General features: G+C 54.6%; 58 protein-coding genes (1 of these 58 running past the window's edge). 48 read left to right on the top strand and 10 right to left on the bottom strand.

Annotated features, from left to right (window positions below):
* Both ACNKU7_RS10520 and ACNKU7_RS10515 read right to left on the bottom strand, forming a co-directional pair.
* Positions 1-380, bottom strand: the 5' end (the start) of a protein-coding gene (locus ACNKU7_RS10520) for an iron chelate uptake ABC transporter family permease subunit (protein WP_418297102.1). The gene continues 421 nt to the left of window position 1, outside the view; only the first 380 of its 801 coding nucleotides appear in the window; it begins with the start codon at positions 378-380; the stop codon falls past the left edge of the window.
* A 5-nt stretch (positions 381-385) separates the two neighbouring features.
* Positions 386-1174 (bottom strand): ATP-binding cassette domain-containing protein, encoded by a 789-nt coding sequence (locus ACNKU7_RS10515; protein ID WP_418296940.1) that lies wholly within the window; start codon positions 1172-1174, stop codon positions 386-388.
* A gap of 138 nt (positions 1175-1312) precedes the next feature.
* Here ACNKU7_RS10515 and ACNKU7_RS10510 point away from each other — a divergent pair, with 138 nt between their 5' ends.
* Positions 1313-2260, top strand: a complete 948-nt coding sequence (locus ACNKU7_RS10510; RefSeq protein WP_418296939.1) for a metal ABC transporter solute-binding protein, Zn/Mn family — start codon at positions 1313-1315, stop codon at positions 2258-2260.
* Here ACNKU7_RS10510 and ACNKU7_RS10505 read toward each other — a convergent pair.
* Together ACNKU7_RS10505 and ACNKU7_RS10500 are read right to left on the bottom strand one after the other, a co-directional pair.
* Positions 2257-2544 (bottom strand): hypothetical protein, encoded by a 288-nt coding sequence (locus tag ACNKU7_RS10505; RefSeq protein WP_418296938.1) that lies wholly within the window; start codon positions 2542-2544, stop codon positions 2257-2259. The genes ACNKU7_RS10510 and ACNKU7_RS10505 overlap by 4 nt on opposite strands.
* Before the next feature lie 194 nt (positions 2545-2738).
* Positions 2739-3140, bottom strand: a complete 402-nt coding sequence (locus ACNKU7_RS10500; protein ID WP_418296937.1) for a hypothetical protein — start codon at positions 3138-3140, stop codon at positions 2739-2741.
* Positions 3141-3351: 211 nt separating this feature from the next.
* Between ACNKU7_RS10500 and polA the strand changes: the two genes are divergently transcribed.
* From polA to ACNKU7_RS10485, 3 genes are all read left to right on the top strand, one after another.
* Entirely contained in the window at positions 3352-6096 is a 2745-nt protein-coding gene (gene polA, locus ACNKU7_RS10495; RefSeq protein ID WP_418296936.1) for a DNA polymerase I, read from the top strand.
* A gap of 738 nt (positions 6097-6834) precedes the next feature.
* Positions 6835-7290, top strand: a complete 456-nt coding sequence (locus ACNKU7_RS10490; protein ID WP_418296935.1) for a hypothetical protein — start codon at positions 6835-6837, stop codon at positions 7288-7290.
* A 37-nt stretch (positions 7291-7327) separates the two neighbouring features.
* On the top strand, positions 7328-7498 hold the full coding sequence (locus ACNKU7_RS10485) for a hypothetical protein (RefSeq protein WP_418296934.1): 171 nt from the start codon (positions 7328-7330) through the stop codon (positions 7496-7498).
* Positions 7499-7516: 18 nt separating this feature from the next.
* Here the strand turns inward: ACNKU7_RS10485 and yihA are convergent, their stop codons facing one another.
* Entirely contained in the window at positions 7517-8188 is a 672-nt protein-coding gene (gene yihA / locus ACNKU7_RS10480; protein ID WP_418296933.1) for a ribosome biogenesis GTP-binding protein YihA/YsxC, read from the bottom strand.
* 181 nt (positions 8189-8369) lie between these two features.
* Here yihA and ACNKU7_RS10475 point away from each other — a divergent pair, with 181 nt between their 5' ends.
* The 28 genes from ACNKU7_RS10475 to ACNKU7_RS10340 all read left to right on the top strand — a co-directional run bounded on the left by ACNKU7_RS10475 (position 8370) and on the right by ACNKU7_RS10340 (position 33760).
* Positions 8370-9020 carry a c-type cytochrome gene (locus ACNKU7_RS10475; protein WP_418296932.1) on the top strand — a complete coding sequence of 217 codons (651 nt, stop codon included), beginning with the start codon at positions 8370-8372 and terminating at the stop codon, positions 9018-9020.
* A 181-nt stretch (positions 9021-9201) separates the two neighbouring features.
* The gene (locus tag ACNKU7_RS10470; protein WP_418296931.1) at positions 9202-9876 is read left to right on the top strand and encodes a thiol:disulfide interchange protein DsbA/DsbL; all 675 of its coding nucleotides are present in this window, start codon (positions 9202-9204) and stop codon (positions 9874-9876) included.
* Positions 9877-9995: 119 nt separating this feature from the next.
* Positions 9996-11189, top strand: a complete 1194-nt coding sequence (locus ACNKU7_RS10465) for a hypothetical protein (protein WP_418296930.1) — start codon at positions 9996-9998, stop codon at positions 11187-11189.
* Between the two features lie 177 nt (positions 11190-11366).
* A complete protein-coding gene (locus tag ACNKU7_RS10460; RefSeq protein WP_418296929.1) occupies positions 11367-11909 on the top strand; it encodes a hypothetical protein in 543 nt (180 codons plus the stop codon).
* A gap of 114 nt (positions 11910-12023) precedes the next feature.
* Positions 12024-12896, top strand: coding sequence for a hypothetical protein (locus ACNKU7_RS10455; RefSeq protein WP_418296928.1), 873 nt, complete (start codon positions 12024-12026; stop codon positions 12894-12896).
* Positions 12897-12911: 15 nt separating this feature from the next.
* Positions 12912-13322 carry an ACT domain-containing protein gene (locus ACNKU7_RS10450; RefSeq protein ID WP_418296927.1) on the top strand — a complete coding sequence of 137 codons (411 nt, stop codon included), beginning with the start codon at positions 12912-12914 and terminating at the stop codon, positions 13320-13322.
* Positions 13323-13363: 41 nt separating this feature from the next.
* Positions 13364-14218 (top strand): hypothetical protein, encoded by an 855-nt coding sequence (locus tag ACNKU7_RS10445; protein ID WP_418296926.1) that lies wholly within the window; start codon positions 13364-13366, stop codon positions 14216-14218.
* Positions 14219-14317: 99 nt separating this feature from the next.
* Positions 14318-15958 carry a M28 family metallopeptidase gene (locus tag ACNKU7_RS10440; protein ID WP_418296925.1) on the top strand — a complete coding sequence of 547 codons (1641 nt, stop codon included), beginning with the start codon at positions 14318-14320 and terminating at the stop codon, positions 15956-15958.
* A 209-nt stretch (positions 15959-16167) separates the two neighbouring features.
* Positions 16168-16896, top strand: coding sequence for a beta-ketoacyl synthase chain length factor (locus ACNKU7_RS10435; RefSeq protein ID WP_418296924.1), 729 nt, complete (start codon positions 16168-16170; stop codon positions 16894-16896).
* Position 16897: 1 nt separating this feature from the next.
* Positions 16898-17662: a lysophospholipid acyltransferase family protein gene (locus ACNKU7_RS10430; protein WP_418296923.1), complete on the top strand. Its 765-nt coding sequence runs from the start codon at positions 16898-16900 to the stop codon at positions 17660-17662.
* Positions 17659-17919, top strand: coding sequence for a phosphopantetheine-binding protein (locus ACNKU7_RS10425; protein ID WP_418296922.1), 261 nt, complete (start codon positions 17659-17661; stop codon positions 17917-17919). The genes ACNKU7_RS10430 and ACNKU7_RS10425 overlap by 4 nt, the downstream gene beginning before the upstream one ends.
* Positions 17920-17932: 13 nt before the next feature.
* Positions 17933-18187, top strand: a complete 255-nt coding sequence (locus ACNKU7_RS10420) for an acyl carrier protein (RefSeq protein WP_418296921.1) — start codon at positions 17933-17935, stop codon at positions 18185-18187.
* Entirely contained in the window at positions 18184-18768 is a 585-nt protein-coding gene (locus ACNKU7_RS10415) for a COG4648 family protein (RefSeq protein ID WP_418296920.1), read from the top strand. The genes ACNKU7_RS10420 and ACNKU7_RS10415 overlap by 4 nt, the downstream gene beginning before the upstream one ends.
* A 3-nt stretch (positions 18769-18771) precedes the next feature.
* Complete coding sequence (locus tag ACNKU7_RS10410) at positions 18772-20535, top strand: ApeI family dehydratase (protein WP_418296919.1); 1764 nt, start codon at positions 18772-18774, stop codon at positions 20533-20535.
* Complete coding sequence (locus ACNKU7_RS10405; protein ID WP_418296918.1) at positions 20528-21268, top strand: glycosyltransferase family 2 protein; 741 nt, start codon at positions 20528-20530, stop codon at positions 21266-21268. Before ACNKU7_RS10410 ends, ACNKU7_RS10405 begins: the two co-directional genes overlap by 8 nt.
* Entirely contained in the window at positions 21265-22191 is a 927-nt protein-coding gene (locus ACNKU7_RS10400) for an LpxL/LpxP family acyltransferase (protein WP_418296917.1), read from the top strand. Before ACNKU7_RS10405 ends, ACNKU7_RS10400 begins: the two co-directional genes overlap by 4 nt.
* Positions 22188-23750 (top strand): HAL/PAL/TAL family ammonia-lyase, encoded by a 1563-nt coding sequence (locus ACNKU7_RS10395; protein ID WP_418296916.1) that lies wholly within the window; start codon positions 22188-22190, stop codon positions 23748-23750. The genes ACNKU7_RS10400 and ACNKU7_RS10395 overlap by 4 nt, the downstream gene beginning before the upstream one ends.
* Positions 23740-24171, top strand: a complete 432-nt coding sequence (locus tag ACNKU7_RS10390) for an acyl-CoA thioesterase (RefSeq protein ID WP_418296915.1) — start codon at positions 23740-23742, stop codon at positions 24169-24171. The genes ACNKU7_RS10395 and ACNKU7_RS10390 overlap by 11 nt, the downstream gene beginning before the upstream one ends.
* Complete coding sequence (locus ACNKU7_RS10385) at positions 24168-24818, top strand: outer membrane lipoprotein carrier protein LolA (protein WP_418296914.1); 651 nt, start codon at positions 24168-24170, stop codon at positions 24816-24818. Before ACNKU7_RS10390 ends, ACNKU7_RS10385 begins: the two co-directional genes overlap by 4 nt.
* Positions 24819-24826: 8 nt before the next feature.
* On the top strand, positions 24827-27124 hold the full coding sequence (locus ACNKU7_RS10380) for an MMPL family transporter (protein ID WP_418296913.1): 2298 nt from the start codon (positions 24827-24829) through the stop codon (positions 27122-27124).
* On the top strand, positions 27121-28350 hold the full coding sequence (locus ACNKU7_RS10375; RefSeq protein WP_418296912.1) for an NAD(P)/FAD-dependent oxidoreductase: 1230 nt from the start codon (positions 27121-27123) through the stop codon (positions 28348-28350). The genes ACNKU7_RS10380 and ACNKU7_RS10375 overlap by 4 nt, the downstream gene beginning before the upstream one ends.
* A 33-nt stretch (positions 28351-28383) precedes the next feature.
* Positions 28384-29556 carry a beta-ketoacyl-ACP synthase gene (locus ACNKU7_RS10370; RefSeq protein ID WP_418296911.1) on the top strand — a complete coding sequence of 391 codons (1173 nt, stop codon included), beginning with the start codon at positions 28384-28386 and terminating at the stop codon, positions 29554-29556.
* Complete coding sequence (locus ACNKU7_RS10365) at positions 29556-30011, top strand: hotdog family protein (protein WP_418296910.1); 456 nt, start codon at positions 29556-29558, stop codon at positions 30009-30011. Before ACNKU7_RS10370 ends, ACNKU7_RS10365 begins: the two co-directional genes overlap by 1 nt.
* The gene (fabG, locus tag ACNKU7_RS10360; protein WP_418296909.1) at positions 30012-30740 is read left to right on the top strand and encodes a 3-oxoacyl-ACP reductase FabG; all 729 of its coding nucleotides are present in this window, start codon (positions 30012-30014) and stop codon (positions 30738-30740) included.
* Complete coding sequence (locus ACNKU7_RS10355) at positions 30740-31966, top strand: beta-ketoacyl-ACP synthase (RefSeq protein WP_418296908.1); 1227 nt, start codon at positions 30740-30742, stop codon at positions 31964-31966. The genes fabG and ACNKU7_RS10355 overlap by 1 nt, the downstream gene beginning before the upstream one ends.
* Positions 31967-31979: 13 nt before the next feature.
* Positions 31980-32516, top strand: a complete 537-nt coding sequence (locus ACNKU7_RS10350) for an acyloxyacyl hydrolase (RefSeq protein ID WP_418296907.1) — start codon at positions 31980-31982, stop codon at positions 32514-32516.
* A gap of 10 nt (positions 32517-32526) precedes the next feature.
* Entirely contained in the window at positions 32527-33159 is a 633-nt protein-coding gene (locus ACNKU7_RS10345; RefSeq protein WP_418296906.1) for a sulfotransferase family protein, read from the top strand.
* 139 nt (positions 33160-33298) lie between these two features.
* Positions 33299-33760 (top strand): Sbal_3080 family lipoprotein, encoded by a 462-nt coding sequence (locus tag ACNKU7_RS10340; RefSeq protein ID WP_418296905.1) that lies wholly within the window; start codon positions 33299-33301, stop codon positions 33758-33760.
* Between the two features lie 61 nt (positions 33761-33821).
* On the opposite strand, the gene ACNKU7_RS10335 is transcribed toward ACNKU7_RS10340, so the two are convergent.
* The 3 genes from ACNKU7_RS10335 to ACNKU7_RS10325 all read right to left on the bottom strand — a co-directional run bounded on the left by ACNKU7_RS10335 (position 33822) and on the right by ACNKU7_RS10325 (position 36132).
* Positions 33822-34220 carry a hypothetical protein gene (locus ACNKU7_RS10335; RefSeq protein WP_418296904.1) on the bottom strand — a complete coding sequence of 133 codons (399 nt, stop codon included), beginning with the start codon at positions 34218-34220 and terminating at the stop codon, positions 33822-33824.
* Between the two features lie 68 nt (positions 34221-34288).
* On the bottom strand, positions 34289-34939 hold the full coding sequence (locus ACNKU7_RS10330) for a hypothetical protein (RefSeq protein ID WP_418296903.1): 651 nt from the start codon (positions 34937-34939) through the stop codon (positions 34289-34291).
* A gap of 77 nt (positions 34940-35016) precedes the next feature.
* Positions 35017-36132, bottom strand: a complete 1116-nt coding sequence (locus ACNKU7_RS10325) for a peptidase C39 family protein (protein ID WP_418296902.1) — start codon at positions 36130-36132, stop codon at positions 35017-35019.
* A 198-nt stretch (positions 36133-36330) separates the two neighbouring features.
* Between ACNKU7_RS10325 and ACNKU7_RS10320 the strand changes: the two genes are divergently transcribed.
* Positions 36331-37803: a RimK family protein gene (locus tag ACNKU7_RS10320; RefSeq protein ID WP_418296901.1), complete on the top strand. Its 1473-nt coding sequence runs from the start codon at positions 36331-36333 to the stop codon at positions 37801-37803.
* A gap of 7 nt (positions 37804-37810) precedes the next feature.
* Here the strand turns inward: ACNKU7_RS10320 and ACNKU7_RS10315 are convergent, their stop codons facing one another.
* The gene (locus ACNKU7_RS10315; RefSeq protein WP_418296900.1) at positions 37811-38692 is read right to left on the bottom strand and encodes a LysR family transcriptional regulator; all 882 of its coding nucleotides are present in this window, start codon (positions 38690-38692) and stop codon (positions 37811-37813) included.
* Between the two features lie 601 nt (positions 38693-39293).
* Between ACNKU7_RS10315 and ACNKU7_RS10310 the strand changes: the two genes are divergently transcribed.
* From ACNKU7_RS10310 to ACNKU7_RS10270, 9 genes are all read left to right on the top strand, one after another.
* Positions 39294-40271: a sulfotransferase family protein gene (locus tag ACNKU7_RS10310; protein ID WP_418296899.1), complete on the top strand. Its 978-nt coding sequence runs from the start codon at positions 39294-39296 to the stop codon at positions 40269-40271.
* Positions 40272-40285: 14 nt separating this feature from the next.
* Positions 40286-41284 (top strand): glycosyltransferase family 2 protein, encoded by a 999-nt coding sequence (locus tag ACNKU7_RS10305; protein WP_418296898.1) that lies wholly within the window; start codon positions 40286-40288, stop codon positions 41282-41284.
* Positions 41281-42231 (top strand): sulfotransferase domain-containing protein, encoded by a 951-nt coding sequence (locus tag ACNKU7_RS10300; RefSeq protein ID WP_418296897.1) that lies wholly within the window; start codon positions 41281-41283, stop codon positions 42229-42231. The genes ACNKU7_RS10305 and ACNKU7_RS10300 overlap by 4 nt, the downstream gene beginning before the upstream one ends.
* A 70-nt stretch (positions 42232-42301) precedes the next feature.
* Positions 42302-43123, top strand: a complete 822-nt coding sequence (locus ACNKU7_RS10295; RefSeq protein WP_418296896.1) for a 2OG-Fe(II) oxygenase — start codon at positions 42302-42304, stop codon at positions 43121-43123.
* A 52-nt stretch (positions 43124-43175) separates the two neighbouring features.
* Complete coding sequence (locus ACNKU7_RS10290; protein WP_418296895.1) at positions 43176-44174, top strand: glycosyltransferase family 2 protein; 999 nt, start codon at positions 43176-43178, stop codon at positions 44172-44174.
* A 62-nt stretch (positions 44175-44236) separates the two neighbouring features.
* Positions 44237-44947, top strand: coding sequence for a WecB/TagA/CpsF family glycosyltransferase (locus tag ACNKU7_RS10285; protein WP_418296894.1), 711 nt, complete (start codon positions 44237-44239; stop codon positions 44945-44947).
* 4 nt (positions 44948-44951) lie between these two features.
* Positions 44952-45923, top strand: coding sequence for a glycosyltransferase family A protein (locus tag ACNKU7_RS10280; protein ID WP_418296893.1), 972 nt, complete (start codon positions 44952-44954; stop codon positions 45921-45923).
* Positions 45913-47133, top strand: coding sequence for a glycosyltransferase (locus ACNKU7_RS10275; RefSeq protein ID WP_418296892.1), 1221 nt, complete (start codon positions 45913-45915; stop codon positions 47131-47133). Before ACNKU7_RS10280 ends, ACNKU7_RS10275 begins: the two co-directional genes overlap by 11 nt.
* Positions 47134-47139: 6 nt before the next feature.
* Positions 47140-48528 carry a hypothetical protein gene (locus ACNKU7_RS10270; protein WP_418296891.1) on the top strand — a complete coding sequence of 463 codons (1389 nt, stop codon included), beginning with the start codon at positions 47140-47142 and terminating at the stop codon, positions 48526-48528.
* A 173-nt stretch (positions 48529-48701) separates the two neighbouring features.
* Here the strand turns inward: ACNKU7_RS10270 and ACNKU7_RS10265 are convergent, their stop codons facing one another.
* A complete protein-coding gene (locus ACNKU7_RS10265) occupies positions 48702-49598 on the bottom strand; it encodes a sulfotransferase family protein (protein WP_418296890.1) in 897 nt (298 codons plus the stop codon).
* A 1118-nt stretch (positions 49599-50716) separates the two neighbouring features.
* Between ACNKU7_RS10265 and ACNKU7_RS10260 the strand changes: the two genes are divergently transcribed.
* From ACNKU7_RS10260 to ACNKU7_RS10235, 6 genes are all read left to right on the top strand, one after another.
* A complete protein-coding gene (locus ACNKU7_RS10260) occupies positions 50717-52117 on the top strand; it encodes an undecaprenyl-phosphate glucose phosphotransferase (protein ID WP_418296889.1) in 1401 nt (466 codons plus the stop codon).
* Between the two features lie 42 nt (positions 52118-52159).
* The gene (locus ACNKU7_RS10255; protein ID WP_418296888.1) at positions 52160-53350 is read left to right on the top strand and encodes an outer membrane beta-barrel protein; all 1191 of its coding nucleotides are present in this window, start codon (positions 52160-52162) and stop codon (positions 53348-53350) included.
* 25 nt (positions 53351-53375) lie between these two features.
* Positions 53376-53915: a polysaccharide biosynthesis/export family protein gene (locus ACNKU7_RS10250; protein WP_418296887.1), complete on the top strand. Its 540-nt coding sequence runs from the start codon at positions 53376-53378 to the stop codon at positions 53913-53915.
* A 7-nt stretch (positions 53916-53922) separates the two neighbouring features.
* On the top strand, positions 53923-56109 hold the full coding sequence (locus ACNKU7_RS10245; RefSeq protein WP_418296886.1) for a GumC family protein: 2187 nt from the start codon (positions 53923-53925) through the stop codon (positions 56107-56109).
* Between the two features lie 64 nt (positions 56110-56173).
* Positions 56174-56923, top strand: a complete 750-nt coding sequence (locus ACNKU7_RS10240) for a tyrosine-protein phosphatase (protein WP_418296885.1) — start codon at positions 56174-56176, stop codon at positions 56921-56923.
* 322 nt (positions 56924-57245) lie between these two features.
* On the top strand, positions 57246-57395 hold the full coding sequence (locus ACNKU7_RS10235) for a hypothetical protein (RefSeq protein WP_418296884.1): 150 nt from the start codon (positions 57246-57248) through the stop codon (positions 57393-57395).
* Positions 57396-57671 lie beyond the last annotated feature (276 nt).

Genomic DNA, 57671 nt, shown 5'->3' with positions numbered 1-57671 from the left:
GATACCGCCAGCAGGTCTCCCAGCAGCAGCGACAGCAGATCCACATTGATGTCCAGCACGCTTACCGTCACGATGCCGAGCGCGAGCATGGAATGGGACAGGATGCCGAGTAGCGTATCCACTGACAGATGCTGGTGCCGCTGCAGGTAGACGAGCAGCAGCGCGAGCAGGCAGCTGCTGGCGCCCACTGCCAGTGTGGGTTGGATATGCAGGACAAACCCCAGGGTCACACCGAGCAGGGCAGAATGTGCCAGGGTATCGCCGAAATAAGCCATGCGCCGCCACACCGCGAAACAGCCCAACGGGCCACTGACGAGAGCGACCAGCAGGCCGGCGGCCAGGGCGTACCAGAGAAACTGAGAGTGCAGCAGCTGGGTCAAATCATTCACGGGTTGGGCTTGCCCTTTTGCTCGTGGTGGTGACTTTGGTGACAGCAATCGTCGACAACTTCCCCACTCAGATCGTGGTGATGGTTGTGCTGGTGGGTGTACGGGGCCACCTTGTCGCCGAACAACTCCAGATATGCCGGGTCGCGACTGACCTGCTCCGGGTGGCCGAAACAGCAAATGTGCTGGTTGATGCACAAGACGTGATCAGTGGCGGCCATCACTAGGTGCAGGTCGTGGGAAACAAGCAGAACGCCGCAGTGCAGCTCATCGCGCAGTTGGGCGATCAGCTGATAGACCTCACTCTGTCCGCCCACATCGACGCCCTGGGTCGGTTCATCGAGAACCAGCAACTGGGGTTTGCGCGCGGCGGCACGCGCGAGCAGCACGCGCTGCATTTCACCGCCGGAAAGGTCGGCCAGCCGGGCACCCGCCAGTTGCTCAGCACCCACGCGTGCCAGCGCATCCGACACCCTGACACCTTCTATACCCAGCTGCAGAAAGCGATCTACAGTCATCGGCATGGTCGCATCGATCTGCAGGCGTTGTGGCATATACCCCAGACGCAAGCCGCGGCGCCGTTGCACAGAACCGGACGTGGGCCTGGTCAGGCCCAGCAACAGGCGCAGCAGGGTGGTCTTTCCCGCGCCATTAGGCCCGATGATGGTGACAATCTCGGCGGGCTGCAATTCCAGGGTGATGTCACGCAGCAGCTGGCGGCCATCGAGTTCGAGGCCGAGCGCCTGGGCGCGGATGAGAGGCTCTGATGAACTCAGGGAGAACTCCATTTCATCGTATTCTGGGTATGTGAAAGGGCCGCTTTGCTATGTGCCCTGGCGAACGGCTGGCGAGTGTAAGCCGGGTATGATTATATCGCACTTCTTTTTCTGAACAGCGCAGTGGCAATCTCCTAGAATTGGCTGCCTGTGAGATCATTGGTACCCATGTCGATATTTTTCCATCGCCTGCTCAGGCACCCCTTCCTCCTGTACAGCCTCACATTGCTGCTGGTTTCTGGCTGTGATAGCAACAACCAACCAGAGTCAGCACGCAGTCAATCGTCCCCAGTTGTCGTCAGTATCAAACCCATTGCAATGATTGCACGGGAAATCGTCGGTGATGGCACACAAATCGTGCAGCTGGTGGGCAGTGGCGACCCGCACCATTATGCGCCGAAAGTAACGGATCGCGCGGCGATCGAGCACGCGCAAGTGGTAGTGTGGATGGGCCCGGCCATGGAAGCAGTGCTGGCCCGCCAGATGACACAGGTGCCTAAGGACAGGCAGCTCGAGTTACTCTCCGCAGGCGGCTACGAATATGAGGGCGGGGATTCGGCCGATCCGCACCTGTGGTTGCGGCCGCGCAATGCCGCGGTGATGGCGGCGCATATAGCAACCCGGATGGCGGAACTTAACCCCGGACTGGCCGAAAGCTACCGGCAGCGGGCCAGGGATTTCTCCCGCGCCATGGCTAACCTGCAGAAGGTTCAGGATCGCGCACTCTGGGCCTACCGCGATGTCCCCATTGTCACCACTCACCAGGCCTACGGCCACTTTTTCGGCCCCGCCGGGGTTGCCGTGGAAAGCCTTGGCACTGCCGCCAGCCATCAGCATGGTGCGCGTACGATGCTGGAGAAGGGGGCGGCCGTGAACACCGGCGGGGGCGTCCGCGGCTGCCTGTTTGGCGAGGTGCCGGCAAATGCGCGGGATCGCCAGACCGCCGAACACCTGGGGCTGGATTACCAGCCATTGGATCCCCTGGGGATAGATCTGCCGGCGCAATCTACTTATATGCAATTGATGGAAAAGCTGCTGGCTGATGCGCGCCTGTGCCTGTCTCGCGTACCGGACAGTCCCGGATCCCAGAAGGACTAAGACTGGGTTGGAGGCAGGATCTGCAGCTTGCGCAGCTTTGCCTCACGTGCGCGGGCTTTTTGCGCCTGTTTTTGCAGGAGTTCGAGCTGGCGGTGGCGCTTTTCCATAGCGACATCGCTGTCCCCATCGCTGGTCGGGCGCTTGCCGAGCCACGTTGGCGGCACCGTCTCGAGTGTTGGCGGCTGCCACTCGGGAGCCTTGGGTGTCGGTTGGGAGAGCGATGCGGCGCTGACGGGAAGAGCCGCGACGGCACTCAACATGGTAGCGATGAAAATCCTTTTCATTGGCTGATTCCTGAGTTGAAACGGGTCGTTTGCCTGCCACCGGCAGGGCGCCGGAGGCGGGCCGCGTAATTGAAGCGCTGCGGTATTGCCGCGCAGTAACAGTGGCTAGAACCTTTTGTGACCGCCGGTGATTCCGAACCCTTCTCCAGCGTCACCCTGAATGGACGCGCCGCGCTGCCTCCCGGATGCGCAACTCAGGTGGGTTCCTGCGTCTCCTGCTCACTGGCTTTACGCTGTTCTTCCAGCTGGCGCTCCAGTGCCTCAGAGCGCGCTGCTTCCTGTTCGCTTTGCTGGCGCAGCTGCTCAGCGACTGCCGCTTCCCTTTCGGCGCGGAAGCGCTCCATCTCCGCCTGTTGGTGTTCGCGCAGCAAACGTTGTTGCTGGCGCTTTAGCTGTTGGGCCAGCGACGCCTTGTGGCGCTCCTGTGCACTGCCTAAGATCGCGTCATCCAGGGCTTCTCCCCACACCTGCAGATACTCCATTGGGCCCGGTAACTGGGCGGAATCTGCCTCCGCCTGACCCGAAACCTGCCCTATGCCTGGGCCTGCAGCCAATGCTGCAATCAGTGCCAGACCAGCAATCGAACGCGCTTCCATGTCTCGATCCTCACTACCTCTATCCCACTGCCTCTCGCCGTAATCACACGGTGAGCCGGCCTCAGATTGAGCATAGAAGGCCGGACGGTGTGTGGGATGACACTGCGATGACCGCACCTTTCCGGGCGTTCGACCGAGCGCGAACTGGCAATCGCGGTTATCCTGTCGGCCTCTGCAAACGATCAAAGAACCGCAGCCAAATCGGATATTTATGAGTAATAACGCCTCCAGCGCCGCACCACTGATCCTGGTGGACGGCTCTTCCTATCTCTATCGCGCCTTTCACGCCTTGCCGCCCCTGGCGACCAGTACTGGTCAGCCCACGGGAGCAGTGCGCGGCGTCATTTCCATGCTGCGCCGCCATCTCAAGGAGCATCCGGACAGCACCGTGGCTGTTGTTTTCGACGCCAAGGGCAAGACCTTCCGCGATGAACTATTCGCCGAATACAAATCCCATCGCCCGCCGATGCCGGATGACCTGCGCGCCCAGATACAGCCGATTCACGACATCATCGACGCCATGGGGCTGCCGCGCCTGGTGATCGACGGGGTTGAGGCGGACGATGTGATCGGCACCCTTGCGCTGCAGGCCGCCGAACAGGGCATGCAAGTGATCATTTCCACCGGCGACAAGGACATGGCCCAGCTGGTGCGCCCCGGTGTGACACTGGTAAACACCATGTCCAATACCGAACTGGACGTGGCAGGGGTGAAAGAGAAGTTTGGCGTTGGACCGGAACTGATCATCGATTTCCTCGCATTAATGGGGGACAAGGCGGACAACATTCCCGGCGTGCCCGGTGTCGGCGAGAAAACTGCGCTGGCGCTGCTGCAGAATCTCGGCAGCCTGAAAGACATCTATGCCGACCTGGATGCCATTGCGCCTCTCGGATTCCGGGGTTCCAAGACCCTGGCCAAGAAGATGGCCGAGCACAAGGACGCTGCGGATATGTCCTACGTGCTTGCCACCATCAAAACGGATGTGGAAATGGACTGCCACCCGGAGTCGCTGGCCAACGCCGAGCCGGATTTGGACAAACTGCGGCAGCTGTTTGCTGAAATGGAATTTCGCGGCTGGCTTGATGAGCTGGAGAGTGATGGCGATGGAGCATCCGCTGCCGAAGTGGTGGCCGTGGAGCGCAATTATTCGATCATCACGGATGAAAAGCTGTTCGATGAGTGGTTGCAGAAGCTGGAGGCGGCGGAGATTTTCGCATTCGATACAGAAACTACCAGTCTCAATTACATGCAGGCGAAACTGGTCGGGGTGAGCTTCGCGGTGGAACCCGGTGAGGCAGCCTATGTTCCCCTCGCGCACGACTACATGGGTGCACCACCGCAGCTCGACTTTGATGCGGCACTGGCAAAACTGAAACCACTGCTGGAAAGTGAGCAGCACAAGAAAGTCGGCCAGAACCTGAAGTACGACAGCCACATCCTGGCCAATTACGACATCGCCCTGCGGGGTATCCAGCGCGATACCATGCTTGAGTCCTATGTACTCGACAGTACCGGCAGCCGCCACGATATGGACAGTCTGGCACAGAAGTACCTCGGCGAAACCACGATCAAGTTCGAGGATATTGCGGGTAAAGGTGCCAAACAGCTGACATTCAACCAGATTGAACTGGACAAGGCCGGCCCCTATGCGGCCGAGGATGCGGACATCACCCTGCGCCTGCACCGCGAGCTGAGCGGTCGCCTGGGCAAAGAACCGAGCCTGGAAAAGGTGCTCGATGAAATCGAGATGCCCCTGGTGCCGGTGCTGGCCCGGATCGAGCGCAATGGTGCCTACATTGATGCGGCCATGCTGAAGCAGCAAAGCATCGAGCTTGAGCAGAAGATGCGTGAGCTGGAGCAGCAGGCCTACGACGAGGCGGGCGAGGAGTTCAACCTCGGTTCCACCAAGCAGCTGGGCACCATCCTGTTCGAAAAGCTGGACATCCCGGTCATCAAGAAAACCCCCAAGGGCGCGCCGTCCACAGCCGAACCGGTACTGCAGGAGTTGGCGCTGTCACACAAGCTGCCGGCATTGATCATGCAGTACCGGGGCATGGCCAAGTTGAAGAACACCTATACCGACAAGTTGCCGCAGATGATTGATCCCGGCACCGGCCGCGTACATACGTCCTATCACCAGGCGGTTGCCGCAACAGGTCGCCTGTCATCCAGCGATCCCAACCTGCAGAACATCCCGATTCGCACGGAAGAGGGCCGGCGTATCCGCCAGGCATTTGTGGCAGATCCGCGCATCAATGGGGGCAGCGTCATTGTGGCCGCAGACTATTCGCAGATCGAGCTGCGCATCATGGCGCACCTGTCCGGCGATAAAGGCCTTCTCGACGCATTCGCGGAAGGGGCGGATATCCACCGTGCAACGGCAGCGGAAGTCTTCGAGGTGCCGGTAGGTGAAGTGACCGATGAACAGCGCCGCCGGGCGAAGGCGATCAATTTTGGCCTGATCTACGGTATGTCCGCGTTTGGCCTGGCGAAACAGCTCGATATTCCGCGCGCAGATGCGCAGAGTTATATCGACCGCTATTTCGAGCGCTACCCGGGTGTGCTCGCCTATATGGAAAACACCCGCAAGCAGGCCGCGGACAAGGGGTATGTGGAAACCCTGTACGGGCGACGCCTGTACTTGCCGGAAATCAATTCCAGAAATGGCATGCAGCGTCAGGCCGCTGAGCGCACCGCGATCAATGCGCCGATGCAGGGCACCGCCGCGGACATCATTAAGCGCGCAATGGTTGCCGTAGATCGCTGGCTGCTGGAAGAAAAAATGCAAACTCGCCTGATTATGCAGGTGCACGACGAACTGGTGCTAGAGGTACCCGCCAGTGAGCGCGAGCGGGTGGTCAAAGCGATACCGGAGCTCATGCAGGCTGCCGCGAACCTGGATGTACCACTGATCGCGGATCTCGGAGAGGGCAAGAACTGGGACGAAGCCCACTGATACCCGGGGCGGAAAAGGGGCTTGCCGCGGTAGCCGACGGGGGCAGTAACGGGTCGATTTTGGCCCGGCAAATATTTTGAAAAAAATCCGGATGCTGGGGAACCAACGCTGGCGGGGTTCCTCTAACAAACAAGATCGTTGAATTGCAACATCATCCCCAAAGCTTAGTCAGAAGCCCCTCGCCCCGAGCTACCCCAATCGGGGCTTTTTTTTGCCTGTCGGTTTCGTCGATTGCCATCCCCGCGGGGTTGGTGACGGAAATTTTTTGCATGTTTGGCTGAAATTTGTCCGCTGCGGATTTCTGAATCCGTGCGGGCGTCGACTTTTTTACCGCTGTTCGACGACGAAAGTCTCAGAACGAGAATTTTTTGCCCGCAATAAAAGGGTTTGTGGGATAGAGTTGCGGTGTCCGAAATTTGGAAATAAGAGTGGGGAACCTAGACGGTTCATCTTAGTCTTTGTACTGAATGAAGTGCATCGGATGCAGTGGAATTTGGGTGAGAACCCAAAGGCGTGCCCGTCCCCCTGGGCGCGTCTCCCAAGTGCCCATCCCCAAGGGCACTGACCCCTGGCCGGCAGCTGCAATCTGCCGGCTTTTTTTTGCCTGTGCGAAGCTGTTGCCTGCTTCCTATTCAGTCTAGTCCAAAGTTGGCGGGGCAATCAGCCATCGCGCACCGAACCAATTGCAAATGATAATTGATCGCATTAACCTCAATGGAAAGTATTGAGGAGATTGCCGTGAATTTGCGATTTTTGTGTGCCAACCACCGCCAGTGGCTCACCAGCGATTTAAAACGGGCCACCCGGGCGTGGTCGGATTGGGCAGAGCGCGGTGCTGAGCTGTGTGAGCGTGAGGCGTTCGCGGAAGCGGTGCCGTATCTGGGCTGTGCGTTTGAACTGGCCAGCTACCTGCTGGGCGAGCGCGCCCCGGATTATGCGCTGTCCGCGCTGCGTTTTACGGACAGCGCGCGACTGCTGATCGAGGCGTACCGGCGCCGGGGCGAGAGCGGATTGGCCAATTACATTTTGGTTGGCTCCAGTTCCCGCCTCGCAAGCGAACTCTCGGACAAACGGCACTATCAGTTGACCGCAGATTGCCTGCGAACACTGTATACCGCAGAGGGAATGCCGCCGAATGCCCGGATCGCGGCCACTGGGGCACAACACGAAAATCCGGATCGAATTCTGCACTGAAGAACCAGTGGCCAGACGTGGAAGGAGGGAAGCGCCCATGTCGTCTGACGGTTACCTGACAATCCAGATACGCCAGCGGGTTCTCGTCTCGCTGATCGCCCGCCGCCAACTCACCGCCGAGCAGCTGCGGGGGCTCACTCCGGCTGCCCACCGCGCTTTGCGCAGTATCTTGCTGGAAAGCCTCAAAGAAGCCGGGCCAGGCGGCTAGTAGCCGCCTGGATGCCTGTCAGCGGTTGTCGCCGTCTGCCGGCGCTTCCGCAGCCTCTCCCTGATCCGGCGTCAAAGACAGCCACTGGTTCAGCTGTTTTTCGAGTTTGTCGAGCCCCTGCTGCTTGGTGGCAGAGAAGTTCTGTACCGTCACACCGCGGTCGAGCTGCAGCTCCTTGAGGGATTTCTCCACCGCGAAGCGGGCATTGCTGGCCGGTCCATTTTTCAGTTTGTCTGACTTGGTCAGCAGGATATGGGCGGGCAGGCCTGAGCTGACCGCCCAGTTGAGCATCTGCTGGTCGAATTCCTTCAGCGGCTGGCGAATATCCATCAGCAGCACCAGACCTTTCAGGCACTTGCGCTGTTCGAGATAGAATGCGAGGTGCCGCTGCCATTCGTCCTTCATCGAGCGCGCTACCTTGGCGTAGCCGTAGCCCGGAAGGTCTACCAGGCGCTGGTGCTCACCCAGCGAGAAAAAATTGATAAGCTGGGTTCGCCCCGGGGTCTTGGAGGTGCGCGCCAGCTTGTTATTGCCGGTAAGCGCATTGATGGCACTGGACTTGCCGGCGTTAGAGCGCCCGGCAAAGGCCACTTCGGCGCCGAAATCTTCCGGACATTCCGCCAGCGTGGGTGCGCTGGTCAGAAACTCGGCGCGGCGGTAGTTGATTCGTTCTACATTGGATTCAGACATGACCCTTCCCGGTACACTCGAATGGCGCGCAAGTATATAATGCCGCGGTTTTGGGTACCTCTCATTTCACTCCTGACGTCTTGCCGGGGTCGGATTTGAGGATACTTGGCGTCTCCGTTGCTCAATAAGGCATCGGTGACGGGGATCGGATGCAAAATTTCAGCGCGCAACAGGACGACGTATGAACAGCATTATAAAGAAGGCCGCACTGGCTTTGGGGATGGTAGCAATCGCACAGATGGCGCACGCTGCCGGAGATGCCAGCGCGGGTCAGGCCAAGTCTGCCGCTTGTGCGGCCTGTCACGGCGCCGATGGCAACAGCCCGGCACCTGCGTTCCCCAAGATCGCAGGCTTGGGGGAAAAGTACCTGCTCAAGCAGATCCACGACATCAAGAGCGGCGCCCGGGTGGTTCCGCAGATGGTCGGCCAGCTGGATAACATGAGCGATCAGGACATGGCGGATATCGCTGCCTACTTCGCCAGCCAGAATATCCAGCTTTCCGGCTCTGAAGCGTTCTCGGTGATGCTGAATAACGGTGACAACGTTGATGGCCTGGCGCTTGGCCGGGAGATCTTCCGCGCGGGCAACAGCGCTACTGGTGTGCCCGCCTGCATGGGCTGCCACTCTCCGTCGGGCAAGGGTAATGCGCCGGCCGGTTATCCGCGCCTTTCCGGCCAGTATGCCGAATACGTCGAGAAACAGCTGAAAGACTTCCGCGCCGGTACCCGTGCAAACGATGGCGATACCCGCATCATGCGCACTGTGGCCAAGCAGCTGTCTGACGCCGAGATCAAGGCGGTTGCCAATTACGTAGCTGGCCTGACTGACTGATCAGGCGCACGCCAGTGTTGAGGCCGGTCACAGACCGGCCTTTTCATTTTCGGAGCATCACCGACGGGTTGCTTCACTGCAGGGGAACTTCAATAATCCCCGCTGTCTACATTAGACCTGTTAACGCTTTTTGCCCGGCAACCGGTGCCGGATTCAAGAATAAAAGTACGGAGTACACATTATGAGAGCCGTTGTTGCACTCTTGACCATGCTGCTGAGTCTGGCAGCCTGCGCCCAGGATTCAGGTTCCATCTCTGCCGGCCAGCACTATCAGGTGCTGCCGCAGGCGGTTTCCCAGGATGACGACAGCAAGATCGAGGTCACCGAGCTGTTCTGGTACGGCTGCGGACACTGCTATCACTTTGAGCCGGCACTGAAAAAGTGGCAGAAAGATATCCCCGGTGACGTTGCCCTGAAGAAAATCCCGGCGATCTGGCAGCCGGTCATGGAAGTGCACGCCCGCCTGTTCTATGTGGCTGATGCCATGGGTGTGCTGGACAAAGTGCACACGCCGATCTTCAGCTCCATCGCCCAGCAGCGCAAAATGTTTGCCGAGCGCGATGGCCGCGAGTGGAAAGCTGACGATGCCGCGATCGCGGCCCTGTTCAACGAAAACGGTGCTGACGGTGACAAAGCCGTAAAACTGATGAACTCCTTCGCAATCAACAGCAAGGTCAAGCAGGGCATGGCGAAGCAGCGTGCCTATCAGCTGTCCGGCACTCCGGAGATGGTGGTCGCAGGCAAATACCGTGTGAGCACTTCACTGCCGGCATACAAAGGCAAGACCAATGCCCAGGAAATGATGCTGGAAACCGTCAACTTCCTCGTTGCCAAAGAGCGCGCCGAGAAAGGCTGACAGGTTCGTTACTCTGCTTACAAAAACCCCGCTTATGCGGGGTTTTCTGTATCTGAAGGCACGGTTTGCCTGTCTGCTACGCTAAATCAGGAACCGGATAAAAGACCCGCCACAGACCAATGGCCATAAAATTTATCAGTTCGCTGTGCCTCGTGTTGCTCATTCTCTGTAGTGGGGGAGGCTCTGTTTGGGCGCAGGAACAGCCGCAAGCGCTGGCCGAGCGCGCAATTAACCTGCTGTCCTACATCGCGGTGGACTACGCCGACGCAGTGGCGGATGGCGAGGTGCGGGATCCGCGCCTGTACCGCCAGTTGCAACGGCAGGCGCAAACCGCAGCGGCGTTACTGCAACAGTTGCCGGACAGGCCGGGCCGCACCCAGCTTGATGGAGCGCTCAACGAGCTGCAAAAGTCCATCGGCAAGCGGGATAGCCCCGATAGTGTGCGCCGTCGCGCCAATACCGCTGCGGATCGGCTCGCCGCCCTTTACCAGTTGCCGCGCTCGCCCGCAGAAATGTTGCCATCGCCGGCAGAAGTCCAGACGGTGTATGCCGAGCGCTGTGCGCACTGCCATGGCGCGAGCGGGGTACCGGCAGCGGATAGCGGCAGTGATCTGCGCAATCGCGAGCGTATGGCCAGGTTCAGTCTCTACGACCTCTATAACACTCTCGATCCCACCCGCAACGACGCCCACGGCCACGCCATCGACGGCGATCTAAGCAGCCGCCAGCGCTGGGCTTTGGCGGTACTGGTTGCCGGCTTTTCGGCACCGGCGCAAATGCCGGAAGCGGTCTTGGCCGAGCAGTACCCGGCACTTGTGGGGCTGCCGGGCATCGCGGTCACACGCCCTTCGGAGTTGCCGGCGGAGGCGGCGGCCGCGCTGACCTGGTGGCGGGCCAACCCCGAATACACCCGTCGCCTGCAGCATCCGCTGGCCCGTGCTGCAGGCCTGATCCAGCTGGCCCAAACCAGCTACCGCGCTGGCGATGCCGCCGAGTCCTACCACCAGTTGATGCTGGCACTGCGTGAGGGGTTTGCGCCAGCGCGGCTGGAGCTCGAAGAGCGCAACGGTGCATTGACGGCGCGCCTGGATCAGCAGTGGCTCGAGCTGCGGCAGGCGATTCTCGATGAGGCACCGACCAATGAGGTGATCGAGAAGTTCCAGCGCCTGCAGGCTGAGCTACTGAGGGCGAGGGAGGCGCTGCAGCCGGTACCGAAAACGGGGCTCTATGGCTGGGCGGCACTTCTGTTTGCGCTCGCACTGGCAATGGGCGGCCTGTTGTGGCGAGGGCTTCGACGGTGGTCGCGCCGCTGAGTGTATCTGGCGGATAATTTCCGCCATCCGGATTTCACCGGGGGCAGATAGTGTCAGCTGGCGCAGAATCAAAGAAAATTGTCGCATGCGCCGCCACAGTTGAGATTTACGACTAGGCTTTTAATTAGACGGTTCAAATAACCGCCAGTCGTAGAACCCAACATAGAAGAGTGCCGCATGAAGTTTTTGCGTCAGTTGTCCTTCCGCCCCGTCATTCTCTCACTGCTGCACGCCTACATAGTGGTGCTTGCCGTTTTCATGCTCCTGCCCATGCTCGCGTCTGCCCAGGAACAGACCGCCGACCAGGCTGCCGCCACACAATGGGCCGGCAACTGGTTGGTGGTCGGGCAGGGCGACGAGCAGCTGGTGTGGCAGCTGAAGGCCGATGGCAGCGGCTACGCCTACGGCTTCCGCGCCGACGGCCAGCTCAGCCACGGCTTTGCCATATCCTGGCGTATCCAGGGGGATACCGTGCGTATACGCACTGGCGGCACCCTCCACTGCAACAGCGGCATGATTTATGCGCAATTTACCGGCTGGAGCCCGGTGACCCTAGACTTCAACGTGATTGATGGGCGTCACTGGCGCCAGCATAACGGGGGTATTCTCGCATTCCAGCGCCGCCTGTCGGACTGGGAAACCCCCAATCACGGCGCCGAATGTCCCAACCTTTATCAGGATCACAAGGTTCCTGAACATACCGCATCCACCACCAATTGAGATGCCGTGGTGAAGCCTGTGCGCATTGCCGGGCGGCGCGAGGAACGCGCTCCCCGCTGCAATGCCAAGCGCAACCTGATTCATGGAAGAATAAAGCGATACCGGAGTACGGCTGTGATACAGCAGCGCTTTATTCCCTCACTGCTACTGGCGCCCTTGGTTCTTGCCCTGGCCTGTACTGCATTCAACGTCTGGGGTGCGGCTGCCGCGTCAAACCGGGAGAAGCCGCAGCCCCGCAACAGCAGGGCGCAGGCAACCGATACCCACGACGCCGGGCGCCAATCAGAAGCAGACGGTACAGAAGAGTTTCCGGAGTGGGGTGTCGAATCCCGCCTCAAAGCCGATCAGTGGGTGGGCAACTGGCTCATTTCCCGCGACGGCGAGGCCCAGCACGTTTGGAGCCTGAATGCAGATGGTACCGGGCGATCCTATGCCTTCGCGCGCCATGGCGACGACATGCGTTTTGCCTACGGATACGATATCCGCTGGTACTTCGACCCCTTCACGCAAATGGCCAATATCAGAACCGAGCGGCGCATCGTGTGTCGGGGTGGCCGTGTCTATCCCTATTTCCTCACGCTCAAATCCTACGAGAGCGATTATGCGGTCAAGGGCAAATACGCCTGGCAGACGACCTGGACCGAAGCCAGTATCGGCCGCAATTACCTGCATAAATCACTGGTGGTATTTGTCGCCCCGCTGTCGGGCTGGCACAACCCGGAAAAAGATGCGCCTTGCCCGGCATTTCCCCAAATGGCGCTGGAGCGGGATCTGGATACGGCACTGGATACTTGGGAGGCCGAGGCGGTGCGCGATGCCCCGCTGGTCGATACCACACCGGTGGAAGGCGAGCCCGAATTTGACGGCGAGGAGTTCGGGCCTTCCCCCGAACCGAGAGCTACCAAGGCAAAACCCGGCAAAGCTGGCGCTGACAAGGCCAGATCCACAGGAAAATCTCCCAAACAACGCGGCAAGTCCGCACATTGACGGTGGGTTACCTCCATGAACGCACAGGTACAGATTGATCGCCTTCTACAGCGGCTGACGCCCGTCCTGAACCGCGAAGCGCTGGTGTTATGCCAGCTTGATGATGCCAAATTGCGTGAAGTGCTGGATGAATGCCTGTGTGTATTCCGCGAGCGCGAGGGGCTCTGTGCGTTGTTGCCGGCCCGGGTCGCCAGTGAGCTGAATCTCGCAGTTGAGGGCGGCTATCGGCAGATTACCCTGCGCTTTGCCCAGTATCTGCCGGTGCCGGGCCTCGCGGCGGCGGTGGTCAGGGAACTTGCCGACGCCGGCCTGCAGGCACATCTGGTTTCCGCCCACTGTCATGATCACATACTGGTAAGAGAGCATGACGCCGAGCAGGCGATGCAGATCCTCTACGGCATCAGTAACCGCCTCCATTACATTTAAGGCGCCGCGTGCAACAGGGATCGGTCACCTAGCCGCTACTTATGCATATCGCTTACCCGGCGCCACAGCCTCACGGGCCAATCCAGCAGCTTCTGCCGGACTTCTTCATGGTGAAAGGCACCGCTCATCTGGGCCCTGGAATCACGGTGAATCGCAACATGGGCATCGTCCGTTACGGCGATGACCTGCTACTGGTCAATCCGGTTCGCCTGCGCCGCCGGGAGGAAGAGCGCCTGTGTGACCTCGGGCGGGTGCGCCAGGCCGTGCGGCTCGGTTACTACCACGGCTGTGATGACCTCTATTATCGCGATCGCTTTAATGCGTTCTTCTGGCGCCAGGCACACTCCGATCACTACCCATTGCCACCGGCGGATCAGCTGCTGAGCGAGGAGGGGACGAGCCCGATACCGGGGGGACGGGTATTCGAGTTCCGCAACAGCCGCCTGCCGGAAGCGGCCCTGCTGGTTCCCCTGTCGGGCGGGCTGCTTCTGACCTGTGATGCGCTGCAGTACTGGCGTGATTGGGAAAGATGCAGCTGGGTGGGGAAGTGGTTGTTGCGCATTACCGGTGTACACCGTGGCATGCAGGTATCCACTGCCTGGCTTCAGCGCGCGACACCACCGCGGGAAAACAGCCGGCGCTGGCTGGTCGGGGACTTCGAGAGGCTATTGCAATTGCCGTTCCTGCACATGCTCGGCGCGCACGGCGACTTTTGTGCTGACCGTGCACACGAGCTAGTCGAACGAGCGGTAACCAGCACCTTCATCCGCACCATTCAACCGGTTCGGTATCCGCCGGAGGCGCCTGACGCGCCGCGTCCTGTGCCGGATCCACTGATGCCCAAGGCCGCGCGGATACTGCGACGCCCCCGTCCCGGAGAACGGCGCTCACGCTGAACGGGCGCAACGGCGCTTTGTGACCATTTCGTGTCATTGGAACGTGGTAAGCTGCGCTCACATCGCAGATTGACCGCAAGATTGCGTTTCGGGGCCAAGATGAAAATAACCAGCCTTATCGGCGGTGGACTGCTTGCCGCCGCCCTCACCGCCTGCAGTACCACACTGTTTTTCCCGCTGCCCAGTGCAGACAGTGCACATATCCGCACCCATCTGGAATATCTGGCCAGCGACGCTCTCGGTGGTCGCAAAACCGGCAGTGCGGGCTACCGCCAGGCTGCCGACTATGTGGCGGGGCAGTTCGCCGCCCTCGGACTGGAAGCTGCCGGTGGCCCCGACTACCTGCAGCAGGTGACTTTCCGCCGGGCCACCTGGGGCGATCACCCGGCGACTTTTGAGTTGCACGGGCGCGATGGCGATATCACTTTCGAGTTGGGAAAGGATTTCATTGCAGCGCCGCCCACCGTGGCCGAGCAGGTTGCGGCCTCGGCGGGACTGGTGTTCGTTGGCTACGGTATCGAAGCCCCGGATTACCGCCTGGACGACTACGCCGGCCTGGATGTCAAAGACAAGATTGTCGTGGTGCTGGAAGGGCGCCCGGCCCGCCTCCCCAGTGAAGTGGGGGCTCACTACGCTTCTGGCCGCACCAAGCGGAACACGGCGGCCCGTCACGGAGCCATCGGTTTTATCTCCCTGAACACCCCGGAGAGCGAAGCGCGCCGGCCATTTGCGCGCTCCGCGGCACACCTGCAGGATCCCCGCTTTGACTGGCTGCGCGCCGACAACACCCCGGGCAACGCGATTCCAGGGCTGCGCATAAGTGCGGGGCTCGATATGCCGGCCGCCAAGCAGCTGTTTGTCGGTGCCCCCCGCAGTCTCGATACCATCTATCTGGAAATGCGCAACGGGGTGGTTCCCAAGGGCTTCCCGCTGCCATACAGCGCATCGCTCAGCAGCAGCGCCCGTCATGAAACCATCACCAGTCCCAACGTGGTCGGGCTGTTGCCGGGCAGTGACCCGAAACTCAGGGATGAATACGTGGTGTTTTCCGCGCACCTCGATCACATCGGTACGGACGGGGGCAAGGGCGGCGACCGCATCAACAATGGCGCGCAGGACAACGCCGCAGGCATTGCGGTGATGCTGGAAGTGGCGCGACTGTTCAAGGCATCCGGCCAGGCGCCGCGGCGCTCTCTCCTGTTTGTTGCCGTCACCGCGGAAGAAGAAGGGCTGCTGGGATCCGATTACTTTGCCCAGCACCCGCCGGTGCCACCCCAGGCGATGGTGGCGAACATCAACCTGGATATGCCCATGTTGCTGTATCCCTTCCGCGACGTTATTGCCTTTGGTGCCGAGCACTCGAGTCTTGGCAAGACTGCCGCGCACGCCGCCGAGCGCACCGGGCTGAAACTGAGTCCGGATCCCATGCCGGAGCAGGTGATCTTCGTGCGCAGTGATCACTACAGTTTTGTGCGTCAGGGTGTGCCCGCGATCTACCTGATTACCGGTCGCGAGGCTGTGGATAACAAGATCGACGGCACCGGGGCCCAGGTGGCGTTCCTGAAGTCCCGCTATCACCGCCCGGGGGATGAGGCGGATGCGCAGATCAACTACGTGGCCGCACAGCAATTCGCGGAGGTGAACTATGCGATTGCGCGTGAAGTGACCGATGGCGACAAAAAACCGCGCTGGAATCGCGGCGACTTCTTCGGGAACCTCTACAGCAGAAAATCTGACTGACTGGGCAAACAAGAATTGGTTCAAATAACCTTTGTGCGGCTGGTAGATATTGGTCAGTTTGAGTACTATTTCCGGCCGCGCAAGCGGACGCTGTGGCATATGCCGCCATAACAACAAAGCAAAATTTTTTCAGGCATGCGGTGGCCCGGGCTCACATCGACTCGCCTGTTGTTTTTAGAGGGGTGGGGCTCGTCTCCATTTATTAGCTGGTGTCTGAATTTACGATTTCCGCATGGCGCGCCTGGGCGCCAGGCGTCAGCGACGCAACAGATTGGCTGCGCTGGCGTAGAGGCGAGCTGGGTTTCGCCGACCAGGCGATACCTGATGCCAGCTTTCTTCCGGCGATGCAGCGCCGTCGCCTGAGCCCGCTCTCCAAAGCCGCCATGGCAACCGCGTATCCGCTGTTGTCTGGCTGCGATATACCGATACTCTGCTGTTCGGTGCACGGCGAAGCCCAGCGCACCTATGCATTGCTGCAGGATGTGGCCGCCTCGGAACCCTTGTCACCCACTGCCTTCGGCCTCTCGGTGCACAACGCTATCGTCGGCCAGTTATCCATATCCCTCGGTATACGCTCTCCCGCACTGGCGCTGGCCGGTGGAGAGTATCCCCTATTGGGCGGTTTTCTGGAGGCGGCTGCCATGCTCGCCGAGGGTACACCCGAAATGCTGCTGCAGTTCTACGAAGAACCACTCCCGGAGCTGTACCTGCACAACACCGAAAGCCCAAAGCGGATCTGCGCTACAACCTTGCATCTGCGGGGCGCGTATGGGAAAGAGGGTGAATTCTCGGCACGCCTGGTTCACAACCCGCAAGCGACGACGCCGTCGGCCTTCGAACAGCCCGAATACCAATTGCCATTAATAGGAGCTCTCGTTGATGGCGAGGGCGCTTTGTCACTGGGGCAGGGCTGGCAACTGGCCTTGGAGATGCGTTGACATGAAGCGAACCGATCGTTACTGGCTGCGTCTGCTTGCTACCGCCACGGCCTTCAGCCTGTTTGGTTTGGGCGGGCTGGTGCTGCGCTTTGTTCTGTTCCCCCCCTTGCGTCTGATTTACCGTGATCCCGCGGTGCGCCAGCGCAAGGCCCGGGATATCGTGCAGGGCGCGTTCCGCACGTTTATAGGATTTATGCATATCACCGGCATTTATACCTATCGCATCGCGGGCGAGGAGCAGCTGCAGCGGCCGGGACAGCTGGTGCTGGCCAATCACCCATCGCTGATCGACGTGGTATTCCTGATTTCGCGTATTCCCAATGCCAACTGCATCGTCAAGGCAAGCCTGTTCCGCAATCCGTTTATGCGTGGTGCCGTGACCACTGCGGGATATATCCCCAATGACGATCCGGAAAAAATCATTGCTATGGCTGCCGCCTCGCTGGAGCGGGGTGAAAGCGTGGTTCTGTTTCCTGAGGGCACACGCAGCGTGCCGGGCAGAGCGATGCGCCTGCAGCGGGGGGCAGCCTATATGGCCCTGCGATCGAAAGTGGCCCCGACACTGGTCACCATCCGCTGCAATCCACCGATGTTGATGAAGAACGTACCCTGGTACAGCATCCCGGCTTCACGGCCACATTTTGATTTTGTGGTCTCCGCCGGGGAGCAGCTGATCCCGCTCAAGGAATTGCAGGAAACGCCGTTGGCAGCGCGAAAAATTACCAATCAATTAAAGACGTATTTCACTGAGGAGTGTGCGGCGTGAGCAATCTGGTCGAAGAGCTCAAGGTTCTGATTATTGATGTCCTGAACCTGGAAGATATAACCCCGGAAGATATCCAGGCGGATGAAGCCCTGTTCGGCGATGGTCTGGGACTGGATTCCATCGATGCACTGGAGCTGGGTCTGGCACTGCAGAAAACCTACAACATCAGTATCGATGCCGAAAACGAAAACACCAAAACACATTTTGCCAGTGTGAATAACCTGGCCAAGTTTGTTGCCGACAGCCAGGCTGCGTAAGAGAAGAAACACGATGTTTGAAAACAGAGAAGCGATTTTTTCCAAGCTGAAAGAAATTCTGGTCGAGATGTTCGAGGCCGAGGAAGCGGACATTAGCGAAGACGCGCACCTGTCTGATGACCTGGACATTGACAGTATCGATGCCGTTGACCTGATCGTGCGCCTTAAAGAACTGACCGGCAGGAAGATCGCACCGGAAGAATTCAAGAATGTGCGCACCGTGGGCGACGTGGTCACTGCGATTGAAAAGGTGATGGCTGAGTCGTGACCAGGCTGGCGCAGTTCATTCTGGTGCTGGTAGTCGCCGCTTACCCGCTGGCGGTGTATTTCGGTATCCAGTACTTGCCATTCGGCTACATGATCGCTCTCCTGTTGGCGGTAGCCGGACTGCGCCTGTTGATGATGTCGACTCAGAAATCCGCTGCCGGTGGCCGTATCGGTGCCGGCGCGCTGGCTGCGATCCTGCTCGCAGTGTCCGTGGCCAGCTGGCTGCGCGGCGACAGCACGGGGCTGCTCTGGTATCCGGTGTTCTGCAATCTGGTGATGTTCGCGATCTTCGCTCGCAGCCTCTATTTCCAGCCGCAATCAATTATCGAGCGGCTCGCGCGCATTCAGGAACCGGAGCTGCCGCCGAGCGGTATTGCCTACACCCGTCGCGTAACCGGCGTGTGGTGTGTTTTTTTCCTGCTCAATGGCAGCGTTGCCACCGCCACGGCAATGGTCGCCGATCTCGAGTTGTGGACACTGTACAACGGGCTGATTTCCTACCTGTTGATGGGCGTATTGCTCGCCGGTGAATGGGTGGTTCGTCGCCGGGTGCGACGCGCCACTGCGCATGAGGCGTTGTGACCAATGCAGTGGCAAGAGGTTTTTGGACATTCGTCGCGCGAGGCCCTTTTCTGTGTTGCAGCGGGTGGCCGTCCCGTCAGCCTGGCTGAGTTCACTGCAGACCTGAGCTGGGCCTGCGCCCGCCTGCGGTCAATGCCGTCCCTGGAGGCGCGTTCAGCCGTTGCACTGTTCTGTACAGACACCTACGAGTTTTGCGTCTGGTTTTTTGCCGCCCTGGCCTGCGATCTGGATCTGGTAATTCCCGCCAACAACAAACGCGAAACCAGCCGGGCATTGACCGATGTGGTGCTCTGGTTGGGCGAGTGGCCTGGTGCCGGTTCGGCAGCGCTGCGGCTTGAGCCTGCGTGCGCCGACACAGCGTCGCCAGTGCCGAAATCGTTCAACGGCAACTTGCAGCTGTTTACCTCCGGATCCAGCGGTGAACCGCAGCGGATCGGCAAGACCCTGCCACAGCTTGTCGAAGAAATCTCTGCACAGGAGCAGCACTGGGGCGCCACTGCCAAAGATGCCTGTGTCCTGGCGACGGTCAGTCATCAGCATATTTATGGCCTGCTGTTCAAAGTACTGTGGCCGGTTTTTTCCGGGCGCCCGTTTGTTGCCCGAACCTATGTGGATGTGGCAGCTCTGCTGAGAGATGTCGAACCATTTGCGCCGGCTATTTGGGTTGCGAGCCCGGCCCAGCTGAGCCGCCGCAATGAATCCTGGCCGTGGGAGCAGGCGCAAAAATTGGCTGCCATTTTTTCCTCCGGTGGGCCGCTGGCCACAGAAGATGCGGCGGCGATCGCTGGGCTGACCGGCCGTTGGCCGACTGAAATTTATGGCAGTACCGAAACCGGCGGTATTGCCTGGCGCCAGCAAAATGACGGCAATCGCTGGTGGACACCACTGCGGGGCGTGACGGTCGGCGTCGATAGCGACGGACTGTTACAGATCAAATCGCCCTGGATCCCGGATGGGTTCTCCAGCCAGGATCGGGTGCGTCAGCAGGGCGTGCAGTTCGAACTGCTGGGACGTGCGGACCAGATTGCGAAAATCGAGGAGAAACGCATTTCCCTGTCCCTTGTTGAGCGCCTGCTGATGAACAACCCGCTGGTGTCGGAAGCGAAAGTACTGGTGCTGCCAAAAGGAACCGAGCGCAGCCGCGATCTCCTGGGTGCACTTGTGGTTCTTTCAGAAAGCGGAACAACACAGCTGCTCGACACCGGTAAATCCACCCTGGTACGACAGCTCCGCCACTGGCTGGCGCCGGATCTCGATGGTGTGGCGCTGCCGCGTTCCTGGCGCTTTGTGACGGCCATTCCGGTCAACCAACAGGGCAAAAGCCCAAGAGAACTATTGATGCAGCCTTTCGAGTCCAATTCCGACGTAGCGGGTTCTGACACTGCCAGCAGCAATACCCCGGAGGCCATGCTGCCGCAGGTTGAATCCACCCAGGTACTGGCAATGGATAGCCCCGCGCAAAGCTGCGCGAAGGTCACCCTGCGCATTCCGCACAGCCTGCCGTGCCTGCCGGGCCACTTTGAAACAGCGCCAGTGGTTCCCGGTGTGGTACAGATCGACTGGGCCGTCCATTTTGCCCGGTCGCTACTCGGTGTCTGCGGTGCCTTCGCGGGTATGGAAAACATCAAGTTCAAGCAGCTGCTGGTGCCGGAAGAGCAGGCTGAACTGGAGCTGATTTTTGATCAGGAAAAACAGCGCTTGCACTACCGCTTTTTCTGGGAAAGCGAAGAGTTCAGCAGCGGCCGACTGAGTTTCCAGCATGCCTGATTTATGTTTTGTCATTCCCGTTTACAATCACGAGGGTGCCATTGGCGGCACCCTCGATTCCCTGCGCGCATTCGGTATTCCGTGTGTTCTGATTGATGACGGCTGCGACCAGGCCTGCCGGGAGACACTGAAACGACTCGCCGCTGCGGAGCCCGACTGGCTGCATCTGGTCGTGCGGGAAAAAAATGGCGGCAAGGGCGCAGCGGTAAAGAGTGGTCTACGCGAAGCACAGCGGCTCGGTTATAGCCACGCGATCCAGGTGGACGCCGACGGCCAGCACAATCCGGCGGATATCCCGCAGTTTATCGAGCAGAGTGCAGCCAACCCGCAGGCACTGATCTGCGGCTACCCGGTGTACGACCGCTCGGTACCCATGGGCCGCTTTATTGCCCGCTACCTGACGCATATCTGGGTGTGGATCAATTCCCGTTCATTTGAAATCCGCGACTCCATGTGCGGCCTGCGCAGCTACCCGCTGGCGCAGACGGTCGCCCTGCTGGATGAAGAATTTACCGGAGACCGGATGGACTTTGATCCGGAAGTACTGGTGCGCTGGCACTGGCGGGGCTACGGACTTATTCAGCTGCCGGTCAAGGTCTGCTATCCCACTGATGGCGTTTCCCACTTTCGCGGTTTTGAAGACAACCTGCTGATTTCGGCCATGCATACGCGCCTGTTTTTCGGCATGCTGGCGCGCCTGTTCAGACGCAGTAAAAAACAGGTGGTGGCATGAGCGCATTGCATTGGTCGCGGTACCGGGAGCAGGGTTTCTTCCTCGGCATCAGGTTCCTTTTTCTGCTGCATCACCGTCTCGGACCGATTGCTTTCAAGATCGCGGTGTATCCGGTGGTGCTGTGTTATTTCCTGAAGAATACCGCCGGGCGCCGATCCATCCGAGAATACCTCGACCGCTTCGCCGCGACCTACCCGGACAGCAACGTACGATCCAGCTGGATCACGGCATTCCGAATTTTCCTGAATTTTGCCGATAGCGCGCGGGAAAAGCTCGAGGCTTGGTTTGTGGGGATTCCCCGCAGCTGCATGAATTTTCCCAACCAGGCTTACCTGCATGCACTCGCCGAACAGGGGCAGGGTGGCATACTGGTCGGTTCGCACCTGGGTAACCTGGAAGTCTGCCGGGCGCTGGGCAGTTTCCACTCCAGCATGAAAGTGAATGTGCTGGTACATACCAAGCACGCGAAAAAATTCAATCGCATGATGAAGCTGCTGAACCCCAGCAGCCAGCTGCGCCTGACCCAGGTAACGGAAATTTCGCCGGCGCTGGCTATGCAGCTATCCGAGTCGGTGGCGCGCGGAGAATTTGTCGTAATCGTGGGTGACCGCACGCCGGTCGATTCGGTTGGCCGCACCTGCAGCGCCCGCTTCCTCGGTAGGGACGCGGCTTTCCCACAGGGGCCCTATATTCTGGGTGCGCTGCTCAAGTGCCCGGTGTACACGCTGTTCTGCCTGCGCAGTGATAGCGGTTACGACATCTATCTGGACAAGCTCTGCGATCGAGTGATCATGGAGCGCGGCAATCGCGAAGCGCATATTCGCGAACTGATTACCTGTTATGCCGAGCGCCTTGAATTTTACTGCCGCAAAGCTCCGCTGCAGTGGTACAACTTTTATCCCTTCTGGAACCAAGCCCTATGAACAGCGCAGTCATGCAACGCACGCCGGTTCTGTTCGATGGCAGTGAGCTGAGTATCGAGCAGATCACCGCCATCGCCCGCGGTAAAGCGGATGTAAAACTCTCCACCGACGAGCACTTCATTGCGCGCATTGAAAAAGGTGTGCAGTTCCTCGACCAGCTGTGGCAGCAGGAGGGCGTTATCTACGGTGTGACCACCGGCTACGGCGATTCCTGTACGGTGAATATCCCTGGTGACCTGGTGGAGGAACTTCCCCGCCACCTGTACACCTTTCACGGGTGCGGTCTCGGGGATGTGTTTACCCTGGAGCAGAGCCGCGCGATCGTGGGCGCGCGCATGGCGAGCCTCGCCCGCGGCAGCTCCGGAGTGCGTTATCAGTTGCTGCAGCAGTTGGAACTGTTGCTGCAGAAAGATGTGATTCCGGTGATTCCACAGGAAGGTTCCGTTGGTGCCAGCGGTGACCTGACGCCGCTGTCCTATGTGGCGGCAGTGCTGGCCGGTGAGCGTCGCGTCTGGCACCGGGGCGAACAGCGCCCGACCGCTGATGTATTTGCCGAGCTTGGCATAACGCCACTCAAGCTGCGCCCGAAAGAGGGCCTGGCGATCATGAATGGCACCGCGGCGATGACTGGCCTCGCGTGCCTCGCCTACAGCCGCGCCGAGTACTTGTGCCAGCTGAGCGCGCGCATCACCGCGCTGATGAGTGTGGCCCTGCAGGGTAACGCCTATCACTTCGATAACGCCCTGTTCGCGGTAAAACCCCACCCCGGTCAGAACCAGATCGCACGCTGGATTCACGACGACCTCAACGTGGGCAATGCGCCCAGGCAGAGCAGCCGCCTGCAGGATCGCTATTCCCTGCGCTGTGCGCCGCACGTGATCGGCGTCGCGCAGGATTCCCTGCCGTGGCTGCGCCAGTTCATCGAGAATGAACTCAACAGTGCCAACGACAACCCGATTATTGATGGCGAAAACGAGCAGGTTTTGCACGGCGGACACTTCTATGGCGGGCATATCGCGTTTGCGATGGACTGCCTGAAAAATGCCGTGGCCAACCTTGCCGACCTGCTCGATCGCCAGATTGCACAGCTGGCGGATATCAAATTCAACAACGGCCTGCCCGCAAACCTCACCGCTGCCACCGGCGATCGTCGCCCACTCAACCACGGCTTCAAGGCGGTACAGATCGGCTCCAGTGCGTGGACAGCGGAAGCGCTCAAGCAGACCATGCCGGCCAGCGTGTTCAGCCGCTCGACCGAATGTCACAACCAGGACAAAGTGAGCATGGGTACCATCGCCGCACGCGACTGCATCCGCGTTTTGCAGCTCACCGAGCAGGTGGCTGCTGCTGCATTGATGATGTCCTGGCAAGGCGTGCAGCTGCGCCTGCGCAGCGCGGAGGTCGATCTCAATACGCTGTCAGATGGTGTTCGCACCACACTGCAGCAGGTCGCAGCCTCTTTCGAACTGCTGGAGCAGGATCGGGAACTGGAACCGGATCTGCGCAATTTCGTCGCGCTGATCCAGAAGCGTCACTGGCGGTTATACCATGGCAACTAAGCGCAACGTTCCTGAACACTGGTGTGCGGAGGCCGAGCTGCAGGTTCCGTTCCACGACGTGGACATGATGGAAATCGCCTGGCATGGCCATTACGTCAAATATTTCGAAATCGCGCGCTGCGTGCTGTTCGACCAGCTCGATTACAACTACCGCCAGATGCGCGATTCCGGCTACGCGTGGCCGGTGATCGATCTGCATGTGCGCTATGTGAAGCCGCTGCGCTTTGGCCAGTGGGTGCGGATCAGTGCACACGTCGCTGAGTATGAAAACCGGCTCAAGGTGGTCTATCAGGTATTTGACCGGGACACCGGCGAGCGCCTGACCAAGGGACACACCATGCAGGTCGCCGTCGACATGCGCAATGGTGAAATGCTGTTTGCCTCGCCGTCCATCCTGCTGGAAAAGCTGGGGCTGTCATGAAGAGCGCATTGGTGGTTTCCACAATCGGTTTGCTGCTTTGCGCCAGTATTGCGGCTCTGCCTGCGCGGTCAGTGGATACCGCAGGCAACGAGTCCGAGGTGGCAGATACCGGCAGTGCGTTACAGCGGATTTCTGCACAGTTACAGCAGCCGGCGCAGATGCTGGGGGAATTCCGTCAGCAAAAAATTCTTCCGAACCTGCCCAGGCCCCTTCAGTCCAGTGGCGTGATCGCACTGTCGCAGGAACTCGGGATCAGCTGGAACACCACCGCGCCGGTGCCGTCGCGTATCGTGATGGGTGGCAATAGTGATGCCGCCACTTCGAGTGCGTTTTCCCGGCAGATGGCGGAGCCGATGCTGCATATCCTGAACGGGGATTTCCAGGCGCTGCAGCAGACCTTTTATGTCGACGCCGGCTACGCCGCGGACGTGGATGATCCGCAAGTACCGCAGTGGAAAATGTCCCTGCGCCCACGCTCCGCACGGCTGCAGAAATACCTGCAGGCGATCGAAATCTTCGGCGCAGATTCGGTACACCGAATCCGCCTGTTGGAAGGCAACCAGTCGGTAACGGATATCGAGCTGCTGAACATGAAGTCGGTTGCCGCACAGGATGTGCAGTTCCTCGCCGCTTTTGAACAGCGCTGAGCACGGCGATGAAATTCCGAATAGCACTCTGGCTGGGGTTGTGCGTTGTCCAGGGTCTTGCGGCCTGGCTCAACTACAGCGAGCGCTGGCTGCAGACCGATATCGTCGCGCTGGCTGAAGAGGAGCTGGCATCGCTGCCGGATTCCGCGGCAGTAAAACGCGCCAATCAGGATTTCCAGCACAGCCTGGTGTGGGTGCTCGTGGGCCCGGCGGATAGTGCCCGGACTCTGCCAACCGCTACCCGTAAACTTGCAGAATCGCTACAGCAGAGCGCGCACGTCCACTCCACAGTCTATCGCTGGGGCGATGACGTCGAGCGCGCCCAATTGTGGGAATTTCTCCTGCCCCGGCGCAGTGAGCTGCTCACGCGCAGTGATCGCGACCGCCTGAATCGGGATCCCGAGGCCTTCGTGCGCGATCAGCTGGCCTTCATATACAGCCCGCAGAGTGCTGGCACCCGGCTCGATCTGGAGCGGGATCCATTTTTCACCTTCCAGCATTTCATGACCGCCGAAATGCGCAGTGCTGGCGGCCGTGTAATTGCAATGGAGGATGGCATTCCGGTGTATGGCGAAGGCGACCGGGTGTTTACCCTGCTGCGCAGCCAGGCTGCGCCACTGGATATGCACGGCAGTATCCGGCAGCCGCTGCTCGCACTGCGCACCTCCCTGCAGCAGTGGGCGGCCGCGCAGGGTCTGACGCTGCTCGTGGCCGGCGCACCGTTGCACTCGGAATATGCCGCCGCGGGCGCACAGCGCGAGATCAGGCTGATCGGTGGTTTTTCGGTACTGGCAATCTGCCTGCTATCGCTCCTTGCGTTCCGCTCCCTGCGCCCATTGTTGCTGTCACTGCTGGCAATCGGGAGTGGCATCGCCGCCGGTACCGCGGCGGTCATCGCGCTACTGGGGCAGGTGCATATTCTCGCGTTTGTATTCGGCACCACCGTGACGGGCCTCGCCATCGATTACGCGTTTCACTTTATCTGCAACCGCCTGCGCGAAGGTGCGCCCAGGGACCGGGATATCATGTCCGGGCTGCTGCTCGGCCTGCTGTCCAGCTGTGTGGCATTTTTTGCCCTCGCCCTCACCCCTTTCCCGCTGCTGCGGCAAATGGGGGTTTTCGTCGGGTTTGGCCTGCTCGGTGCCTGGCTGACAGTGGTTCTGCTGTTTCCCCTGCTACTTAAGCTCCGCCCGCGGCGGTTGGATATTTCCACCGCTTACCCGCGCGCACCGCGCTGGGCTTATCCGCTGGCGGTGGCCGCGTTCGTGTTCACCGGAGCGCTGGGCATTCTGGTGGCGAAACCGGCGAGCGACCTGAGCCTCTTTTATGAGCCGCCCGCGTTCCTGCACGCCGACGAGCAGCAATTGAATACGCTGCTGCCGGTACGGCCCGCTTCGTCCTATTTCCTGGTGCGCGGTGCCAGTCCCGATGAGGTGCTGCAGAGGGAATATGCTCTGGGCGCATGTCTGGCCAGCGCGCGTTCGCTCGGCGATATCAAGGGCTTTTCCGCGGTCAGTGAATGGATGCCTCCGGCACAGGTACGGCGCGACAACACGATTCTGCTGCGCGACCTGTACGGCTCGGATTTCGCGCAGAATTTCTATGTACAACTGGGTTACAGCGGCGCCGAAGTGGCAGCCATCACGGCAAACCTGCAGCAAACTGCCGAACCGGTGTCACAGGCAGAGTGGCTGGCCCGCTTGCCGGCCACCGAGCGCCAGCTGTGGCTCGGGTGCAGCGACGGTGAATGCCTGTCGCTGGTGCGTATTTTCGGGGCCGCGCGCGACTTCGATGGTGCGGCCATGGCGGGCGGGCTCGAGGGGGTCAGTTTCCGCAATCCACCGCAGGCGATTGCCGCGATACTCGCCAAACAACGGGATCAGCTGCTGATGCTGCTGCCGCTCATCCTGGTGATAGCGACTCTGGTTATCGCGTTGCGCACCGGCTGGCGCGCGGCGCTGGTCATCGCTGGCCTGCCACTGGCGGCAGTGTCTGCCGCGTTTGCTATGGCTGCCTTTACCAGTGCGGGCATCAATCTCTTTCATGTGGCCGCGCTGCTCCTCGTCTTTGGCATCGGGGTGGACTACGCGGTGTTTGGCTACTTCAGCGAACGCGGCGAAGCGAGTTACACGTTGTTGGCCATCGCCCTTGCCGGAATTACCACGCTTTTGGGTTTCGGCCTGCTGGCCTTGTCACAAACACCCGCGATCGCGGATTTCGGGTTTACGCTCGCGGTGGGGACGGTCGTAACCCTGCTGCTGGCCGCACTGTATTTTTCAACAAGTATTTTCGGAGGTAGCAGGTGAAGGAATACCAGGCGGATGTCCTGGTGATTGGCGCGGGTCCGTCCGGTGCCATTGCCAGTGCGCTTTTGGTGCAGAAAGGCTGGAAGGTCGCGGTTATCGAGCGCCAGGCGTTCCCGCGTTTTTCCATTGGTGAAAGCCTGTTGCCCCAGTGTATGGAGTTCATCGCCGAGGCTGGCATGCTCGACGCGGTAAACGAGGCGGGTTTCCAGTTTAAAAACGGCGCGGCATTTGAGTGGGATGGCGCGAGAACCGCATTTGATTTCACGGAAAAATTTTCCGCAGGGCCGGGTACCACCTTCCAGGTACAGCGGGCAAGGTTCGATAAGTTACTGGCCGACGAAGCCGAAAAGCAGGGGGCGGAATTCTTCTATCGGCACGAAATCGTCAGTGTGGAAATCGAGCCCGAGCAGTCGCGACTGATTGCAGAGTGCGACGGCGAACGGGTGGCATTCAATGGCCGCTTCGTGCTCGATGCCAGCGGATTTGGCCGGGTGCTGCCGCGCCTGCTGGATCTGGATCGGCCCTCGGATTTTCCCGCGCGTGAGTCGGTGTTCACCCATGTGCAGGACAATATTGGTGAAGCTGGATTTGACCGCAACAAAATCCTGATCACTGTGCATCCCCAGCAGAGGGACATCTGGTACTGGCTGATCCCGTTTGCCGGCGGCCGCGCGTCGCTGGGAGTGGTGGGTGAGCGCGAGACGATTGCCGCTCTCGGCGAATCGCCGGAAGAGATCCTGCGCGCGGCAGTTGCCGCGGCCCCGAATCTGGCGGCCACCCTGGCTAATGCCGAGTTCGATACACCGGTACAGCGTATAACCGGCTATTCCGCGGATGTGAAATCACTGATCGGACCCGGTTTCGCGCTGCTGGGCAACGCGGGCGAATTTCTCGACCCGGTGTTTTCTTCCGGTGTCACCATCGCCATGAAATCCGCGCAACTGGCCAGTCGCTGCCTCGATCGCCAGCTGCGTGGTGAGACCGTGGACTGGCAGGCGGAATTTGCTGCACCCCTGAAGGCTGGTGTGGATGTCTTCAAGGTGTATGTGACAGCCTGGTACGACGGTCGCTTCCAGGATGTGATTTTCCACCCCCGGCAACAGCCGGAAATCAAACGCATGATCTCCTCGATTTTGGCGGGCTATGCGTGGGATGAGAGAAATCCTTACGTGGCCAGCGCCGAGCGACGCCTCAAAACCCTGGCAGATATATGTGCACGGGATTGACCCTGCGAAACGCAGCACAGTGAGCGGAAAGACATGGCCGAATATTTTCTCAACCAGATGCGATTGGTATGCGCCCTTGGCTGCGACGAAGACGCCGTCGCCGAGCGCCTGTTTTGCGGTGATGTATCGGCAATGCAGCGGGGCAGCCGCTGGTTGGGGCCGGAGTTCAGTCGCTTTGGTGTCGTTGAAACTCCCTTGCCCCAGGTACCGGCGGCGCTGGCGGAGTACGATTGCCGCAACAACCGCCTGGCACAGCTGGTGGCCAGCGGGCTCGAGGATGCGCTGGCTGCGCAGATAGCGCGCTACGGGCGCCATCGCATCGGTGTGGTCATGGGCACCTCCACTTCGGGGATTGCCAGTGGTGAGCAGCACCTGGAGCAGGGCGCCAGCGCGGACGGTAAAAATTATCGCTACCGCTATCAACAACAGATGGCGTCGCTGGCAGAATACGTGGCCCGCTACCTGGGGCTGGAAGGGCCACGGATCACGGTATCCACGGCCTGCTCATCGAGTGCCAACGCCTTCGCCAGCGCGCGCCGGCTGCTGAAAAGCGGTGTGTGCGACAGTGTGGTTGTCGGCGGGGTGGATACGCTCTGCGGTATGACGGTGACGGGATTCAATGGCCTGGGTGCACTCAGTGCCGGGCTGACGCGGCCGTTCAGCGGCGAGCGCGACGGCATCAATCTCGGGGAGGCCGGCGCGATGTTTATCATGAGCCGGGAGCCCGGCCCTGTGCGTCTGTGTGGCGTGGCGGCAAGCTCCGATGCCCACCATATGTCCGCACCGGATCCGGAGGGCCGCGGGGCGGAAGCGGCCATGCGCGGAGCGCTCGCCGATGCCGGATTGTCGGCGTCAGAGATTGGCTACCTGAATTTGCATGGCACCGGCACACCGCAGAACGATGCCATGGAGGCTCGCGCGGTGATTCGGGTGCTGGGTGCGCATACGCTGTGTTCCTCCACCAAGCCGATGACCGGCCACACCCTGGGCGCCGCGGGTGCGCTGGAAGCGGCGTTCTGCTGGCTGGCGCTGACGCGCGGACAGTTGCCGCCGCACCGCAGCGGCGGTGCCTACGACGACCAACTGCCGGTGGTGCGGCTGGTAGGGGCGGGCGGGGCAGCGAATGCAGCGGCCACACTGCGCTATGCCATGAGCAATTCCTTTGCCTTTGGTGGCAGCAATTGTGCGCTGATTTTGGGAATTTAATGAAACAGATACAGCCTTACACCGCCGAAGAGCTGGTGCCGCACAGCGGCGATATGTCGCTGCTCGACGAGATACTCACGGTTGCTGAGGAAACCCTCAGTGCGCGCCTGACGGTGCGCGATGATGGTATTTTTAGCCGCGACCAACGCGTACCTGCCTACCTGGGTATCGAATACATGGCACAGGCCATTGCCGCTTTTTCCGGCTATCACGCACGCGAGGCGGGTAAGCCTGTGGAGCTGGGTTTTCTGCTGGGCACCCGCCGGTTCACCACCAGTGCGGCCTGGTTTGCATGCGGTAGCACCCTGACCGTATCCGTTGAACGCCTGTTGCAGGCCAACAACGGCATGGCCACCTTTGAGTGCCACATCACGGGCGATGGCATCGAGCAGAGCGCGCGGCTGAACGTCTATCAGCCTGACAATATAGAAGAATACCTGAAGGAAAAACGCTGAATGTCTGAATGGGTACTGGTCACCGGCTCCAGCCGGGGCATCGGGCGTGCGATCGCGCTGCGTCTCGCAGAAGATGGATTCAACATCGTGTTGCACTGCCGCAGCCGCCGCGAAGACGCCGAGCGCGTTGCGCAGGAGATTGCCGAATCAGGGCGCGAGAGCCGCATTCTGCAATTCGATATCGTCGACCGCGAAGCGGCGCGCACGGCGCTGGAAGCCGACGTGGAGGCGCACGGCGCATACTACGGCGTCGTCTGTAACGCCGGTCTTACCGCAGACAATGCCTTTCCGGCCATGCCGGCGGAAGACTGGGATCGGGTAGTACACACCAACCTGGATGGTTTCTACAACGTGCTGCACCCGCTGACCATGCCGATGGTGCGCCGCAAGACGGGTGGCCGCATCGTGGTGATGACCTCGGTATCCGGTATTGCCGGCAATCGCGGCCAGGTGAATTACTCGGCCTCCAAGGCCGGCCTGATCGGCGCCAGCAAGGCGCTGGCGCTCGAACTGGCCAAGCGCAAGATCACCGTCAACTGTGTGGCGCCGGGGCTGATCGACACCGACATGGTGGACGAGCACCTGCCGCTGGATGAGATCATGAAAATGATCCCGGCACGCCGTCTCGGCAAACCGGAAGAAGTGGCGGCCACGGTGTCCTTCCTGCTGGGCGAGCACGCCGGCTACATCACCCGCCAGGTGATCTCTGTCAATGGTGGGCTCTGCTGATGAAACGGGTAGTTGTAACCGGTATGGCTGGCCTGTCGCCGATTGGCCAGGGGTGGGAAGCGGTTGAGAAGTCGCTGCGCGGCCGCGAATCCGGTGTGGTCTATATGGCGGACTGGGATAAGTATGAGGGCCTGAATACGCGCCTTGGCGCCCCGGTAAAGGACTTCGAAAAGCCGGCTCACTACAGCCGCAAGCGCGTGCGCAGCATGGGCCGGGTATCGTTGCTGGCCGTGCGGGCCACCGAGCTGGCGCTGGAAGATGCGGGCTTGCTGGATGACCCGATCCTGACCAGCGGCATGGCCGGCATTGCCTACGGTTCATCGGCGGGCACGCCGGCGGCAATGGGCGATTTTGGCAATATGCTGCTGAACCATCGCACCGACGGCCTCAACGCCACCAGCTATATCAAAATGATGGCACACACGGCACCGGTCAATATCGGTGTCTTCTTCGGCATGTGTGGCCGGATTTACACGACCAGCTCGGCCTGTACTTCCGGCAGCCAGGGCATCGGCTATGCCTTTGACGCTATCCGTAACGGCAGCCAGACCGTGATGGTGGCCGGTGGTGCGGAGGAGTTGTGCGCGACCGAAGCGGCGGTATTCGACACTCTGTTTGCCACCTCCACCAGCAATGAAGCGCCGGGTACCACACCGCGCCCGTTTGACCGCGAGCGCGATGGCCTGGTTATCGGCGAGGGTGCGGGCACCCTGATCCTGGAAGAATACGAACATGCGAAGGCGCGCGGCGCGCGCATCTATGCAGAGATCGTTGGGTTCGGCACCAACTCTGATGGCCAGCACGTCACGCAGCCTCAGGCGGCGACCATGCAGATCGCGCTCAGACAGTCCATGCAGCAGGCTGGCATTGATGGCAGCGCCATCGGTTACGTGAGCGCCCACGGTACTGCCACGGATCGTGGGGATGTAGCGGAAAGCCACGCGACCCGCGAGGCCTTCGGCCGCGCCGTTCCCATCAGCTCGATGAAAAGCTACACCGGCCACACGCTGGGCGCCTGCGGGGCTCTGGAGGCCTGGGCCAGTATCCACATGATGCACGCTGGCTGGTTCCACCCCACGATCAACCTGCAGCAGGTGGATCCCGAGTGTGCGGATCTCGACTACATTCAGGGACAAGGGCGGGCCATTGATACCGAGTTTGTCATGAGCAATAACTTTGCCTTTGGCGGTATCAACACTTCGCTGATCTTCCGGAAACTGGACTAACAGGGTGATCGACTTGGCTTCACGTCTGCTTGTTTTACTGGGTGCACTCCTTTTCTGCCAGCAGGCGGCCGCCGATGAACTGTTATTCAATGCTGGCGGCGGGCCGCAACCGCATTCGGACCAGAGTAATCGCACATATGGTGTCGATTACTCTTTCAAGAAATTCGAAAAAAGTTATCGCCAGCATATTCATCTGGGTGTGAGCTACACCCGGGTGGAAACCGATGCGGACAACAACCGGGGCTTCCATGCGGTTTCCCTGTATCCCCAGCTCAACCTGTACCCGCGCAAGCAGGGTTGGGGGCAACCCTACTTTTTTGTGCGTGCCCTGGGACCCAGTTACATCAGCAGCAATCAGCTGGGTGACCGCCATCAGGATAACCACTTCGCGTTTCAGGCCCAGGTGGGCTACGCGGCAAGGATCAACTGGCAGAGTCGGGAAGACCTGGTGGTGATGGTTTCCTGGAAGCATTTTTCCAATGCCAACCTGTTCAGCGATAACGACGGTATCGATATGCCGTTCGTGGTGAATGTTGGCCTGAATTTCTAGCCGCCGTGTTGTGAACTCCCCGATCATTGGCGCCAGCCTGGGCCGTACAGGTACCTATTCTCTAAAGCTTGCGCTCGAAAGGCTGGGCTTCGGGCCCTGCCTGCACATGAGTGACTTTGTCTCCGATCCCGAACTATGTCGCGCCTGGTTACGGGAATTGACGTCATCCACTCCGGACTGGCAATGTCTGCTGGGCGATCGCCCGTCTTGTGTTGATTGGCCGGGATGCATGTACGTGGATCAGATCCTGCAGGACTTTCCCAAGGCCAGGTTTATCTTTGTGGAACGCCCGTTTGAGGACTGGCTTGCGAGTATCCGCCAGACCATTCTTCCCGCGCTGCAGTGGTCGACCAGTATTCCCGCATCTACTCGTTCCCCTTTTATCGAGCTCGCACGCCATGTGGTTTTGGAAAAAACCTTTGCGGGACAGTTCGACCGGGATTCGTTGGCAGTTGCCTACGATCATCACCGCCATACCATCTTGACCCGGGTTCCGCGAAACCAACTGTTATTGCTGGATATCGCACAGGGCTGGGAACCACTGTGTGAATTTCTCGCCTGCGCGATCCCGGAAGACCCCTTTCCCCGCACCAACTCCGCCGGTGACTTCATTCAGACCATGCGGCGCACGCGACGCCGTTGAAGCCACCTCGCGCGATGTGGCCTGTTGGGGCTGTGAACAGCGATGCTGGGAAAATGCGGGGTGATTCACAATTTATTTGTCGACCAATCTGTGTTGAAATCCGTGACTGGGTATTATCGATAAATAAGCAGGATAAAAAATGTACAAGAAGTTTTCCTTTCTCTTCGCCTCCGTGTTGCTGTTTTCAGGCTGTTCCATTCAGCAGGCCGTTGAACCTTCCAGTGTGTCTAGCGGCCATGAATTGTGCATTATCGAAAACGGCAATGTGCGTGAAGGGTTCCTGAACGAGTTCCAGTCTTCCCTGAGTGCCAATGGGATTCGCAACAAGGTTCTCCCCGCTGGTGCATCCCTCGTAGACTGTGAATGGACTGCAACCTATAACGCGCGCTGGACCTGGGATCTGGCACTGTACATGTCTTTCGCAGAAATCAAGGTTTATCGCAACGGCGCGCCAGACGGCAGTGCCCTGTATGACTCCACGCGTGGCGGCGCCAATATGAGTAAGTTCATTGACGCGGAAACCAAAATCCGCGAGTTGGTGGATCAACTACTGAAGAAAACAGCACTGCTGCAGCTGGCGAGTGGAAAAACGACCGCGTAATAGCTAAAAACAAAAAAGGCCCCTGTTACAGGGGCCTTTTTTTATGCCGGATCTCCGAAAGTTACATCACCAGGTTTTTCGAAATAGCCTGCTCCAGATTATTGATCCAGCGATTGTAGTTTCGGTGGATGGTGTTTTTTCTGCCGTTGTAATCAAGCAGGTAACTGTCTTTGTAGGCGATACTATAGCTTTTCTCACTATAGTTGATATCAGCCGTGGCACGGTGTTTGCGTACGCTGATAGAAGCCTCGATATGACCTGGCGTTACTTCGCGGCAGACCCAGCCCTTGTCCAGGCAGCCGGTAAAAATTGCTTTCTCCACCGTCGCTGAGGTTTGTGGCTGGCCGTCATACCGGTTGGGAACGGTTCTGTCATAAACGTTCATTAGCGGGTGGCTGGTACAGGCTGCCAGCAAAGCAGAGCTGAGCACGACAAGTGAAATATTACGTAGTTTGATCATTTGAGCTCCAGAACTTCCTGATCATCGAGAATTAATCAGACTTTAATTAATCGAACGATGTGAAATCATCAAATGCCGTCGGTAGCATTGAGTGTCTGACGTGCAATTTCTTCCTGATCTTTTGCCTGCCACTTGGTGTAGTAGGCCTCTTTTTTCTTATTCACGCTCGTCGCCTGGTTTTCTGCCCATAACAGGGATTGTGCAGAATTCTCTACCAGTTTGGTGCCGGCGACCCAGCCAGGAAATTCCTCGGATTCAGTGCTGAATTTTCCTTCGTCACCGGTGCGAATCGGCTGGAAGCTGAAACGGGCTTTCCAGGCGCCCATGCGGGGTGTAACCATTGCATAGTAGGTTTTTCCAGCCTCAAGGTTCGCACGCATAAAGTCTGCAGCTTCGGAAACCACCATAAAGGTATGTTCACCCGGCTCCACTTCGTGGGAAATTTTAGTGCCGTTGGCCATAATGCCGATGAATGCATTGCCGCTATCGGTAACCTCAAAGAGGGATGCGTTGATGGCCGAGCCCAGCATGGACGAACGCATGAAAACGATTTGGGCTTTCTCCGGGGCTGGAGCGGAAAGCGTCTGATTTGCGCTGGTAACCATCGGGTTACCTGCACAGGCCGCCAGACTGACGGCACAAAAAACAAACAAAAATTTAAAGCAGCGGAACATCCGTATTTCTCCTGATTTTTTATTGGTGATTGGCAATTTTGACAAAATTGCTTCAGGAAAAACAGCGCTACTCCGAAAGGGGCTGTTTAGCTGTGCGTGATAACTTTATAACGGTCTGCCTATCAATATCGTTTTACTACTACCGCTGTGCGGAGTCGTTCCCGCCCGAACAATGACATGGCGGCAAAATCCTGACGGGCAATAGGCAGATATTGGCTGTCCAGAGGGTTGTCCTCATCGTCCATATCCGGGTCGTGCACGTAAAAGCACTCATCATCCATACCGGTGAGGGTGACCCAATGTGGTACTTTCTTGCCATCCAGGCGATATGTACTGATAAGCAGAAGTACCAGAGCCCCTTCTTCCAGCCACTGGTGGCATTGCTCCTGGGTAAAGTCCTGTTCGATTACTTGCAATCCCTGACGAACTGCCGACAGCCGGTAGTCGGCATCCACCTGTTCAATCACTTCCTTTTTCGCCGGACTCCGTACGCCATCTATAAACAGGGGGCCTGTCTGATTCAGGTATACCTCACAGTTAAATCCCCGTCGCTGCATAGCCAGAGCAAGACCAATTGGATGACAGCCACCGTGGCCGGAGGTCATGAAAATGGTGGTGGCTTCCCGCCAGAGGGCCAACTCCTCGCTTGCGTTGGGTTCGTAGCTTTTGTCCAGACCCGCCATCGCCATCATGGCTGCGGCCGGGCCACAGGTAAATTCGGTGCGTTGGCCGTACCAGGGCACTGCAACCGTATGCAGATTTTCAGGCCGATAGCGTATCCGCTTCTGCATCCGCAAGGCGGTTCCCGCATCTTCGTAGTAATTGGCATAGCTACCAAAGGTGCGGTAACCAAGCTGCTGGTACAGGGCAATAGCGGCCGAGTTGTGTTCGGCGACTTCGAGTCGCATGTACAGACGACCGGTGCGGCTGCTGGCATCTTCGGCGGCACTGAGCAAGGCCTTGCCAATGCCCTGCCCACGGCCGGCGGGGCCAACCGCCAGCGAATAAAGCCGGGCCAGTCGGGTGCCGCGACGCAGTAGCACCAGTACATAGCCCAGCAGGCAACCCTCGCCCTCAGCGACGAGGAAGACGCGGTTGTCAGCGCGCACCCAGTGGCGGAGCCGCCGCCGGCTCAGCCGGTCGCCAGAGAAGCATTGCTGCTCCAGCTCGGATAGGGCGTCGACGTCCTTTTCTGTGGCAGATCGCAGTAGAAAGCCGGGGGAAGCGAGTTCGGGCATGGTGGGGATGTCACCGGGGAAGGGCACCGCAAAGGCACGGCAAGCGAACGTTAGCAAACCGTTTAAAAAAAACCAGATGCCAGGACAAAAAATTATTAGGCAGCACGGCCAAACTCTTCTATCTTTCGCACGTTCACCGGGGCTTGATCCTGGCCCCGTCTTTCAGACCTCCATCCTGTCGAGGCGCATCCCGAATTCATGTCCCAGGTCCTTATTGTGATCGACGAGCCCGACGACTGGGCTCCCTACTACCCGAGCGAACGGGTTATTACTTTTGCCGACTACCTGGCATTGCCTGCCCGCCAACAGCGGGTACGGGTCATCAACCTGTGTGCCAACTACGATTACCGCAGCGAGGGGTACTATTGTTCCCTGTTGGCGGAGGCACGCAGCCACAATGTGCTACCGAGTGTGCGGACACTGAATGACCTGGCCTTGCCCCAACTGTACAAGCTGCAGTTGGCCGAGGCGATGCCGGCGCTGGCGAAGCTGCGGGTGCCGGCCACAGGTTCCGAGTGGGTGGTTAAGTCTTACTTTGGCCGCTGCAGCGAGGCGGCCCTGCAACCGGTGGCGCGGGCGCTGTTTGACCGCTTTGCCTGCCCGGTACTGGAGATCCACCTGCGCGCGGATCCTCAGTGGGAAATTGTCGAGCTGAGAGTCTGTTCGCACCGCGACCTGAACGAGGCGGAGGAGACGGAATTTGCCGAGGCGCTGGATAACTTCAGCAACAAAGTCTGGCGGCAGCACAAGAAACCGAGCAACAGTCGCTACGACCTCGCAATCCTGGTAAACCCGGAGGAAAAACTGCCCCCGTCGGACAGCAGCGCAATCAAGAAATTTGTCAGTGCCGGGCGGGAACTGGGTTTGTCGGTAGAGCTTATTGGCCCCGGCGACTACATGCGCCTGTCGGAGTTTGACGCGCTATTCATCCGTGAAACCACCGCTATAGACCACCACACTTACCGCTTTGCCAAAAAGGCGGAAGCGGAAGGACTGGTCGTGCTGGATGACCCGACCAGCATCCTGCGCTGTACCAACAAGATCTACCTGGCCGACCTGTTCAACAACAACAAGGTTCCGGCGCCGCGCACCCGTATATTGCGCCGGGGCGATGAGGAGGGACTTCAACAGGCAGTGGGCGAGCTTGGACTGCCAATGGTGGTGAAGATCCCCGATGGCGCTTTTTCCCGTGGCGTGGTCAAAGTAAACAGCCAGGAGGAACTCCACGACAAGCTGGAAGAGCTGTTTGCCGAGTCCAGCCTGTTGCTGGCCCAGGAGTTCCTGTATACGGAATTCGATTGGCGCATCGGCGTGCTGGATAACAAGCCGTTGTATGCCTGTCGCTACTACATGGCCAAGAATCACTGGCAGATCTACAACCACGGCAGCAAGAAATCCGTCAGTGGTGGATTCAGTACACTGCCGACCTTTGAAGTGCCGAAACCGGTGCTGCAGGCCGCCCTGAAGGCTACCAAGCCCATCGGGCGCGGCTTTTACGGCGTTGATGTGAAAGAGTCTGGCGGCAAGGGCTATGTCATTGAAGTAAACGACAACCCGTCGATCGACAGCGGCGTAGAGGATCAATATCTGGGCAAGGAACTCTATCGGCTGATTCTGCAGGAGTTCATCCGCCGCCTCGATGCGCGGCGTTCAGGGCAGTCTGCGGAGTAAGCCCGCTTCAGGTCATCTGCCGGCAGAGTTGCAGCCAGCGCTCGATGCCAGCGCTGCGGTACTTCTGCCGGTGCAGGGCGAAATAGAATTCCCGGCTGAAGTCCCTACGGGGAACCGAGAGTTCAATCAGTGTACCGCGCCTAAACGCATCGGTGAGGGATACCCGGGACAGGCAACTTATGCCAAGGCCGGCCTCTACCGCCCGCTTGATGGCCTCTGTGTGTTGCAGTTCCAGGCGAATATTCAGCTCTGGCAACAGGCCGGACATGGCACGTTCGAAGGTTTGCCGGGTACCGGAGCCGATCTCCCTGAGTATCCACGTTGCATCACGCAGATCCCGGTCACTCAATTGAGCGCGATCTGCCAAAGGGTGCTCAGGGGCACAGAATACGACCAGCTCGTCTTCCCGCCAGGGGATCATCTCCAGATCCGGATGGTTGAGTTCCCCCTCGATCAGTCCCAGGTCCAATTCAAAATTCAGCACACTCTGCGCAATGGCAGCGGTATTGGCGACTTCCAGCTCCACCCGGGCGCCTGGCTGCTCTTCCATGTAGCGTGCCATGATGCCGGCAGCGAGGTAGTTGCCGATGGTAAGTGTGGCGCCGATCTTCAACCGTCCAAGGTCGCCATGGGCGAGTAAACTGCGTTCGAGTTCCCTGGCGCGTTCGAGAAGTTCCTCCGCCTTTGGCCACAACTGCCGCCCCAGCTCGTTTAGCCGCAGTCGTTTGCCGGTGCGCTCGAATAGCCGAAGCTCAAACTGATGCTCAAATTCTTTGAGCGCTGTCGATGCCGCTGATTGCGACAAATTAAGGCTTTCCGCGGCACGACTGACATTTTGGAAGTGAGCGCAGGCCAGGAAAATTTCCAGCTGCCGCAGGGAGTAACGCATAGCTACCACTAATCTGTAAAACTGATAATTTGCATAAATATAACCTATTTTGCCGATGGAAAGGGGCCGGACGCTACCCCAAGGCATATGCAATGCTGGTTTTGGTGCCGGCCTCTTTTTCTTGATCGGATGGGCACAGAAAATGCAGGGCGCATTTTCGCGATTTACCGCTGTGCCATGAACTTCCTGACCGTGATGTTGAAAATCGCGCCTAATCTGTGGATGGCTAGCACTATCTTTTTGCTTTGCCAAATTTAATTGGTAAAGTGTGAAGCCTATCGCAAGGCCGTCGCTAGTATTGTTCGGTGTGGCATGAAAACTGCCAATAAATTTCAGGTAGGGCAATCGGCAGCGCTAAGGAATCAAGCGCGGTTGAGCCGGTAACACATCAAGCCCGACCATCGGTCAAACCTGACTATTCCGATAACAGAGTGAATACGGTATCCCGATCTGGATCGAATTGGGGTAGTGCCCAGGGATATGCACATTGCATCAAGCCGCCTGCCGCGCCGTTAATACCGATTAGCTAGTCAGCGATGTAAATGGAATTACAAGACTGGCCTCCCCTCAGGGACGGGCCAGATAGTAGGAGGACAGGGATATGTCTCGCCTTTCAAAAATTGATCCCGCAAACCAAGCAAATACGCTGGACTCTCCTGTATTCGTGATCGGCCCGTTGCGGTCGGGTTCCACGCTGCTCCGTCTTTTGATGAACCACCATCCCCAAATCTACATGTTCGGTGAATTTGAAGGCGCGGTATCACAGGCGAAAGGGGACGACTGGCCGCCGATCCACGAATACTGGCGGTTTGTTAAGACTGATCGCCAGACGAGTGCGATGAACTTACTCATCGATCAAACACTTGATTACCCTGATCTGGTCAAGGATTTCCTCGCGCAGCATTATGCCCGTAATCCAAAGCCCATAATTGGTGCGTCGATTCATTCCCGAGTCGATCTGCTATTGAAACTGTGGCCGAATGCCCGACTGATACACTTGCATCGTGACCCGCGCGATGTCGCGCGCTCCTGCATTGGTATGGGGTGGGTAGGAAATGTCTATGAGGGCGCCAAAATTTGGGTAGAGTTTGAGGCTCGCCGAAAAAAACTGCAGGAACAGGAAAACGCCAACCAATCAATTTCATTAAGTTACGAGCGCTTAGTATCAGATCCGGAAATAGAGTTGACTCGGGTATGCGAATTTCTTTCGCTGCCATATGACGAAAAGATGATTGAAATTGAGGAAGGCACTACCTACCAGAGGCCATCCGTAAAGTACGCTAATCAATGGATGTCCAGGCTGTCTCCACGTGAGATTCGCTGGGTCGAATCGCAGGCAGCACATTTGATGGAAGAACAAGGTTACACAGTCACCCATAAAAGCCAGTCAAAAGTCAGCAGGATTGAAAAAATTTTCATTTTGCTGCAAAGCCGCTACTACCGAGCCACATTCAACATAAAGAAGTGGGGCGCATTCCTATGGTTGCAGCATGTCATTGCCAAGCGAAGCGGAATTGAAGCTTGGATCGATCACGTGAAAATCCGAACGAATTCCATTGATCGAGCCTTTCTCAAGTAGCGATAAACTAGAACATGAATACCTCTAAGTCCGTGGAACTTGCAGTAGTCATCGTAAATTACCGAACGCCTAGTCTGGTTATAGATTGCCTAGATAGCTTACTGCCAGAGATCAGTGAAATTAATGCCGAAATTGTCGTTGTCGACAATGCATCCGGGGATAACTCCCTTGAGGAAATTGAATACTGGCTAATGGGCCGGGTCGAGAAAGAAAGAAGCGTCGTCAAATTGCTTCAGTCAGAAGTAAATGGAGGGTTCTCGGCGGGAAATAATATCGGTATACGTGCGGTGACGTCGAAATACTATTTATTGCTGAATAGCGATACGATCGTCCGTCCTGGCGCGATAGAAATTATGTTGCATAAAATGCGTCAGCGCCCAGAAATTGGCGCGCTCGGCCCCCGCCTGGAATTCCTCGATAGCACGCCGCAGATCAGCGCCTTCAGAAAACGGACAGCATTAAGTGAGTTAATACGTGGAGCAGAGCTGAGTCTCGTTACCCGTCTCTTGAAAAACAAAAAAGTACCTATCGAAATTGATGACATAAATTCTGGCATAGAATGGGTCAGTTTCGCGTGCGTACTCATACGTTCTGAAGTGGTCGATAAGATTGGACTTATGGACGAAGGCTTCTTTATGTATTTCGAAGATATTGAATATTGCAACCGCATGAGAGCCGCGGGATTCAAAATAGAGCAGGAAGCCTCTGCTAGAGTCGTGCACCTGCGCGGAGGAACAGCCTCGGTTAAAAGCGACTTGGCACAGCGCAATCGGCTACCGAGATATTTTTATGAGTCTAGGGCTCGTTACTTTTCGATCCTTGGTGGTAAACCCAAATTGATCGCAGCAAATATCGCGTGGATTTTTGGGCGCATCATTCGGACTGTAAAACTGATAAAAGGGTTTGGCGCGCTTACATCAATTCCATCTGAATGGAAAGACATTTGGATAGGCTTAAACAAGTCACATAAATACGAGACTAAAAGCAACTCTCGTTGGCAGTCTCAGGCATGAAAGAATTACACGGACAACTTGAGCCTTCTATGAAGAAAAAGCCAAGCTTTCTTATCGTAGGTGCAATGAAGTGCGCAACGACGACGCTATACGACCAGCTTAAGTTGCAGGCCGGCATATTTATGCCAGAACTAAAAGAGCCTAATTTCTTTAGCGACGATGAAATATTCAATCTTGGCCAACATTGGTACGAAAACTTATTCGATGCTGCGAATCCGGGCGATATTCTGGGAGAAGCCAGTACTCATTATACAAAGCTACCAACATATCCAGAAACTATATCACGAATACAGAGTTACCTTGGAACGCCAAAAATAATATATGTTATGCGCGAGCCAGTGGATCGGTTGGTATCACAATATATCCATGAATGGAGTTGTGGAAAGATCAATGTTTCCATAGATGAAGCGATAGTGGAGCATCCCGAGCTAATTAAATATAGCCTATACCACTACCAGATAAAACCATATCTGGAAGCTTTCGGCCGAGAAAACGTATTGCCAGTATTCTTTGAAAAATTAAAGAAAGATCCGCAAGAAGAGCTAAATCGAATAGCGCGTTTCATCGGAGCGCCGCATGACGTTGAATGGAAAAAAGAGCTTCCCGCTAAAAATATTTCGAGGGAAAGAGTCCGTAAATTTCCATTGTCTAAGATTCTGATACATAACGATCTTATGGCCACTTTGCGACGTGCGCTGGTGCCTAAGTCTGTGCGAATCTATGTAAAGAAAAAGTTTCAAATGAAAGACCGACCGAAAATGAGTGAAGCTGCTCGGAAGAAGGTTGAGTTGGTTCTTAATGAAGACATGCGCCTGCTCGGTGCAGAGTTTGGTGTTCAGCTTGACGTGAGCAACTACAAAAAACAGGTTACAGATAACTATTTGTATTGGGTGAATAGGGAAAATAACAGCCAAGAACAACGTAATGTCACGCACGATGGTGCCTAGCGGCTTAGCTATCTTAATCCGGGAAATTCAAACTGAATTACCCCGCTGACTTATTTTGGGGAGAGGGTAGATGGAATCGAATAGTATCGGAACTGATTACAGTCGTTTCGTTCCGTGGGAAAAGCTCGATAAAATAGCTACGGAGAATGCTGAATCTTATAAGACAGCATACCCATTTGCTCATGGTGTATTTGACAATATTTTTGAGCCTAAGATTCTGGATAAAGTAATTCAGGAATTCGAAGAGGGTGACAAGAAATGGCAGTCGTTCGAAAACGACTACGAACGAAAGAAGCAAATGAATCGCGATCTCAGCCTAGGTCCGGTAACTCGAGCATTGATTCATAACCTGAATTCAGCCCCCTTTTTGGAGTTTTTAGAAAAGCTGACCGGAATTTGTGGATTAATTGCGGATCCGTATTTACACGGAGCTGGATTGCACAAAATTGAAAGGGGAGGCAAGCTCGGCGTCCATGTGGACTTCAATGGTCATAAACGGATGAATGTTTATAGACGATTGAACGTGCTTATATACTTGAACAAAGACTGGCGGCCGGAGTGGGGTGGAGACTTCCAGCTTTGGAGTAATGACAAACTTACTTGTGAGAAATCTGTCCCACCTCTATTCAATAGGATGGCTATATTCTCAACCACTGCCAATAGCTTCCATGGTCACCCCGAGCCACTTCAGTGCCCGGAAGATCGAAAGCGTATCTCGTTAGCTCTTTATTACTACACTGCTAATGACCATGGTCCACAAAGGAAAAAGCTTCATAGTACGCTATTCCTAAACGAGCGGGGAAAGGCCGAGCAAATTAATAAGCCAAATGGAATTCTCCATCGTATTAAAGGTCTTTTCATCGATAACCTTCGCGGGCTGAAAAAAACATAAGCTTAAAAAGGAGCAATTATCTGGCAAATATATAAATCGAGCTGGGGTGAACATGGAAATAGAAGGCGAATCTGATATCGGAATTGTTGTTATCGGGCGTAACGAAGGTGAGCGCTTGAGGTCCTGCCTTTCTTCCCTTCAAGAAAGCCATTGTGAAGTCGTATACGTCGATTCAGGATCAACTGACAACAGTATAGAACTAGCGAAAAGCTTCGGATGCACGATTGTAAAGCTTGATATGAGCCGACCATTCAGTGCTGCGCGTGCCAGAAACGCGGGAGTTGAATCCCTATGCCAGATGGGAAACAAATTTGATTTTGTCCAATTCCTGGACGGCGACTGTGAAATGGATTCGAAGTGGTTGATTAAAGCCCGAAAGTTCCTTACCGAAAACCCGTCGACGGCAATCGTTTGTGGAAATCGTTATGAGCGGTTTCCAGAAAAAACGGTATACAACAAGTTATGTGCAATGGAATGGCAGGGTGAAGCGGGTGCAACGACAGCATGTGGTGGGGATTCACTGGTGCGGCTAATTGCTTTCCAGCAAGTAAATGGCTTTGATGAGAGCTTCATTTGTGGCGAAGAGCCTGAATTATGTTTCAGACTTAAAGCCCGCGGATGGCAGGTCTACAGACTCGACGAGCCGATGACCAAACATGATGCTGATATGACCAAGTTGAGCCAGTTTTTGATGCGCGCTCGAAGATCTGGGCACGCGTATGCTCATAACGCCGTTAAACACGGTAGGTGGTTGAACCGTTTCAGGCTGCGTAACGTAGCCAGCATATTGCTGTTTGGTGCATTTATACCGCTAGTATCCATTACTCTATTTTTTACGATCGCTCCTTTTTATGCTTTGTTGTTGCTTTGTATCTATCCACTTACGTGGCTAAAAATGCAGATGAATAAGCCCAGGGGGCGTCAGCCGAAAGACCATATGATCTACAGCGCATTTGTGATCATTGGGAAATTTGCACAAGTTCTGGGAGTTATAGAGCTCGCTATAAATAGTTATAGAAAAAGACAAACATTACTCATCGAATATAAATAAATTTTGGAGTGGAAAACTTGCGCAGGGAAGTTATCAGTCTCGGCTTTTGCCGGGTAAACAACTTGGATATTGAAGAGGCGACTCGCCAAGTTCTCGTTCTTGCCAAGTCAAATTTGCCACATATCGTAGTAACTCCAAACATGGATCATGCAGAACGACTATGTAAAGAGGGTGCCGATTCGGAGTTTGTTTCCGCCTACAAAGAGTCATCGCTAGTGCTCTGCGATAGCAGAATACTTCAAAAACTGGCGCAATGGGCTGGCGCCGGGATTCCAGAGGTAGTTGAAGGCAGCAGCCTTACTGAGAAACTATTTAATAGCGCTTTAACTTCTCAACACAAAATATGCATCCTGGGTGGACCGCCAGAAGTCATTGTAAAGCTCAGATCTCTGTATTCAGATCTGAATATTTGCCATTTAAACCCGTCAATGGGTTTTATTTATAAAGCTGACGAAGTCGCTTCAATATGCGCCTATGTTAAAAAAACTGATGCGGACTTCATTTTTTTAGCTCTCGGCTCACCCCAGCAAGAATTACTGGCTAAAAGGCTAAAGCATAGCGGGCTGTCTCGTGGCGTCATATTGTGTATCGGTGCCTCAATGCTGTTTCTAACAAATGTCGAAAGTCGGGCGCCGGTATGGATAAGAAATTTGCGCATGGAGTGGTTTTATAGGATGGTGCAAAACCCACGCAGGTTGATTGCTAGGTATTTTGGTAACGCATGTTCTGCAATGACAATCTTCAAGCAAATAAAGCTGGCAGGAACTAAATAGCGCTATGAGTAGTAAACGTTACCTTGTTATATCTCCGTGTCGTGATGAAGCCGAGTACATGGAGAAAACGCTGAACAGCGTAATCGAGCAATCTGTCAAACCTGACTTATGGCTTATCGTGGATGACGGATCTAAGGACGATTCAGCCAGGATCCTTTCTGAATACGAAAGTAAGTATGATTTTATTAAAGTGATTACAAGAGAGGATCGCGGCTTCCGCGCTGTGGGGCCGGGTGTCATCGACGCCTTTTACGAAGGCTATAAGTCTGTAGATGCTAAGCGATATGAGTATATCTGCAAGCTCGACCTCGATCTAATATTGCCACCCACATATTTTGAGTCATTAATCTCCGAAATGGAGAGAAACCCCCGCTTGGGTTCTTGCAGTGGAAAACCATATAACCTACGACGCGGAAAATTAGTCAATGAGCGCCGAGGAGACGAGCTTTCCGTCGGCATGACGAAATTTTATCGATCGACATGTTTTGAGCAGATAGGTGGTTTCCGCAGGGTGGTCATGTGGGATGCAATCGATTGCCATAAAAGTCGCCAACTGGGGTGGCAAGTGGCGAGCTGGGATAAGCCTGAATTAAGATTCATTCATTTGCGAGTAATGGGATCAAGTCACATCGGCGTTCTCACGGGAAGAATGCGACATGGCTTTGGCCAGTACTATATGGGTACCGACGTATTGTATATGGCAGCCAGCGCAATATTTAGGATGGTCGAGTACCCATTTATTGTCGGTGGAATAGCCATGTTTTGGGGGTACGTAAGGTCTTATTGGAAGGCAGAGAATAGGTTGAATGATGTCGAGCTGATAAAGTTTATCCGAAAGTTCCAATGGCAATGTTTAGTTTTGGGTAAACGTAAAGCCACTGAAAAGCTAGAGAGCGAAACTGTTGGAAAGTGGGATCCATTAAGAAAGTCAGAACCAATGCCTTTAGCTGGATTGGAGGCTGTAAGTGGCCAGTAGAATTGCATATCTAGCCCCGGAACTTCCTGGCGCATCTTCAACATTCGTATATAACGAAATTTTCGCTTTAGAAGATATGGGTATAGAGATATTCCCGTTCTCGGTACACAATATAGAGCTGACAGGAGAAGGTGAACGGCTAGCAGAGCTTACCAAGCGCCGCACGGTAATATATCATGGAAATTGGTTGAAACTTCTGAGCGTCAATCTTCAGGCTTTTTTCAGACATCCATTAAATTATCTCAGGACCTTAAAAATTGCTATAGGCGACGTATTTTCTACAAGAAATAGCCTAAAGCTGTCTGTTGGTCTGATGTATCGGTTTTTACACGGGGTTGCGCTAGCCTGTCGATTGACTGATTTACGAATCCAGCATCTCCATGCTCACTTCGCCCATGTTCCTGTCGACATATCAATGTATGCAGCTGCATTCTCCAAAATTCCGTTTAGTTTTACAGCCCACGCTAATGATATATTCCAGAGGGGTTATTTATTACCTGAAAAGGCTAAGCGTGCAAAATTTGTCACTACGATCTCAAGTTTCAATGTCCAGTTTTTGATAGACAAAGGTGTACCAACTGAAAAGCTTCATTTAGTGAGGTGCGGCATTGACTCGAGTCAGTTCGAAACGAGAAAGCACAAGGAAAAATCTGGGTTAACAGTTTTTGGCTTCATCGGCCGGCTAGTCGAAAAAAAAGGAATAGATGTCCTACTGGAGGCCTGTGTAAATTTAAAAAACCAGAATCACCAGTTTTTAGTTGACGTTGTCGGTGATGGGCCGCTATTGAGTCAAACAAAAAATTCAATCTCAAAGTTAAATTTGCATAAAGAAGTGAGTATGAAGGGGAGCTTGCCCCACAAAGAAGTTAGTAAGTGGCTAGACACCATTGACTACTTGGTTCTCCCTTGTAAAAAGGATCGCTTCGGTGATATGGACGGGATTCCCGTTGTATTGATGGAGGCAATGCTAAAAGGTGTTAGTGTTATTACAACGGATATATCTGGGATACCTGAATTGGTAATACATGGGGAAACAGGTTTTTCAGTAGAATGCAATAAAGAAGCAATTTCGAACGCTATGCGAGAAGCGATTGATGAGCCTGAATCCCGTAGAGAAACTCGTATACAAAAAGGTTCCGAGCTGGTTAAACGTGAATTTGAACTTTTTAGAAACTCGAGAAAATTAAATTCTCTATTTGCTGAGATTTAAGAGTATATGCCAAATACATTTGCATATGCGGTATTAATGTTTTTTCCTCTTATTTCTATAGTTTTATACATTAGGTGTAATACTTTAACCGCCACTTTTTGGACAATCGTTGGCGGTTATATGTTTTTACCAGTAAAGGTTGTATTTGATTTTCCATTAGTACCACCTCTTGGTCAGCAAACGATACCTGCGCTCTGTGCTATATTCGGATGCTCCACCATAAAGCGTCATTCCATTCAGTTTATCCCGCGTCAAAGATTTGAAAAAGCAATAGTTTTTATACTGCTTTTTTCTCCAGTTCTCACTGTCTTAACGAATATGCAGCCATATTTTAATGGCGAAAGCGTTAAGCCTGGGATGAGTGTTCAGGACATTATCTCTTCAATAGTTCAGGCCTACCTCGAAATAATTCCATTTTTAATAGGGTTGTCATTGGTCAGTAAAAGGGAAAATTATCTGCATTTTCTTAAATTGATGGTTGTAGCCGGGTTGATTTACTCGCCTCTCGTTTTATTTGAGATTAGGTTTAGTCCACAGCTACACAGTGCAATCTATGGTTTCTTTCCTCACGAGTTTAAACAGCAAATAAGACTCGACGGCTTTCGTCCGGTTGTATTTATGGGCCATGGATTATTGGTATCAATATTCTATGTCGCTGTATTCTTGTGCTCTGTGCAACTAGCACGCTTACGATCTAAAGTGCTGGAACAACCTGCGTTGATTTTCGCAACTTATTTTTTAGTAGTGCTGATTTTATGTAAGTCTGTTGGTGCTTGGATACTTAGTTTAGCGGGGCTGACTATTCTATGTTGTGGCCAGAAAGTCGTAGTAAAGTTTGCACTCACGTTAGCGATAATAGTTTTAATATATCCGTTACTGTCGATGTTTGACATTTTTCCCCATGAGAAATTACTTAGCTTACTCTCAATTTTCGGTGAAGAGCGAGTGGCATCTCTCGACTTCAGGTTCTTTAACGAGAGCATGCTTTTGGAGCATACGCGTGATCAGTTTCTATTTGGATGGGGCGGATGGGGGCGCAATAGGCCTATTGGTGTTGTGACAGATGGATACTGGGTGATTAGGCTATCAGAGTCTGGAATCGTGGGCTTTCTAGGCACGTTCTTGTTGATATTATCGCCGGTGATACGCGGCCGAAGGCGGTTTCACCAAGCAACGCAGGTGGGAGAGCTAGATAGTTTGGCATTTACTATGCTTTTTACTGCATTATTGGCAGTTAATCAGATACCGAATAGCTCAATGTATAGTTGGCTTTGGTTTTCGATTGGTGTAATGGGTGGGTATGCGGGCTCAAGGAGCGCTCGCAATATAAAAATAACTAATGCTAGAAGCTCACATAAACACGGGCAAACACTTTATGAACAGAATACGGAATAGAGAGATCCAATCGACCACTTCACTTCTGAAAAAATGGGAGCCATAAATACTTTATGAAAAACGAATTATCGCATGGGTCTTATCTCGAAAATTAAGGGTTTTCGATCGTCTAACATTCATTAAGCGAGACTATATGTAAAAAAGAAACTAAATGTTTATATTTAATTCACTAGTTAAACCTTCCAGCTGGGAGGAAGTTCCCGCCCGAGCCATTGTTCGAGAGCTACTGTCTCATCATAGAAATAGGCCAACAATTTTTGTCTCGTATCTGAATCAGGCTGCTTGGGTAGATCAACGGTTTTATGTATGTTTTTTGCAATATATATCACATACTTATTTCTAGAGGTCTGTTTTGAAAGCCACCGCAGGAATTGACGGGGAAAAATAATTTTTAATACTTTGCCCATTATCGACTTCTTAAAATTATTCAATACAGATTTAAAATGTCTTCGGCCAGTCTGATCGCCCGCCCGATTCGCGTGTATCAAGCTAGCCACCCCGATGTGGGGTAAGCCAAGAAAATCATATAACCTATTCATTGTCGACTCCGCACTATTGCGGAGGTCATCAAAAAGAATAATGTGAATTTGTGACCTATCAAATAAAGTCGTGAAATTACTGATCTGTTTAAAGTAACGACTTGCGTCCAATATTTCCGGGTATGCCTCGATCGCATCACAAAATTCAAGAACGGGCTCCCCTGCCATTGCATGCTCATTCATTCTATGAAGGTAGTGCGACCAGCATCTTTCAACCGGATGTCTGAGAAGATAGATTATTCTAGCGGAGGGTTTGACACTTTGTATTCGTTCTGCGACATAGGGATAACAAACTGAGCGAGAATAGCCTGTCGAGCATTCTCCAAGTAAAGAATCTGGATCTGAATTTTGGAATAATGACTGGTACCAGGATTCAGCCCCTTCTTGTAAAAACTTTTCGGAGAAATATTCAGGTTCCTTGGGGTATGAAAGGAATATTTTGGGGTGATGTTCTAGCATATGGTATAGCGAAGTGGTGCCAGCCTTCATTGCACCAATGAGAAAAAAGTCGGGGTAGTGCATCGTTTTCATAAAGATTTCAAAATCCCAGTGTGTAGACTAGGGAGTAAGCATTGACATTGTATTTTAGGCTTCAAGAAATTATCGGACAAAAAAGCACCTGCGCTAGGTCTGCGTCTATCCGCTGATGAAGTTGGTGCAGTCAACGAATCGGTGACGGCATCAGTTGCTAGAAATATCTTAGCTAGTTGGCCTCGATTATCCCTACTTAACTCATCCCGGACAATAGGTTTTTATTGTAATGTTATATTAGGGTAAATTTTTTAGAAAATAGTTATCGTTAAGTTTGAACGCTTTTGAGATTGAAAAATTTTGGAATGTTAAGTGATAGTGAACTAGTCGGTTAAGGATGCCTTCAGTTGATAAGAGACATTGCGTGAACGATTTTAAGCAAGTGCGAGACTTTATTCGTTGGAGTATGGCTTGCAAAATATTCCGATCGATACTGTAGTGGAGTGACTATCTTGCGTGTAATTCCTGATTTCCTGGTGGGGATCCAGCCTTTCATGCGAGTACATCCGGCTTACGGAGGGGGGTAAACCCTCCTTGAAAAGTTGAGGTGTAGAAGGGATGGTCGAGTGAGCTGGAGCGTAAGTTCACTCTGTCTAGATAACCGGCAAAGAAGTAGGGTCTATGAGTGAGGTAATGATCAGGCATGATTCGAAGCTCAGAGTTATTGGTATAGATCTGGCAAGTATTTTGCATTAATAAAATTAATTGGTACGCGGAAGTAATATCATCGGATGACGTAAATTCAATTGTATGAACTAAGGTTCGACCTGAATCAAATATTGCGCATTGGCGTGTAGATCAACGAGAATTGATCAAGCGTACGTCAGTTCAAGAAAAAAGTTGAATTGCTTCACACTTTGGTTTCATAATCAACAGCCAGCTCGAAGGTGGCGCTATCGAAGTTGATAGGTTGTTGTTCAGGATGAGCGACTCTCTAGATAGGCGTAACAATTTATCAGATTTATTGGATTCTGTTACTTCGTCTTAGATTTTCGAGCGTTTGGGCGTTAAAATCTACAACGCAATTATCGGATATGCCGTCGGTTTTCGTTTGAGTTGCTCGCCCAGGACGTGTGGCTGGCTTACAACTGGCGGTTTTTTGTCCCAGGGAGGGGATAGTGGAACAAGGATGGATGCGCAGTCGCCAGAGTGGCATTACTGCGCTATATCGACTTTTCGATGTCTTTCTCATTCAGGGCAGCCTGTTGGCGTGCATCCTGTATCTAGATGTAATACCGAGTAAGGATTGGGTGATTGCTGGCCTGCTTGCAGCGATCAGCTTTGCGTTTGTTGCCGAATCCGTTGAGCTTTACCGTTCTTGGCGTGGCGAAACCTATTTCCGAATTCTAGGAACAGTAACGCTAGCCTGGGCTGTCGTCTGTATCATCTTGCTGATCTTGGGCTACGCGGCTGCAGCTGAAGGCGCTTACGATCGGGTAGCGATAGTCTGTTGGTTTTTTGTGACTCTCTTAGGGCTCGCATTTTGGCGATTCTGCTTGCGTCAGCTGTTGTTCATATTACGGCAGAAAGGGCACAACACGCGCTCATGTGTGATTCTTGGTTGTACGGATGCTGGCTATAAACTGGCTGGAGACCTTCGTCTAAACCCACAGCTGGGTATTAAAGTCGAGGGTTTTTATGAGGTCAGTGGGTTCAATGATACCTCTCGAATTGCAAATCAGTTTTCGTTACTTGGCGATGTAAGCGACGCAATCAAGCGGGCGCGTTCAGGCGATTTGGATCTGGTCTTCATTGCTTTACCTATGCGTGCCGAAGATATCATCAGTGATATTTTGGACGAGTTTTCAGACACGACCGCTACCGTCCATATTCTTCCCAACTTTTTCGTTGCTAAAATGCTTCACGCTCGCTGGCATCAGGTTGGAAGCAGCAGTCTTCTTAGTGTCTTTGATACACCAATCCAGGGCTTCGACAGTTGGCTTAAGCGTGTGGAAGACCTGGTTATCGCGTCCACAATTCTTATCCTTATTTCCCCTTTAATGGTGCTGATCGCACTTGCAGTAAAATTTACTTCGGCAGGGCCAGTAATATTTAAGCAGCGTCGGTATGGACTAGACGGAAGAACCATTTATGTGTGGAAGTTCCGCACAATGAAGACGATGGACGACGGTGATAGAGTTGTACAGGCAACGCCTGATGACAAACGTATAACGCCACTTGGCAGATTTCTTAGGCGGACATCGCTAGATGAATTGCCGCAATTTTTTAATGTACTGCAAGGCTCGATGTCAATCGTCGGTCCCCGACCTCATGCGGTAGCTCATAACGAAGAGTATCGACGACTGGTCTCTGGTTATATGCTAAGGCATAAGGTTAAGCCGGGGATAACCGGGCTGGCACAAATAAATGGCTTTCGCGGCGAAACAGACACGCTCGATAAGATGAGCCGTCGTGTTGAGCAGGATCTCGAATATATACGCAGGTGGTCGATCCTGTTAGATCTTAGAATAGTTTTCTTGACCATATTTAAAGGTTTTTTCAATAAAAACGCATATTAGTGGGAACAGAGGCGCTGAGGGTAGCTATGCAGAGATATGATTATGCTTGACCAGATTCAACATCGTATTTCAGGCAGGGCTTTATCTGCGGTTACGATTTTTTTTGCGGCCAACCCTACAGTTTCTATTGCTGCTGACATAGAGCTATTTAAAGGTGGCACAGTTTCAGCTCAGGCTAAGGCGTCGGCCCTCTACGATGACAATATTTACCTGCAAGATACCGCTCCAATAAGCGCTTGGTTAACGGTTTTTACACCTGAGATATCAGTTGCAGTCGAAAGCGAAAAAGTATCATTTTCCTCATCCGCCGTATCAAGAATCGGTAGCTATCCAGGTGGTGAGCGTGCGTCGTTCAAGGATTATCTAGGCTCAGCAGATTTTCGATGGCAGCCGATGTCAACATTAGGGCTCACAGCTAGTGGTAGATATTCTGACGCTAATCAGCGCGTAAACGCCGACGAAAGCATGCAGCTTAACCCCGTTATAGAAGCAGAAAGAGTCATTTCTCCGGAGGCAGAGATCGGCTTGGTCGCAAGCACGCCATCTAAAAGAAGCCAGATCAAATACTCTATAGGCAGCGAGAGTCAGGATTTCTTCGGTGAAGAGAGAGATTTCGATAACGACTACACCAGATTGGAAATCAGTTATCGTCTGACACCACGTGTCATACTGACCGCAGAATCAAGTAATTCAGAGATAACATACAAGGATGTTCTTGATAGAGATGCTCTTGATAGCGAAGAAAGAGGTATCTTCGTCGGGGCGACTTACGATTTGCCGAAAACTAAGATAACTGCGAGATACGGAAAGTCTGAGAAAAATTTTGCCTCCGCCACGCGAGAAACAAGATCCGTTCCTGTTTGGGATGTTGGCTTAGACTGGAGTTTTAGAACGTACAGTGGCTTCAAATTAAATTTTTCAAAGACAGTTCGTGAATCTTTAGGGCAAGCCGGATTTATCGAATCTAGTAGTGGGGCTTTATCCTGGCACCATCAATGGACAAGTAAGTTTCAGAGTAATTTTGCGTATTCACAGGCCAAAGGTGAATTTTCTGGAATCGACAGGGAAAGGGCGCTGCGTATTAGTGGTGTTTCTTTGCAATATTTATTCGCCGATACTTGTTTTCTTGGCGCAGGTTTTACTTCGACCAGGAGTGACGATGAATTGAATGGGTTTGAGGATATTTCAGTTGAGCGAAACGAGATATTTCTTAGTATTTCCGGCCCGCTGTAGGCAATAATTAGGGGGTAAATCGAGCGTGAATACATACATGCCGTATAAATTGTTTATTTTTTCAATCGTATTGTTATTTGCAGATATTGCTTTAGCGGAATCCGAAATAGGGTATCGCTTGGGTGCTGGCGATAAGGTATCGGTTCGCGTTTACGGTGAGAGCGACTTGAGTATTAGTCTTTTGTTGGACGAAAGCGGCGTTATCAATTACCCATTCCTTGGTGAAATTAAGGTCTTTGGACTTACCCCTGCCGAGCTCGAAGAGGTGATAGTTTCAGGGCTGAAGGGCGATTACTTGGTAAACCCTAACGTTGCTGTATCAGTAGTTGAGTATCGGCCTATCTATATATACGGTGAGGTCAGGTCTCCCGGCAGTTATAGTTACCAGCCGGGTTTAACTGTAGCGAAGGCAGCGGCATTAGCGCAAGGGCTTACCGAGCGGGCATCAGAGAATCGGGTCTATTTAATTCGGGAAAATGAGGGCGAAGAATCGAGAGAGAAAATCGATATGTCAACTAAGTTGTATCCCGGAGATACGGTAACCATTGAGCAGGGATTCTTCTGAGTCTGTTATGGATAAAATCCGAAATACTGATGTGGATGATGCCGAGATAGAGCAATCAGGCTCATTTGACCTTATGATCCCGCTTTTCGTGATTTACGAAAAAAAGTGGATCATACTATTTTTTGCATTTTTGGTGTCGGCATTCGCATTCCTTTCGGTGAGAAACCTACCGAACTACTATGAAGCTGAAGCCTCCTTATTGTTTGAAGATAATGAGGCCAATGTGGTTGCAATTCGTGACGTCTATGAGGTAAGTAGGAAGCGTCGAGAGTTCTTATCTACGCAGGCTGAGATAATCAAGTCGAGAATCGTCGTTGAGCGGGTAGTCGACGACCTTAATTTACTTGAACATCGGAATTTCAACCAGCGCAACAAAAGCTGGATAGATGATCTCAAGTCCTCTATTGGGTTTCAGGCCGAGGTTGTAGAAGTCGATCCTTCAGAGGCAAGAAACCGTAAGCGTGAAGTAATTATCAAGTCCATCCTTTCTGGGTTAAGTGTTCGTCCTATACGCAATACGCTTTTAGTTAAAATTTCTTTTCGATCACGGCATTCTGGTCTGGCCGCAAGCATTCCGAATGCTGTAGCAAAGGCGTATCTTGAAGAGCAAATCGATGAAAGAGTCAGTGTTACCGAGAAGGCGACAGGTTGGCTCAGTGATCGCTTGATCGGGCTAAAGGAAAAACTTGAAGAGTCAGAAAAAGCTCTCAACAATTTCCAACAGCAAGAAGATCTTGTCGATTTGGAAGGTGTCCGTGGTTTGGCATCTCAAGAACTTAATGAGTCTATGGGTGCTCTTTTAGAGGCGCGAAGAGAGCTTAAACGTACTCGTGTCATTAATGATGAGATAAAAGGTTCTAAATACTCAGAGGATGAGCTGCTCAAGCTGCCCGAAATCCTTAATAGCCCATTGGTGCAAACGGCCAGAGCTGGTGTCGTGGAAGCGATGGTGAACAAGAATGAGTTAGCCCAGCGCTATGGACCCAAGCATCCGAAGATGATGGCGGCCGATGGGGAATTAAGGGCAGCAAAATCCCAGTTGTCTGCTGAAGTGAAAAATGTAGTAGCCAGTATTGAAGTGGATTACCGGCAGGCCAGAGAAAAAGTGGCAGACCTGGAGCATGAGCTGACTTCCGCGAAAGGAAACTTGCAGTCCGTTGCGCAAAAAGAAGTAAAATATGATGAGTTAAAGAGAGAAATCGATATTAATCGACAGTTGTATAACACCTTCTTAACTCGTTTTAAAGAAACCAGAGAGGTGTCTGGCCTAAACACGCCAGTCGCGAGGATCGCCGATCCGGCAGTAGAGCCGAGATATCCACTTTCTTCTAAGAAGCGCCTTTGGGTACTTATCGCATTTGTAGGTGCAGCAGGATTCGCCGCAGCTGTTTTTGTTGGTCTCGATCTATTCTTAAAGCCAGGCATCCGCAATCCGCAGGATGTTTCAAATAAGCTAGGTCAAGATCTGATCGGACTAGTGCCCGAGTGTATGCTAGACAGTCAAAGCTCTATGCCTTTACACGCATACTTCGATAGTGCTGCTTCTCGATTTAGCGAGGCGATACGTACACTTAGAACTGGTGTGGTACTATCAAAATTTGAAGACGGTTCGAAAGTGATCTGTGTTACTTCTGCCGCGCCAGGTGAGGGAAAAACGACGATCGCATTGAATTTGGCGTTTTCTCTGGGGCAGCTAAATAAGGTATTGCTGATCGATGGTGATATGCGGCGTCCCACGGTAGGCTCGCGCTTCTCGATGCCGCCAAATCGACCAGGTCTTGCGGACATCCTGTCAGGCCATTTTGAAGTGACTGAATGCGTATTTCGCGATGAAAAGAGCGGAATAGATGTAATTCCAGCAGGTATAAGGCCTTTGGATCCGCAACGATTATTGAGTTCACAACAGTTTGCAGCGATTTTAGCTCGGCTAAAGTCACAATATGACCGGATAATTATAGATACTCCGCCGATCCAGGCCGTTAGCGACGCCTTGATCATTGCGCGAGAAGCTTCCTCATTGCTGTATGTGCTTAAGGCTGAGTCAACAAGTATCGGCGTTGCGCGTACCGCTATTTCCAGGTTGCACTCGGTAGGTGTCGCTGTTGATGGGGTAGTGCTAAATAGGATTCAGTTGGAAAAGAGAGGTATATACTCCGATAGCTATTATGGATATGACTACTCAGCCTGTAGTTAGTGATCTTATTGTCGCCTTCAACAATGAACTTCCTGCCTGATGCCATAAAGGCGAGCAGCACACTATGATCGACTTGCATAGTCATATTATTCCTAAAATTGATGATGGCCCCAAAGACCGTGATCAGAGTTTAGAGATCCTGAAGGCCGCAGTAGACGATGGGATTACGCACATTGTTGCTACTCCTCATATTCACCCTGGGCGCTACCCAAACACACTGAACAGTATTACATCGGCTTTTGGTTCATTCCTGGAGTTCCTCAAAACCAGCGAGATAGAGATACAGCTTGCGCTGGCGGCAGAGGTTCGCATAACTGATGAGCTAGTGGATTTAGCCTTGCAGGAAGAGTTGCCGATGCTCGGGTTCTGGTATGGAGATCCGGTAGTTCTACTTGAAATGCCGCATAGCCACATTCCTCCAGGCGTGGATCAGTTACTGGGCTGGCTTACGAAAAGAAATATCCGGCCTATGGTGGCTCACCCTGAGCGAAACAAAGACATTATCCGGGATATTGGAAATATCGATGTGTTAGTGAAAACCGGTTGCCTGTTTCAGGTCACGGCAGGCGCTCTCACTGGCCAATTTGGTATACCTGCGCAAATGAGGGGAGAACAACTTTTGAAGCGGGGGCTAGTCACCGTGCTGGCATCTGATACGCATCATGCGATCCGACGTCCCCCCAATTTATCAGCGGGCCGGATAGCAGCAGAGGCACTGATTGGCGAAACAGCGGCTTGGAAGTTGGTTCTTGATAACCCTGCAGAAATCGTAAAAGATCGTTTTTTTGCTTCTTGCTCACTTAAGGCTGGTTGATCCAGGCTTTTTCAGAGTTGTAGCTGCTGCCCACCACCCGCCTTTACCTTTGAGATGATCTCCTGGCCAGCTTGCTTTGACCTTAACTTGATTGCTCATAAGGCGTAGTCCTGCGCCACAGGCAGCTACAGGGTTATGGATGGACAGCTTGTACCTATATATGTAGTCGCGGTTTCCGAGTGTCCCCCGGTGAGCTCGTATCATGTGCCGGTCTGTGGATATAGAGTCACACATATAATCGAAAATCACTTGTACAGGTCATGCATGCGCCGTATAGTTCGCGCCCTCACCGCTGCAGAGGCGGCGAGGTTGGCGGGATAAGTTGCTGATTTTCAAAGAGTTTTTCCTCGAAAAGAAAATCAAGAAACAGCTTGCCAAGGTCGGATCGGTCGCTATAATGCGCGCCACTTCGATGGTGTCGCCAGGCGGCATCGTGAAGTCGACCGGGGCTTTGGTAGCCTTTCGGGATTGAGGAGCAGCGCTTTCGGAGCCTGGTTTTCAAGCCTGAAAAAAAGCTCTCAAAAACAGCTTGCCAAGCGATAAGAGCTCGATATAATGCGCGCCCTTATCGAGATCGCCGAGAGGTGGTCAAGAGTTCTGGGGCGCCTTGATTTATAAGGGTTTCAGAGCAAAAAAAGTCTGCGAAAAAGCGCTTGCTAAAGCAGATCGGATGTGTAGAATACGCGTCCCACAGTGAGAGCCTGGCGCTCCACTGAGTTGTTTAAAAATTCGATCAAGCAATATGTGT

The organism is Microbulbifer weihaiensis (genome assembly GCF_048323715.1).
GTDB lineage: Bacteria > Pseudomonadota > Gammaproteobacteria > Pseudomonadales > Cellvibrionaceae > Microbulbifer.
The sequence above is the reverse complement of the archived record's forward strand: the minus strand, read 5'-3'. Positions and strand labels throughout refer to the sequence as shown.

Bases quoted from the DNA above. Each gene is read 5' to 3' on its own strand.
- ACNKU7_RS10280 (WP_418296893.1), top strand. From the start codon at position 44,952: ATGAGTAGTAAACGTTACCTTGTTATATCTCCGTGTCGTGATGAAGCC.
- ACNKU7_RS10515 (WP_418296940.1), bottom strand. From the start codon at position 1,174: ATGGAGTTCTCCCTGAGTTCATCAGAGCCTCTCATCCGCGCCCAGGCG.
- ACNKU7_RS10365 (WP_418296910.1), top strand. From the start codon at position 29,556: ATGAAACAGATACAGCCTTACACCGCCGAAGAGCTGGTGCCGCACAGC.
- ACNKU7_RS10460 (WP_418296929.1), top strand. From the start codon at position 11,367: ATGAAGTTTTTGCGTCAGTTGTCCTTCCGCCCCGTCATTCTCTCACTG.
- ACNKU7_RS10405 (WP_418296918.1), top strand. From the start codon at position 20,528: ATGCCTGATTTATGTTTTGTCATTCCCGTTTACAATCACGAGGGTGCC.
- fabG (WP_418296909.1), top strand. From the start codon at position 30,012: ATGTCTGAATGGGTACTGGTCACCGGCTCCAGCCGGGGCATCGGGCGT.
- ACNKU7_RS10315 (WP_418296900.1), bottom strand. From the start codon at position 38,692: ATGCGTTACTCCCTGCGGCAGCTGGAAATTTTCCTGGCCTGCGCTCAC.
- ACNKU7_RS10255 (WP_418296888.1), top strand. From the start codon at position 52,160: ATGCTTGACCAGATTCAACATCGTATTTCAGGCAGGGCTTTATCTGCG.
- ACNKU7_RS10395 (WP_418296916.1), top strand. From the start codon at position 22,188: ATGAACAGCGCAGTCATGCAACGCACGCCGGTTCTGTTCGATGGCAGT.
- ACNKU7_RS10340 (WP_418296905.1), top strand. From the start codon at position 33,299: ATGTACAAGAAGTTTTCCTTTCTCTTCGCCTCCGTGTTGCTGTTTTCA.
- ACNKU7_RS10290 (WP_418296895.1), top strand. From the start codon at position 43,176: ATGGAAATAGAAGGCGAATCTGATATCGGAATTGTTGTTATCGGGCGT.
- ACNKU7_RS10430 (WP_418296923.1), top strand. From the start codon at position 16,898: ATGAAGCGAACCGATCGTTACTGGCTGCGTCTGCTTGCTACCGCCACG.
- ACNKU7_RS10505 (WP_418296938.1), bottom strand. From the start codon at position 2,544: ATGAAAAGGATTTTCATCGCTACCATGTTGAGTGCCGTCGCGGCTCTT.
- ACNKU7_RS10335 (WP_418296904.1), bottom strand. From the start codon at position 34,220: ATGATCAAACTACGTAATATTTCACTTGTCGTGCTCAGCTCTGCTTTG.
- ACNKU7_RS10445 (WP_418296926.1), top strand. From the start codon at position 13,364: ATGCATATCGCTTACCCGGCGCCACAGCCTCACGGGCCAATCCAGCAG.
- ACNKU7_RS10465 (WP_418296930.1), top strand. From the start codon at position 9,996: ATGGCCATAAAATTTATCAGTTCGCTGTGCCTCGTGTTGCTCATTCTC.
- ACNKU7_RS10390 (WP_418296915.1), top strand. From the start codon at position 23,740: ATGGCAACTAAGCGCAACGTTCCTGAACACTGGTGTGCGGAGGCCGAG.
- ACNKU7_RS10470 (WP_418296931.1), top strand. From the start codon at position 9,202: ATGAGAGCCGTTGTTGCACTCTTGACCATGCTGCTGAGTCTGGCAGCC.
- ACNKU7_RS10410 (WP_418296919.1), top strand. From the start codon at position 18,772: ATGCAGTGGCAAGAGGTTTTTGGACATTCGTCGCGCGAGGCCCTTTTC.
- ACNKU7_RS10325 (WP_418296902.1), bottom strand. From the start codon at position 36,132: ATGCCCGAACTCGCTTCCCCCGGCTTTCTACTGCGATCTGCCACAGAA.
- ACNKU7_RS10450 (WP_418296927.1), top strand. From the start codon at position 12,912: ATGAACGCACAGGTACAGATTGATCGCCTTCTACAGCGGCTGACGCCC.
- ACNKU7_RS10485 (WP_418296934.1), top strand. From the start codon at position 7,328: ATGTCGTCTGACGGTTACCTGACAATCCAGATACGCCAGCGGGTTCTC.
- ACNKU7_RS10310 (WP_418296899.1), top strand. From the start codon at position 39,294: ATGTCTCGCCTTTCAAAAATTGATCCCGCAAACCAAGCAAATACGCTG.
- ACNKU7_RS10380 (WP_418296913.1), top strand. From the start codon at position 24,827: ATGAAATTCCGAATAGCACTCTGGCTGGGGTTGTGCGTTGTCCAGGGT.
- ACNKU7_RS10305 (WP_418296898.1), top strand. From the start codon at position 40,286: ATGAATACCTCTAAGTCCGTGGAACTTGCAGTAGTCATCGTAAATTAC.
- ACNKU7_RS10475 (WP_418296932.1), top strand. From the start codon at position 8,370: ATGAACAGCATTATAAAGAAGGCCGCACTGGCTTTGGGGATGGTAGCA.
- ACNKU7_RS10420 (WP_418296921.1), top strand. From the start codon at position 17,933: ATGTTTGAAAACAGAGAAGCGATTTTTTCCAAGCTGAAAGAAATTCTG.
- ACNKU7_RS10385 (WP_418296914.1), top strand. From the start codon at position 24,168: ATGAAGAGCGCATTGGTGGTTTCCACAATCGGTTTGCTGCTTTGCGCC.
- ACNKU7_RS10295 (WP_418296896.1), top strand. From the start codon at position 42,302: ATGGAATCGAATAGTATCGGAACTGATTACAGTCGTTTCGTTCCGTGG.
- ACNKU7_RS10270 (WP_418296891.1), top strand. From the start codon at position 47,140: ATGCCAAATACATTTGCATATGCGGTATTAATGTTTTTTCCTCTTATT.
- ACNKU7_RS10370 (WP_418296911.1), top strand. From the start codon at position 28,384: ATGGCCGAATATTTTCTCAACCAGATGCGATTGGTATGCGCCCTTGGC.
- yihA (WP_418296933.1), bottom strand. From the start codon at position 8,188: ATGTCTGAATCCAATGTAGAACGAATCAACTACCGCCGCGCCGAGTTT.
- ACNKU7_RS10245 (WP_418296886.1), top strand. From the start codon at position 53,923: ATGGATAAAATCCGAAATACTGATGTGGATGATGCCGAGATAGAGCAA.
- ACNKU7_RS10320 (WP_418296901.1), top strand. From the start codon at position 36,331: ATGTCCCAGGTCCTTATTGTGATCGACGAGCCCGACGACTGGGCTCCC.
- ACNKU7_RS10500 (WP_418296937.1), bottom strand. From the start codon at position 3,140: ATGGAAGCGCGTTCGATTGCTGGTCTGGCACTGATTGCAGCATTGGCT.
- polA (WP_418296936.1), top strand. From the start codon at position 3,352: ATGAGTAATAACGCCTCCAGCGCCGCACCACTGATCCTGGTGGACGGC.
- ACNKU7_RS10355 (WP_418296908.1), top strand. From the start codon at position 30,740: ATGAAACGGGTAGTTGTAACCGGTATGGCTGGCCTGTCGCCGATTGGC.
- ACNKU7_RS10240 (WP_418296885.1), top strand. From the start codon at position 56,174: ATGATCGACTTGCATAGTCATATTATTCCTAAAATTGATGATGGCCCC.
- ACNKU7_RS10265 (WP_418296890.1), bottom strand. From the start codon at position 49,598: ATGAAAACGATGCACTACCCCGACTTTTTTCTCATTGGTGCAATGAAG.
- ACNKU7_RS10300 (WP_418296897.1), top strand. From the start codon at position 41,281: ATGAAAGAATTACACGGACAACTTGAGCCTTCTATGAAGAAAAAGCCA.
- ACNKU7_RS10440 (WP_418296925.1), top strand. From the start codon at position 14,318: ATGAAAATAACCAGCCTTATCGGCGGTGGACTGCTTGCCGCCGCCCTC.
- ACNKU7_RS10400 (WP_418296917.1), top strand. From the start codon at position 21,265: ATGAGCGCATTGCATTGGTCGCGGTACCGGGAGCAGGGTTTCTTCCTC.